The sequence below is a fragment of the Parabacteroides sp. AF48-14 genome, assembly GCF_003477465.1.
Taxonomy (GTDB): Bacteria; Bacteroidota; Bacteroidia; order Bacteroidales; family Tannerellaceae; genus Parabacteroides; species Parabacteroides acidifaciens.
In genome coordinates, this window is sequence record NZ_QUDI01000009.1 from 1 (window position 1) to 57,671 (window position 57,671).

Sequence of the window (57,671 nt, forward strand, 5' to 3'; positions counted from 1 at the left end):
TCTGCACCGTAGCGAACAACGTTGCGGAACTGGATTCTTGTCTTATTGTCATAAGAATATTGTTCAGGATTAACCTTAGCAGCACTTGCAGAGTCAGAAGCAACACACATATACAATCTGTAAGCATCAATCTTAGCTGTTGTATCAGCGGCAAAGCCTTTGGTTACATAGTAAGTCGGAGTTACCAGATCCTTACCTTCATTGTCTGTGTAGCGAGCTGTATCCAGATAGAATGTGAAGTCTACCTTTTCGTAAGCAGCTTTCAAGTCACCTTCACGAGCAACAGCACCGAAGTTGTCTTTACCTACAGCAACCATGTCGCCGTTGATAGCCTTCAACTGTACGTGTTTCGGAGCTGTGAACAGGCTGGCAGGAGTCGGTTCTGTAGCTACGTAGAACAGGTCGTTCTTAACAGTAACTTCAGATGATTCTAAAATACCGGTCTGGGCATTTACGGTTGCTTTCTGATCGTTAACATCATAAACAAGAGATTTAACCTTAGCACCAGCTTCGTTTTCCGGAGCCAGTTCTTGCATTACATAAGTATCATCATTGTCTGTTGCGATGAAATAGAAGGCTGTTTTGATAGCAGTGTATTTCTTCGTATTGTTCTCTGCATCTGTATAAGTAATTTCTTCATACAGTTTGCTTGCATCCTTCGTCAGGATATAACCGTTTGCAGCTTCGTTAGCTACCAGGTATTCACCCTTAACAGTCTTAATATAGTAAGCCTGGTTTTCCAGTGTATCGATACCGGCAACCTTTGCTCCATATTCAGCAGCGCCTGTTACAGGTTCCAATTTATAGAGAACTTCGTCAGCAGCAACCATTACAGAAGAGTCGCCCTTCATGTGCAGGAACAAATCCTTCATATAAGGAGATGCAGAGTGAATCATAAACGATTTGTTTACAAGATCATATTCAGAAGCGAACTTGTAACCGATCTGTTTTGCTGAATCCTGTCCTGTGTAAGCGATCTTGGCGTCTACCAACAACAGAGAGTCAGTACCGATTACGATGCTGTCACCTGACAATACGTCTGTAAGACCGGCGAAATCACCAGTGTTTGCAATATCAGGAGTTTCACCTGTTGCACGGTTCACAATTGAATAGCTACCCTTTGAAGTTCCTGCAGTCTTTACAAATACATACTGTGCATACGGATTGAATGCCTGACCTTCTGCCAGATACTGGCTCTGTGCAACCGGGCTTTCATTAAAGAAGAAGCCTTCACCTTTGTTTTCAGCATTGTTACGATATTTGTTCAGGTCTTTCAGATAATAAACCTTTGTAACATCAATATCAGCAGTTCCACCAAAGTCAGGAGCTGTCTTATACGGCTGTACTAACGGCTTGATATACTCATCAATGCTAGCAGCAGGAGCAACTGTCAGAACCTTTGTGTCGCTCAATTCACGCAAAGCGACAGTGGCAGCAGTTGTTGTATTAGCAGCACGTTGAGGCAAGCCTTTGATGAAGAATGCTGTACCAGCAGCATCTGCAGCTACGCGTTGCAGTTTTTCTGCGGAAGCTACGAATGCGGAGATCTTAGCGAGATTCTTATTGTTTTTATTATCAGCAGCTTTAACCCAATCTTGGGCTGCTTTTAGGACACCGCCTTCAGCATTAGCAGCGGTACCAGCATCAGCTAATGCTTTGGATGTAAATAAAGATTCTGCGAACTTGGCATTGTAACCGTCTGCAGATCGAGTGTCTTTTACTGCCTCTGCAAACCAAGCAGCAACTGCTGTTGCAAGATCTGCAATATCTCCAGTTTCAGCACTTGCCTCTACATACCCCGGCATACCTTTAAACAGATCAGTACCTGTAACAGCTGCATCATCTGCAACCTGAGGGCCATACTGCTTGCTACCATCAATAATAGCAGACTTATAGTTCTTATCCGGTTCACCTGCTACCGCCAGCACGATAGAGTCGTTCATCGGGTAATACTTACCTGTAAATGTTGCAGCACCGATAGGTCTTGCATACTTAGTCAGGTCAGTAGGATTGTATTTGCTTTCATCATAAGTACCACCTGTTAAAGCTTCCATATCATCCAAAGACAAAGTCAATGTATCAGCAACCAATGCATGATACTTACCTGCTGCTGTGTCATAATAAGTAGTATCGACCATCAACAAGTACGGGTTACCGCTCTTGGTTTCTTTGTCCTTAACAGCCAGGAAGAAGCTATTAGCTGCATTAGCAGCATAAGCCACCCAAGCATTATCCGTCAGAATGTTTTTCGCATTCTTTACATCCTTACCATTGTTAAAGTAAACTTTACCGTCTTTCAGGATGGATTCAAAGTCTTCAGCAGCCAAATCGACTTTATTAGACTCTGTCAGCGGAACATAAGATACCAAAGCATCATTCTTTTCCACCTTATCAACACCGCCTTCAACAGCGCACAAACTCATGTCTGCAGCAAAGTAGAAAGTAGAGTCCTTAGTCTGTGCGTACAAACCTACTCCGTCTTTCCAACCCCATTGAGAGTTTCCTGTACCATCAATTTTAGCGGGAGCAGTAGATTTACCCTTATTATCTGTTACCAGTTTCACTGCCAGAACCTGACCGGCAAATTTGTTGGTAAACGTGTAAATAGGATTACCAGCAACAACTCCAGTTTCCGGCATCTTTACAGATACGGCCCAAGTTAAATTCTTGTAGTCGCTAATAGATGTAAGAGCAGTTCCTGTGGTTAAACCACCGTCGTTAATCTTCAAATAATTTGTAACAGATGAAGCGTTACTTGCTACAATACCCAGCAACACCTGTTCTTTGTCTGCCGGAGTAGACTTTGTCCCATCGGCTGCCGTATACGTCGGCCCATTATAAGCAGGGTTCGCTGCATACACCGACAAACTTCCGGTTACCAAAGCAACCGCCAAAAGAGTAGAAAATCTTTTGTTCATAATTCTAAAATGTTTAATTAATAATAATGTATAGTATATTGAATTTCTATATCGTTCTTACACTTCGTATTCAAACATTGAATTTCTTAATCGTTGTAAAATGACGAGAGAAAACGTACGTTTTTTTTAGTCATTTATTTTTGCGATCTTTGCACTTCGTGTTGAGAACAAGCTTTTTCGTACTCGTTAAGCTATTCTGTTGATAAGAAAGGACATAGAAATAAGAAAATTCTTTGAAGATATAGTTGCAGGTTTAAAACTTATGCCTATTTTTGTACCTGAAATATGACGAATCTAACGTACGTTTTCGTTAGTCATTCTACTCACCCCACATAATCCACTATACATCAATTATTTACAACTGCTTTTCACCGGGTTTTTACATGAAAATTTAACGATTCTTTCGTCGTCCTGTTTTTACTTATCCCTCTGTTTGTCAATGTTTTATATTTTTTAGTTTTCTTTGATGTAAAGGTCATTTCCAGGCGTTTTTCGAGAAACGCAAACGCAAGTGTCCTTTTTTGTTAATTATCAGCACATCTATTTAGCTTTTTTAGATTCCAAATCTCCAATAGCAGATTCCATGCCCATGAAAATCTGATTACATGGGCATGGAATTTCGGATGGATGGGCATGGAAACTATTTTTGATTTCCAGAGAGGGAAGGCTTATTGTATAAAACGCTTTTTTCATCTTCGGAAGAGGTCCGAAATCAAATAAATGTTAATCCACTTTTCAGCCGCCAAAAAGGGGCTTTTTCCTCTTTTCCGGGAGTTTTTTGCCGGGAAGTCAACCTTTATTTCATTTTCGCGGTACTTTATCGCCATGAAGACGGTCGTCATACCCTATGAAGACGGTCATCATTCAAATGAAGACGGTCGCGAGGGCGATAAAGACGGTCGTCGTGGCGACAAGCCCCCAAAACTTCTTTTGGATATTTGGAGCGCGGTCCGTTTTATTTTGAAATAATCGATTCTCCAGGAATTAAGGTTTATCACATTGTCAGCGTTTCCGATTTCCGGTAATCAAATTGCACGTTTTCCGGAATGGGCTGCGCACCTCATTCTATCTGTTGTCATCCGTAAAGGCCAAAAGCGCGAAAAGAGTCAATTCAAAATCGATCAAGATTTCGGACGAAATAGAAAAATGGCCAAAAAGGGGGTTATTGTATTTTGCGTTTAATATATAAAGAAAAATAAACACGTGAAAAGAGCGGAAGCCTTATAACAAAAAAGAAGCCTTTCTTCACAGAGAGGCCTCTTTTTTATACTGGAAATAACCAATAAAAACTTTCCAATACGTTTAATCATCTTATATGCTTACATAATTAGCAAAAGGTTTTGATACAGCGATTATACTAATAGTGTTACTTTCTTAATGACATTGCAAAGATACGGCCACTTTACAGCCTCCACAATACCTATATATGAGTAAAAAAACGCCATCGTCTACCTACTCGAGGTGATATTCAAACAAAATGAAGACTAAAAACCGGATAATACCTACAAATAGGTAACAAGAAACCCTTTTTACCTACTAATTGCGATTGCGCACCGTCCGTAACCCATCTAATTTTGCCCAAAATTTTAAAACGCAATGAAAAGATTAGCAAATTTTCTAACTTTAGCAATCTGCGCCTGCGGCCCGTTGATGGCACAGGAAAGCGATATGAGCTCTACCGTTAAAGCAAAAGAACTTTACAACGATTACCAGAAATTCCGTTTCGGCGGCTACGGGGAAATGGCGGCAAGTTATATGGATTATGACTTCAACCGTTTCAAGAACCCGGACGGTTCGCAGCGTTATAACAGGGGAAGCATCTCGATCCCCCGCTTTATCCTCGCTTTCGATTACAAGTTTTCGCCCAAATGGGTGTTGAGTTCCGAAATAGAATTTGAATACGGAGGGACAGGAACAGCCCGCGAGATCGAATGGTATGAAGAAAACGGGGAATATGAAACTGAAATAGAAAAAGGCGGGGAAGTGGCGTTGGAACAGTTCCACATTTCTTACCTGATGGACAAGCATTTCAATATGCGGTTCGGCCACATGATCGTGCCGGTCGGGCTGACCAATACGCACCACGAACCGCTTAACTTCTTCGGCGTTTACCGCCCGGAAGGAGAAACAACGATCCTGCCGTCCACCTGGCACGAAACGGGTATCGCTTTCTTCGGCGACTTGTGGAATTTCGACTACGAACTGCAAATGGTTTCGGGCCTCGACCCGCAGGGATTCCGCAGCGAGGACTGGATCAGCAACGGCAAACAGGGCGCATTCGAAGTCAGCAACTTCACCAGCCCGGCATTCGTGGCACGCCTCAACTACAACGGGACAAAGAAGATACGCGGCCTGCGCGTAGGCGCATCCGTCTACTACAACCAGACGGCCAAGAACGGTTCGAAACCGACACGAAATATCAACTCGGCAACAGGCAAACACTACAAATTCCCGGTAACGATCGTGACGGCGGATGCCGAATACAAAAGCCCGAACCAGAACCTGATTGCACGGGCAAACTTCGTGTGGGGGCATCTGGGTGAAAGTGCGATCCTGTCGGAAATCAACCGCAAATCGTCATCCGCATCCGGCTACCCGACAAAACCGGTTGCCGAAAAGGCGGTAAGCTATGCAGGCGAAGTCGGCTACAATGTCGGTTCTTTCTTCGGAGGCAAGGCGCCACGAATCTATCCGTTCGTGCGGTATGAATATTACAATCCGATGGAAGATGTCGAACCGAACAAAGGACAATTGGCAGACAAACGTTTCCAGTCGTCCGTGATCACAGCCGGCCTCAATTATTATCCGCTGCCGAACCTGGTCGTCAAAGCGGACTATTCCAACCGCAACATCGGATGGGGCGACTACAATGCTGAAAATACAGTCTCCATAGGAATCGCCTATATCGGTTGGTTCATTAAGAAATAAAGCGTGTTAAATCATTTAATTACAGACAAAATGAAAAAAAGTAACTTTTTTACCTTAATGCTGATGGGATGCAGTTTGTGTTTCCTGCCCGCATGCAGCGACAACGATGATCCTGATAACGGAAAAACAGAACCTCCCGTAGGAGGTTGGACAATCAAAACGATAGACCAGTGTCCGGATTCCGGCGAAAAGCTGACGGATGCACAGATGGATGCGGTTGTGGAGACCTTCGTAGACGAAGTGGCACTTCCCACCTATAAGACAATGGTCGACAATATGAACAAGTTGCAACAGGCCGTAGACGCTTTCGCCGCCAGCCCGAACGACAATGCGCTGGAAGAGGCTTGCACCGAATGGCGTAACGCCCGTATCTATTGGGAGCAAAGCGAAGCATTCCTTTTCGGTCCGGCAGACCTGGAATCGTTCGACCCCAGTATGGACAGCTGGCCGTTGGACAAGAACGGTATCGACCAGATCATCAAAAACGGGAACTGGGATGCGATCGAAGGAAGTGTCGATGAATCCGAAACGGCAGAAAACCCAGCCCAGAACCTGCGCGGTTTCCACACCGTCGAATATCTGCTGTTCAAAGACGGAAATGCCAAAAAGGCTGCCGACCTGTCTGCAAACGAAATTATCTATCTGCAAAAAGCGGTAAAGCACCTGGTGAATGACGGTACAAACCTCTACAAAGCATGGAAAGACGGTCTGGGAGACGAAGATGTTCCGACCTCTTATGCCGAAGCGATGAAGAAGCATGACGGAACTTACACGTTGTCGAGTGCAAATGCCGCACTGGAATTGATGCTGAACGGAGGCAACGGCATGGCAGCCATTGCCAACGAAGTCGGTGAATCGAAAATCGGCGTTCCGGCAGACGATTATGCCAAAGATGCGGCAGCCGGAAAGTTCGGCGAAGACAACAGCGGCGTGCTGGGCGTCGAATCGTGGTACAGCTGGAACTCATTGGATGACTATGAAGACAATATCCAGAGCATCCGCAACTGCTATTACGGCGGACACATGACGACTTCATTCGGAGAAGACGACCACTACACTTACGACGAAGAGAACCCGGGCGGCATCTCGAAACTGGTCAAGGTGATCAACCCGGCACTGGATTCACTCGTTATGGTCCAAATCGACAAGACAATCGAGGCGATCCGTGCGATCCCGGCTCCGTTCCGTAATAACCTGGATGCTCCGGAAGTAACGCCGGCCCGCGAAGAATGTGCAAACCTGAAGATATTATTGGATAAAGTGAAAGCTAAGTTCCAAGATTAAGAGCCCGTAATCAATATGACAAGATATCAATTTCTTTCGGGTAAATTGACTATCATCCTTGTATTCGCTTTCTGTTGTTTCGGGTTGTGCCAGAGCTGTACGACCGAAGACGACGTCAGCGAATACAGCGGGATAATCAAACCGAACGGGAAAGCCGCCTTGGAAAAAGAGCTCTCGGCAGGCCGTTCCACTATTTTCTCCAATGCGGCGGATGCCTACGACACCGATTCCTACTGGGTCGGCGAAAACCAGGAACTGTCGAGGCGTTTCAACAAAGGAGATGACTTGTATGACAGCGCTTACGGCATAGACGACGGTTTAGGCCCTCTCTACGGAGGATATTCATGCGGCAGTTGCCACAAAGGAACGGGACGCACACGGCCGGCTATTGCCGACGGCGGTTCCGGCTCGGGCTTCTCTTCCATGCTGATTTATATCAGCCGCAAAACAGGCGGGTATATACAGGAATACGGACGTGTCCTGCATGACCAGAGCATCTACGGGACGAAAGCCGAAGGGAAGCTCAAGATTACGACAACAGCGCAGAAGTACAGCTTCCCCGACGGGGAAGAGTACGAGCTGGTAACCCCTCACTACCGGATAACCGAATGGTCGGCAGACAGCATCGCGCCGGAAGACCTGCGCATCTCTGTCCGTATGCCTCTGCGGCATGTCGGGATGGGACAGATGATGGCACTGGACCTCGACCAGTTGCAGGAACTCGCCAAGCAAAGCAACTATCCGGAGTATGGCATCAGCGGACGGCTTAATTACGTCACGGAAAAAGGGCGGTACGGCATCGGACTGTCCGGAAACAAAGCCAACCACCAGGATTTGACAGTCGAGTTGGGCTTCTCATCCGACATGGGTGTCACCAACGACCGCTTTCCGCACGAAGTGGGCGAAGGACAGCCGCAGATGATGGGGAACGCCTACTCCGGCGTAGAAGTATCGACGGAAGATATGGCAAACGTAGACCTCTATATGCACTGCGTCGGAGTACCGGCACGGCGTAACGTGACCGACCCGGTCGTCATCAAAGGCGAACAGCTGTTTTACCAGGCCAAATGCCATTTATGCCATGCCGTGACTTTGCATACACGGCCCAGAGGCGTATCTCTGCTGGACGGCTGGACAGAACTGACGCAACTCGGCAACCAGGTCATCCACCCCTATTCGGACTACCTGCTGCACGACATGGGTGTCGAACTCGGTGACGACTATCCGGCCGGACTGGCAAGCGGCAACGAGTGGCGCACGACTCCGCTCTGGGGGCTGGGATTGCAAGAGGTTGTCAACGGGCATACCTATTACCTGCACGACGGACGCGCCCGCAACCTGACGGAAGCAATCATGTGGCACGGAGGTGAAGGAGCCGCTTCGCGCACACTGTTCTCACGTATGTCGAAAGACGAACGCGCAGCCCTGCTCCAATTTCTAAAAAGTTTATAAATACAGACGCACACATACAAAGACGATGAAACAAAAAAAGATACTTACATTGGCGACAGCCGCACTATGCAGCCTCCTTGCCCTTCCGGCTATCGCCCAGGAAACAGAAAAGAAGATAGACGACAAATATGTAGAAAACGACGTCGTATCGTTAGCCGGGAAAAAAGGGTTCTCCTTCACGACCAAGGCGGGCGACTTCTTGCTGAAACCATACGTTTTGGTACAGACTTGCGCCACACTGAACGAATATGACGACCAGGGGCTGGAAAGCTATTATGCCAAAAACATCGCAAACACGGGCTTTGCCGTTCCCAATGCCATTTTAGGATTTACAGGAAAGGCGTTTGACAAGGTGACGTTCAACCTATCCATCAATGCGGCTAAAAGCGGCGGCGCACTGCTGCAACAAGCCTGGTTCGACATCGCTCTGAAAGACGAATTCCGCATCCGGGCCGGGAAATTCAAAACGCCGTTCATGCACGCTTACCTGAGCACGCTGGGCGAAACGCTTTTCCCCGTACTGCCCTTCTCCGCATCGGCCTCCATCCTGTTGCCGTATGACATCAACTATGCCGTGCCGGGCTTTGCCACCGGTTTCGATCTCGGCGTACAGCTGCACGGGACGCTCGACAACAGATGGAACTACCAGGTCGGCGTCTTCAACGGAACAGGCATCAACGTCAACACGGCCACCAAGACGAACACCGACGACCATAGCTGGCTGCTCTCCCTGCTCTACGCCGGACGCCTCGCCTATATGCCGATGGGACAGATGCCGGCTTCGCAGGGAGATCCGGAAAACCTGAACGACAACAAGATGCAGATCGCCGTCTCGGCCTCCTACAACGCAGAAGCCGAATATCTCAGCAGCAGCGACACACGTGTCGGACTGGAATTTGCCTGGATGATCAACCGCTTCTATTTCGCTGCCGAAGGATATTTCATGAATATGCATTTTACCAAGATCATGAACAAGGCCGACGAGAACTTCTGGGCGGCATACGTACAGGGCGGATACTTCATCACCCCCAAACTGCAAGGCGCATTGCGTTATGACTTCATGGACCGTAACGGGACGAAGAAGGGCGGTTTGCTGAACATGCCGGCCGTCGGCGTAAACTACTACTTCTTCAACAATAACCTGAAGTTGCAACTTATGTACCAGTATCTCGGACGTTCCGGACACGACACGCAAGCCGACCGCGACGCCTCTGCTATCGGACTTGCCCGCAACAGTGCTACCGCCATGTTACAATTTACATTCTGACAAGATGAGACGAATGATATCCCTAAAAAACGGAGTCCTGCTTTTCCTTGCCGCCCTCTTGCTGGCAGCTTGCGACGAAGGGAAAATATATCCGGAGGAAACGCCGGTCGACCTGGGCCGGACGGCAACCGTAAACGTCCGGTTCAAAGGACTGGGGGCATGGCCAAAAAAGAATTACCTGTCGCTCGTCGCCCTCGGAGACAATTCGGATACGCCGACGCAGAACAAGCGTTTCTCCAAACCGGTCAACGCAGACAAGACAATCTCCGTCACACTGAACAACCTGAGGACGACACGCGGAAAATCTGCATTGCCGTCGTCAGTAACGGGTTGGACATCGTCTATACATATTATACGTACGAAGTAGACAAGTCCGGCGATAATATCGTCATCGACGTGGACGCGTTGGAGTTGGCCAGCTACGGCAGAATCCAGGAGCAGGTGTTCGATGCGAACTGCATAGCCTGCCACGGAGGAAGCACACAGGTCGCCGGAAAACTGAACCTGACACGCGATAAGTCCTATGCGGCACTGGTGGATGTGGAAGCACCCCTTTCGCCGGACAAGAAGAAATATGTAGACCCGGGCAATCCGAACAACAGCTATCTGCCGGAAATACTGGAAGACAACGACTATCATAAGGACATGTTCAACAGTACCGGCAAACAGGAAGTATTAGCGCTTATCAAAACCTGGATACAGGAGGATGCCCCTGATAATTAAACGTACCGACACATGACATTGACAACAAAAACATACGAACACGACACCATACACGTTCAAATTTGTTCTTTCACAGGAAAAGGAGGAGTGGCGGAATATCAGTTACTGATGTCCGTCACCGATCCTTGCCTGCCTTTCCGCAACCAGTTGGAAAACCTGCAAAAAGCATACGCCAAAGCAGTGACGGAAGAATTGCCGGCCCACGCAATGGCCGTATTCCGCCGCTACTTCCTGAGCGATGCGGCCAACCAGGCCGACCTGGTCACGGAATGGGAATGCGAGAACTCGTGCTGCCCGCTCTCGATCGTGCAGCAGGCTCCCCTGAACGGCAGCAAGATCGCGCTCTGGGCTTATCTGCAGACGGAGATGAACGTGCAGAACTGCAATAACGGACTGGCGGAAGTCTCGCACAACGGCTACCGTCATTTCTGGGAAGGCGGAGCGGCCAACAAGGCTTCCAACTCCGAATATCAGACGCGTCTGCTACTCAACAATTACATCCTGCAACTGACGGAAGAACATTGCACGCTCGCCGCCAACTGCATCCGCACCTGGTTTTTCGTCCAGAACGTGGACGTCAACTATTCCGGCGTAGTAAAAGCGCGCAAAGAGGTATTCATCACCCAGGGATTGACGGAGAAAACACACTATATTTCCAGTACAGGAATAGAAGGACGCCATGCCGACCCGAACGTATTGGTTCAAATGGACAGCTACGCCGTCGACGGCCTGCAACCTGAGCAAATCCGTTTCCTCTACGCCCCTACCCATCTCAACCCGACCTACGAATATGGGGTGACTTTCGAGCGGGGGACAGCCGTAACCTACGGTGACCGGAAGCAGATATTCATCTCAGGAACGGCCAGCATCGACAACAAAGGCGAGATCGTCTATCCCGGCGACATCGTAAAGCAGACGCAACGGATGCTGGAGAACATCGAAGCCCTGTTGCAGGAGGCCGGAGCCGGAATGGATGATATCACGCAGGCAATCGTTTACCTGCGCGACCCGGCGGACTATCAGGTGGCCAGCCAATACATAGAAAACCACTATCCGTCACTCCCCCACCTGATCGTACACGCACCTGTCTGTCGCCCGGGCTGGCTGATCGAGACGGAATGTATGGCGGTCATACCGGCAGATGCTCCGCAATTTGCATGCTTATAAAAACCTAAAATGATAAAAGATATGGGAAACATGAAGAACGGAAAATACAGGGAAGCGGACAAGATGAGCGACCTGATATGCGAGAATTATCCGATGGTTCTTGTGATGAGCCGCTTCGGGATCGACCTGGGGTTCGGAGAGAAAAACATCGGGGAAGTATGCCGGCAGAACGAAATCGACACGCCTACTTTCCTGACTGTCGTCAACTTCCTGACGGATGCGGAAGCGGTTCCGGTTGCCGGCAGCAACAAAGATATATCCATCTCCTCGCTGATCACGTACCTGCACAATGCGCACGACTACTTCCTGAACTTCCGACTGCCCCATATCCGCCATAAGCTGACAGAAGCGATCGTGAGCTGCCCGAAAGACGTGGCCTACGTGATCCGCCGCTTCTTCGACGAATATGCAGAAGAAGTGCACAAGCATATGTCGTACGAGGAAAAGACCGTTTTCCCCTACGTCCGCAACCTGCTGAAAGGGGAAAAGGACCCGAAATATAACATCTCCATCTTCCGTAAACGGCACGACCAGATCGAGGGAAAGATTACGGAACTGAAAAACCTGCTTCTCAAATACTATCCGGGGCCGGACAGTAACCTGCTCAACAGTGTCCTGTTCGATATTTTCGCTACCGAACAGGATCTGGCTTCTCACAACCGTGTAGAAGACTATATCTTCGTACCCGCTATCTTGTCTTTGGAAAAACAATAAAAACAACCGATCATGTCCACAAATATAAAAATAGCGATAGCCGAATCCTCCGCCATCATCCGGTGCGGACTGGAAACGCTGCTGAAACGATTGCCCGGATTCCGCATCCAGATATCGGAAATAACAGCGGCAGACTGTCTGACGGAAGGCTTACGCATCTATAAGCCGGACATTCTGATTATCAATCCTTGCTTGCCGGGAAGCACAAACTTCCAACATCTGAAAGAGGAATGCGGATGCCCGGATATGAAATGTATTGCCCTTATATATAACGTATGCGATCCGGTTCAACTCCATGCCTACGACGACCAGGTATCAGTCTACGACAGCGCCGACGAATTGAGACATAAGCTGGAACGGCTCAACGCCGAAGAGATTCCGGAGACAGAAGGGGAAAGCGACGACCAGCAGACGCTCAGCGGACGCGAAAAGGAAATCGTGGTCTGCGTAGTGAAAGGCATGACAAACCGGGAAATAGCCGACAGGCTTTATCTCTCCACGCATACCGTCATCACCCACCGCCGGAACATCGCCCGCAAACTGCAGGTACACAGTGCAAGCGGCCTGACCGTTTACGCCATCGTCAACAAATTGATCGAGCTAAAGGATTTGAACAACTGATATTTTCCTTATCTTTACGATCAACTGCAAAAACACAATATTTATGGACCTGATAAGGAAAACATACGACACTACGGAGGTGCAGATCACCTCTTTTCAATCAACCAAAGGTATCACGGAATACCATATTCTTTTCCGGCAGACGGATTGCATGGAGGATTTCCACGCTCAATTACAACAGATACAAGAAGCCTACACGCGTTGTGTAACCGAACTGCCGGGTAATCCGATAGCCGTTTTCCGGCGTTATTTCCTGAGCGACGTGACCAACCAGACGGACGAGCTGATGGAACGGGAACGCCTTTCTCCCTATTGCGCACTTTCTATTGTGCAGCAGGCGCCGATGAACGGGACAAAGATAGCTTTGTGGGCCTGGCTGCAAACGGGTGTGCAGACACAGGTCTTGCCAAGCGGGTTGTTCGAAGCACGCCACAGCGCATACAGCCAGCTTTTAGGCGCCAACCAATGCAACAGGGCTGCCAATTCGGAATATCAGACGCGCCTGATTTTCCGCGATTACATCATGCAACTGACGGATGCCGGATGCACACTGGCAGCCAACTGCCTGCGGACCTGGATATTCGTTCAGAATGTAGACGTAAACTATCCGGGCGTAGTCAAAGCCCGCAAAGAGGTGTTTGCCACACAAAACCTGACGGAAGAGACACATTTCATTGCCAGCACGGGAATCGAAGGGCGCTACGTCGACCCGATGGTATTCGTCACGATGGACACATATGCTGTTTCGGGTATCTGTCCGGAGCAAATCCAATATCTGTACGCTCCCGATCACCTGAACCGCACGTATGAATACGGCGTCACCTTCGAGCGGGGAACCGCCGTCACGTATGGCGACCGCCGCCATATCTTCATCTCCGGCACAGCCAGCATCGACCGCTACGGCGAAATCGTCCACCCCGGCGACGTTATGCAACAGGCTTCCCGCATGATCGAGAATATCAGCGCCCTTCTGCAAGAAGCCGGCGCCACCCTCGACGACATCATGCAAGCCGTCATCTACATCCGCGACACGGCGGACTATGCGCGGGTTAAGCAATATCTGGATAAACATCATCCAAATCTTCCTCATATCATCGTCCGCGCACCGGTCTGCCGCACCGGCTGGCTGGTAGAGATGGAATGTACGGCGGTAACGGACAAAGGGGATGAAAGGTTTGCGGCGTTATAAGTAGTATTAATGTCAAAGGATCGTCTGCTGGTTTAGCAAGGTATTTACTTGCTTTTCCAGCTTTGGCAGATCCTTACTGATAACACCCCAAATAATGACATTATCAACCTTGTCATAACCATGTATCACAAAGTTTCTCAGATCTACAATCTTCCGGGCATTATCTATAGCAATATCAGGATCCAAATCAAGAAGATGGTTGGCTGCTTCTCCGATGATCTCTAACTCACGCTCCACAGCACGTCGTAAAAGTTTATTCTGTTCATAGGCAAGAAAGTCCCTTTTCTCTCCCAGATACTCATAAATCGACAGAATAGACTGCTGCATATCGTACAGATACTTTTGAATATTACGCCCCATATATCAATTTCTTACTTTGTTCTATATCTGCAATAAAAAAGGGATTGGAAAGAGAGCGCTGGGTGACCAAATCTATTTTTCTCTTAAACAGTTCAACAAGTTTCTCCCTCAAAGAGAAATAATTATCTGTATATTCTTCAATTGAAATATCAGGCTCAAACTCTATCAGTAAATCAATATCACTATGTTCCGTAAATTTATGAGTATTGACAGACCCAAAGGAATACAAACTCTTCACTTTGTATCGCCGGCATAAATCTTTTATGGCTTCTATTCGATTTTGTAAGATAGCATTCATATTTCCTTCTGTCTTTAAACGCATTAGCAAAGATATAAATAGTTTTTCAATATTCCTATTACGAAATAAAAAACGAAGCCCTGGCGGAATATTCCGTCAGGGCTTGTTCTTTATCTGCTCTCTTTCTTCACAGAAGTACGGGCAGCATACTTATTTTTTTACTTTAGTATTAATGTACCACTTGTTCGCCCTCACGGGTTAATTGAACGGTCGAAAGGACCGGACGCATGGTCATTATTGATTATATTTTCTTATTTAACGATAGCTTTAACAGCTTCTTCACCTTCAACAGCTACAACAACTACACCGGCAGGAGCAGCGATTACAGCGTCGCTTGAAGTGATTACCGTGTTAGCTACTGTCTGGCCTAAGATATTAGTGATAACCACTTTCTTACCTTCGGCGTTAGCAATTCTTACAGCGCCATTCTGAGCTATTACTGTTACTTCAGATGTAGCGATTGTTTCATTGTCTGTAGCCAGCTCATCGTTTTCTTTGTTTTCAACATTGAATACCAATGCACCGTCACCGCCAGTCTTAGCGTTAGAGAACAAAGAAGGATCTTTTGTCAGAACAACGCAACCATTCTGGATCTTCAACCATGCTGCATTTTCAGGAGCGATATTTTCGCCGTCATAGTTGTTAGATTCGAACAGGAATGAGTTTTCTTTACCTTCTGCTGTAACGTTAGCTGCGTTTTCAGGATGTACATAACGGAACGACCAAGTATAGTTCTTGTGATTGTCCTGAGACAACAGGTTCTTAATATGTACGCCTTCATCTGCGAACAGTGTAGAATCAGCTTTTTCCAAAGCCTTGAAGTCGATCTTGTCATTAGCTACGCTTCTATATTCAGCCGGTAAAATCCACAATGTATCAGCAACACGGATACCTTCTACGAAACCTACGCGAGTGTAACCACCTGCGATATCGGCATAAGGTTTATCCTGACCGTAAACATCAACAGAATCCTGGAAGCTTACCAGATATTTAGCTCTTTCGAAGCCCGGGATTGCCGGATGAGCATGTTTACACAACATAGGATCGTCAGTGATCTGTCCGTCAGGAGTGATGTGCGGACCATCTTCTGTACAAGGAGTACCTTCTACACCTTCGAAATCATTATGATTTACAGAGATCAGGTACTGCGGTTTGATATAACCACGGCCACGACCAACCCAAGCAGTATCAATCTGGAATGCCAAGCCTGTTGCTTTATCGGCAGTCCACATACCTGCATAACTTACATTAGCATCCATCAAACCACCTTCGCGGTTGTTTTCGTCCATCAGATATTCTTTACGAACATTTTCGAAGAATCTCAGGCTATCACGACCATCAGTTGCGCTTTCGCCAAGATTTACGTTGTTGAAGCGACGATACAGAGGAGTGTTATCCGGGTTGATAGCGAATGCAGAAGTTCTTGTTTCGCCCAGCGGCTGAACCTTAACGGTTGCATCCAGGATATCATCTGTTACACCGGCCTTGTAATCACCAATATCAGTCTTATTTGCTTTTACGATTGCATAGAAGCATTCGCCTTCATAATGGTTGTTTTCTTTGAAGAAGAAGCTATCTGCAGGAGCACCGAAGTATTTAGACATTGCATATTTAGCTTCAGCAGCTTCACCCATAAAGGCATCTTTCAGCTGAACAGAATATGAATTTCTATAAAGTTGCTTGATACCAACTCTCTTAAGAACTGTCTTATCTACAGTATAACCATATTTATGCCAATCTTTTTCAACCAGACGGAATGCATCCTTACCATTCAATACATTCAACAGAGAATCTTTACCAGCGCCCTTAGCCAAATATTTGCTATTTTCGCCAGTTGCATACGGGTGCAGATATTTGAATGTGTATTCATCCAAGAAGAACTTAGCATCTTTGATGTTCTTGTAACCCAGCAATGTATCCTGATATGCTTCAGCGATCAGCGCTGCATTATCCTTAACACCTTCAGCGTCTTTTACCTGTACGAAGATCAGAGAGTCTTCTCCCAAATAGAAACCATCAGATGTAGTCAAATATTTAGCACCTTCATTTATCATCAATTGAGTTTGAGTGTTTCGTGCCGGATACTCACGGTTAGTCACCTCTACAGGAGAGTAATCTGCCACTTTATCAGCAGTATTCTTCTTCAATACAACCCATTGGTAAGCTGGCATATGAGCCGGAAGCTGTTCGTCGGCTTTTACAGTAACCCATTCTAAAGATGTACCGTTAATATGGATCGGAGAAGCCAAATATTGACCTCTTTGGTTCATGATGAAATACAAACCGTCAGCAACAGATGTGCGACCATTGTAGCCAGCCTCACAACCCTTAAATCCTAAGTTAACGTCAGTTTCTTTTGTATCGTAAATAGTTACAATACGTACTTTCCCTTTAATTAGGTCTTGAACTGTAATAAAGTTGTTTTCACCAGTAACATTTGCAGTGGGTAATACGGTTACATCAGCATCTGTAGTCCAATGAGAACCAGCAACTGGTGTTTCAATATAATCCAATGCTTCTTTAACTTGAATAATCAAACTATCTTTTGAAGGATAATAAGAGAATGCAAATGCATATTGATCATTAATTGTAGATCTGCTAATTGAATCAGCGGGATCACTCGGGGCACCAGCTGCAGCTTTACTTGCCTGAAGCTTAGCATACTTCAAGTTATCCCACAAGAAAGCACGGAATTTTTCACCGCTTTCATTTACAATGCTTGTATCTACACGCAGATAAGAGCTATCAGCATTATAAATATAAACATAATCAGCATCACCGAAATCTTCAGCGAAGAACTTGCCTGCATTCTTTCCATTGAACGGATTAGCAACTGGAAGCTTTTCACCCATTTCATCTGGAGTAAAATTCAGAGCAACACCTTTGTCGGCTGTCTGCATTCCCAGATAAGTGTTAATTTCGTTTGCACCCAAACGGATTACATCCGCTTCAACCAATGTAAACTTAGTCAAAGCTGTACCGGCAGCATCTTCAGCATCGGCATAAGCTTCAGATGCACCCATTTTCTTAACCAAAATCTTATCATCTGCAGCATCTTTCACTAAACCGATAACAGAGTCTGCTTTAAAATAAGAATAAAGTGTTCTTTTTGCTTGCAGATTTGCAGTGTACTGAGTAGAAAAAGCCCAGCCAGAAACTTCACCTCCTACACGGGTTGAGTCTGCATCTGGAGCAGTGGACGGAGTATTTATGGCCAAACCTTCCAAAAGTGTACCAGCGAACTGGATATCCAAACGTTGTCCTGTTGCCTTATTTGTAAAGTCAAAGATAGGAGCTTTACCGAAACCTTCTTCAATTACTTCAACACACCACAAGGATTTAGCCAAATTGTTTGAAACAACATCACCTTCCAAATACAGAGCTCCGGTTTCTGACATAGACAAATAACTTTTTGTACCACCAGCAGCTTCAAACTCTAACTGATACAAGCCGTCATTTGTTTTCTGCAAAGAGGTGACCGGAGTGGTCGCATTAGCAGACATCGCACCAAACAGCGCAACACCTGCCAAAAGAGTAGAAAACTTTTTGTTCATAATTCTAAATTTAATATTAATACTAATGTTTATAAAAAGTTCAGTTCATGCCGTACGTTTGTTAACTTTTGTATTTTGTATGTGAATACGTACGTTTAAATTCGTCATTTTTCAGCTACAAAAATACATATACTTTTTAAACCTGCAATCCTTTCCGCAAAGTTTTTTCTTTTTCTATATTGTTTCTTATCAATTAGATAGCTTAACCTGTACGAAATCACACCTTTTAGACACGAACCTTCTGCACCCTCTCAAAAAATGACGAAAAAAAACGTACGTTTTCATTAGTCATTTCCAAACGGCTTCCTATCTTTTTATAATTCAACGTCTTACATTCAATTTTACACCCCATTTTACCCCCTAAAACAGCCCTTCTACGCGTACATTATATAATGTATTACATTGCTATTAATCAACCAATTACGAAAACCGCCAAAATGTAAAAAAACGCTTTTTCGCGGATATCCGCCTAAAAGGCCCTTTTTAGCCCCTATTCAAGACGGATATTTTTCCAAAAACAGGCTGATCATTTGCTTCCCGACGCGAAACTAAAGTGTCTGCGGTCGAAACTAAAGTTTCACGGCAGGAAACTAAATTTTCATCCGAGGAAACTTTAGTTCCATCGGCATGAAACTTTAGTTTCAAAGTAAGAATCTTTCTGAAACTTTAGTTTCAAATATTTTTCCGGCTGAAACTACTTGGCATTCCGAATTTACTAATTTCGTAAGCGCTGCCTGCGGAATCTATTTTTTATGTATCTTTGGGCTATTCAAACACCAAGACAAGAGAGAAAAAAGCCTATGTATAAGAATGGTAAATATCGGGAAACCGACAAAATGAGCGATCTGATCTGCGAGAACTATCCGATGGTGCTTGTCATGAGCCGCTTCGGCATCGCACTCGGATTCGGAGAAAAGAACATCGGAGAGGTATGCCGGCAGAACGGCGTCGATCCCTGCACGTTCCTCGCCGTTGTGAATTTTCTGACGGAAGATGTTTCGGCACCGATGACTAATATTGACAAATGCCTGTCTATCGAGGCTTTGATCACTTATCTGCATAACGCGCATGCCTATTTTCTGGATTTCCGGTTGCCGCATATACGCCGCAAACTGACGGATGCCATTATGGATTGTCCGTCAGACGTGGCTTTCGTCATTACCAAATTCTTTGACGACTATGCCGCAGAGGTCAACAAACATATGTCCTACGAAGAGAAAACGGTGTTCCCGTATGTAAAAGGGCTGTTGAAGGGCGTAAAGGACCCGAAATACAATATCACGATCTTCCGTAAACATCACGACCAGATCGAGATGAAGATTATCGAACTCAAAAATATCCTGATCAAATATTATCCGGGGCCAGGCAGCAACCTGTTGAACAGCGTCTTGTTCGATATCTTTGCGACCGAACAGGATCTGGCTTCCCATAATCACGTCGAGGACTATCTTTTCGTGCCGGCGATCCTGGCATTGGAAAAAACAATCAAGTGATCCGATGAGTACCTTATTAACGATAGCTATTGCCGATCCGTCCGCTATCATCCGAAGCGGATTGGAAACGGTGTTGAAACGGCTTCCCGGCTTCCGCATCCAGGTTGTTGAAATTGCCACCATGGAGCTTCTGCAGGAAACGCTTCGCTCGCACAGGCCCGACATGCTGGTCATCAACCCCGCGATTCCGGGCTGTTTCTCCCTGCAACAGATCAAGGAAGAGGCGAGCTGTACGGAGATGAAATGCATCGCCCTGCTGTATGCCGTCGCCGATCACACGCTGCTCCGCCCTTACGACGAGCAGATCAGCATATACGACAGTCCGGACGAGCTGCGCCATAAACTGGAACTTCTCCACACGCCACCGGCTGAAGAGACCGAAAATGAAGAACAACAAACACTCAGCACACGCGAAAAGGAAATCGTTGTCTGTGTTGTCAAGGGAATGACGAACCGCGAGATCGCCGACCGCCTGTTCCTTTCCACGCATACTGTCGTCACACACCGCCGAAACATTGCCCGGAAGCTGCAAATCCATAGTGCCAGCGGTCTGACCGTGTACGCCATTGTTAACAAATTAGTAGAACTGAACGACATCAAATTATAATCCATGAAGAAAAACAGACTTGCCGCCATTGCGTCGTGCATTGTCCTGTCGGGGGCATTCTGCACACTGGCACAAAACAAAACACAACAGGAAATCCGGATACCGGACACCTACAAATTAACGAACAAATCCATTTACCGGAACGGTTGGATCGACTTCAACAAAAACGGGAAAAAGGATGTATATGAAGACCCCACGGCACCGATCGATGCACGTATCGAGGACCTTCTGTCACAAATGAACGTCGAAGAAAAGACCTGCCAGATGGTGACGCTCTACGGCTACAAGCGGGTGCTGAAAGACGACCTGCCGACGCCGGAATGGAAGAACCAGCTCTGGAAAGACGGCATGGGCGCAATCGACGAACACCTGAACGGTTTCCAGCAATGGGGACTTCCGCCTTCCGACAATCCATACGTCTGGCCGGCATCGCGCCATGCGTGGGCACTCAACGAGGTACAACGCTTCTTCATCGAAGAGACGCGGCTCGGCATCCCGACGGATTTCACCAACGAAGGAATCCGGGGTGTGGAAAGCTATATCGCGACCAACTTCCCCACACAATTGGGATTAGGACACACCTGGAACCGCGACCTGATCCACAAAGTCGGCTATATCACCGGACGCGAAGGCCGTCTGTTAGGATACACGAATGTCTACGCTCCGATCCTCGACGTCGGCCGCGACCAGCGTTGGGGACGCTATGAAGAGGTCTACGGCGAAAGCCCTTATCTCGTTGCCGAATTAGGCATACAGATGGCAAAGGGAATGCAGACCGACTACCAGGTGGCGGCGACATCCAAACATTACATCGCTTACAGCAATAATAAAGGCGGACGCGAAGGAATGGCGCGTGTAGACCCGCAGATGTCACCGCGCGAGGTGGAAATGATCCATGTTTACCCCTGGAAACGGGTAATCAAAGAAGCCGGCATCCTGGGAGCGATGAGCGCCTACAATGATTACGACGGTTTCCCGGTCCAGAGCAGCTATTACTGGCTGACGACACGCCTGCGCGGCGAGTTCGGCTTCCGGGGATATGTCGTTTCGGACAGCGATGCGGTCGAATATCTTTTCTCGAAGCACGGGACGGCGGCCGATATGAAAGAATCCGTCCTGCAAAGCGTATTGGCGGGATTGAACATACGTTGCACGTTCCGCTCGCCGGATTCCTACGTGCTGCCGTTGCGTGAGCTGATCGCAGAGGGAGCCATCCCGATGTCGACAATCGACGACCGTGTACGCGACATCCTGCGTGTGAAATTCCTCGTCGGACTGTTCGACCAGCCTTACCAGATCGACTTGAAAGAGGCGGACAAGGAGGTGAACAGCGCCGAGAACCAGCAGATTGCCTTGCAGGCTTCTAAAGAATCGCTTGTTTTGCTGAAGAACGAAAATGCTGTCCTCCCGTTGGATATAAACAGCGTTTCCAAGATATCCGTATGCGGCCCGAACGCCGACGAAGGAGCCTATGCCTTGACACACTATGGCCCGTTGGCCGTAGAGGTGACAACTGTTTTAGAAGGCATCCAAAAGAAAGTGAAACCGGGAACGGAAGTGCTTTTCACCAAAGGCTGCGACCTGGTAGACGCCAACTGGCCGGAATCGGAATTATACCGCTATCCGTTGACAAGCGAAGAGCAGAGTGAAATAGACAAAGCGGTCGAAAACGCCCGGAAGAGTGACGTCGCAGTCGTTGTGCTCGGCGGTAGTAGCCGCACCTGCGGAGAAAACAAATCGCGTTCCAGCCTGGAACTGCCAGGCCGACAGCTCGACTTGCTTCAGGCGGTTGCCGCAACTGGCAAACCGGTCGTGCTGATATTGATTAACGGACGCCCGCTCTCGATCAACTGGGCGGACAAATATGTTCCGGCTATCCTCGAAGCCTGGTATCCGGGCTCGCAAGGCGGCACGGCTATTGCAGACGCCCTGTTCGGGGACTACAATCCGGGCGGTAAATTGACCGTGACCTTCCCGAAAACAGTCGGACAGATTCCTTTCAATTTCCCGACCAAGCCGAACGCACAGATCGACGGAGGAGGAAACAAAGGGCTGAACGGCAATATGTCCCGCGTAAACGGCCCGCTATATCCGTTCGGCTACGGGTTGAGCTACACGACATTCGAATATTCGGACATATCCATCCAGCCGTCTGTCGTCACGCAGATCCAGCCGGTCACCGTACGCTGCAAAGTGACCAATACGGGTAAACGCGCCGGCGATGAGGTCGTACAGTTATATGTCCGTGACGTCATCAGTTCCGTCACGACTTACGAAAAGAACCTTTGTGGCTTCGACCGCGTCCATCTGAATCCGGGTGAGACAAAAGAGGTGACCTTCACCATCGAGCCGCGCGACCTGCAACTGCTGAACAGCGATAACCATTGGGTTGTCGAACCGGGAGATTTCAAAGTAATGGTCGGAGCCTCTTCCGAAGACATCCGCCTGAACGATCGTTTCACGGTGGTAGAATACGGGAAAGAGCAGGCTGCCTCACCCATCGCATCCCATCAGCAGAAATCAGTAATTGCCAGTTCATCACAGGAGACAGCGGCACAAGTCCTCGACGGTAACCTGTCCACAGCCTGGAAAGCCAACGAAGGGGAATACATCACCTTCGCTCTCGAAAACAACGCTTCGCCCAACAGCATAGCGATTGCCTGGAAAGAAAAAAGCAAAGATGCCAAATTCGAAATCCAGCTATCCGGCGGCGGAGGCCAGTTCCTGACTGTTTATGAAGGAACAGTCGATGCGACTAACGAATTGAAGACATACCGGTTCAAAGGCACCACCGCCAGCGATATCCGCATCGTGATGACTGCGGGCAATGCCAGTATCTCAGAAGTAAAGCTCTAAACCGTACCGGTGCAAAATAATAATGCAGATCAACATTATCGCATTTCAGTATCGAAATCCCATAATGTTGACCTGCATTATCTGTTTTAAGCATCGAAAATGATAATGTATCAAAAGTAAGTTCTAACGCTTTAGCGTGTCATTGCGGGCTTGACCCGCAACCTCATACTAAACTGACAATGATTAAGATGAGATGGCGGGTCAAGCCCGCCAGGACACAGACACTATAAATAGATTTCCCCGAAAAACCCCGGACAATGGAAATTGGGTGACGGCAGATCGATCGGACTCCAGCTGACGAAATGCGGAAATTCGGTATCATCCGCACATTTATAGAAGTTGCCCATAATCTTTTCCGGCAGGTTTTCCGGATCGAGTCCCATCACACGGAAAGGGATTGAGACGACCAGCTCCCAAGCATGCACACCTAATTTCTCCGGAAACGCAGCATGTTCCAATGTGGAATAACGACGGATGGAAGCGTATTCTTCCGGCGACAGAGACTGTTTGACATCACGGGATTCGCGATGTGATGCGTCGCACGTACCGATACAGTTAAACTCGAAGTTGTAGTAGTTGTGATCATCCACCTGTTTCATAAAGAACTCGACACAGCTGTCCGTATATACAGGCGAGCCGTCTACCTCATGGAGCGCTTTCAGGGAGTTCCCTTTTACAAAATAGCGGATATACAAATTGACATCCGACCTTGCTATATCGAATGCCACGATAGGCTTATAGGGATATTCTTCCCAGTTAATCACGTCAATATACTCTCGCTGGGCCTTGCTCTCCATTAAAAAGCCGACGGACGACAGGTCCAGAACATCCAGCGTTGCCAAATAAGGGACTTTCAGTTTCTTCATTTCAATTATAGATTTGGAGTAATGGCAAATGGAAATAAGAAGTCAGCAACACAGACACAGCCCCGATAACGGCCAGCACAATAATCACCGATCCCACAATCCGATTCAACAGCCATATACCTCGCACGTTAAACCATTTCTTCAATTTCGCTATTACATACGTGATCCCGAACCACCAGAGTACAGCTCCCACTCCTATAAAACCAATGCCTCCTAACAGCATCCAGACCGAATGTTCCGGCAAGACAAAACCGAAGCGGGCAAACAGACCGATATATAACAGTACAATTAAGACGTTGCTAAAGGTAAGAAGAAAAGCTGTAATAAAATCCTGTGTAAACGATAACTTTTTTTCCCGTCGCTTTTTCAGGTTCCGTACGGGATTAGACTGGAAAATGTAATAGCCGAAAACGCCCAATACGATGCTACCAATTAACTGGAGCGGGGCCTGATTCGCTTCGACAAAGTTCACGACCACTCCCATTCCTAAGCAGGTCAGCGCGGCATAGATCACATCCGACAGGGCAGCGCCCAACCCGGTAACAAACCCGTGCCAACGTCCTTTGTTCAGCGTTCGTTGTATACACAGCATACCGATCGGACCCATCGGGGCGGAAACCAATATACCTATCACAATTCCTTTACTTATCAATCCCAGCATTATCCTTCTATTTTCTGCCTAATGATTTGCAAAGATAACCTCTATTCCTGATAAAAAAAGAAAAAACGCCTGTAGGAATGTTTTTTAGATTACCTACAGGCGTTTTCACACTTTGTCAAAAAAGATTATTTTGCCTTCTCTTTCTCTAAAATAGCTTTCAGTTTTGCTACTATTTCCGGGTGTTCGGCTGCCAGATTCTTCTTTTCGCCGATATCCTGTTTCAGATTGTAAAGCTGTTCTTCTTTGCTGTTTCCCAATTCGATATTGGTCAGTTTTTGATAGGCAGCGCCATTGCTCGGAGCGATATATTTCCATTCGCCGTCGGAAATGGAAAGCGCACCTGCAACTTCAACCACATAATCGCGTCCTTTCAGGTCTTTACCCAGGAATGCATCTAAATAGTCCTGGCTGTCGGGACCGGCTCCCGGCTCCAATGTCTTACCCATCAGGCTCGCCATAGAAGCATACAAGTCCACTTGGGAAACCAAAGCATTCGAAACACCCGGTTTCACCTGTGCCGGCCAGCTTACGACCATCGGGATACGTGTCCCGGCTTCGAAAATACTGTATTTGCCACCCCGGAAAGGTCCCCAGGCTTATGATCGCCGAGAAGTTCGACAGCGCGGTCTGCATAACCATCGTCCACGACAGGACCATTGTCACTACTCAAGACGATCAACGTGTTTTCCGTCAAACCTGCCTTATCCAAAGCATCCATAATCTGTCCGACTGTCCAGTCGAATTGCAACAAAGCGTCGCCACGGGGTCCCATGCCGCTCTTGCCCACGAAACGCGGATGCGGCCAGCGGGGAACGTGTGCATCGTTGGTTCCGACATACAGGAAGAACGGCTCGTCCTTATGGTTTTCGATGAACTGGACAGCCTTAACCGTAATACTGTCTGCAATGTTTTCATCTTCCCACAAAGCCTGTTTGCCACCCTTCATATAACCGATACGGGAAATACCGTTCACGATCGCCATATCATGTCCATGGTTCGGACTTGGTTTGAGCTTCGTCAACATTTCCGGATGATCCTTTCCCAACGGCTCGCCGGGGAACGGTTCTTTATAGCTGACAGCAATCGGATCGTTCGGATCGAGATTGACAATCCGCTGGTTCTCCACAAAGACGCAGGGAACACGGTCGGCAGTTGCAGCCATCAGATAAGAATAGTCGAAACCGATATCCGTCGGTCCGGGCGTGATAAAGCCGTTCCAATCCTGTGTGCCGGTTTTGTCACCCAATCCTAAGTGCCACTTCCCGATCGCACCGGTCGTGTAACCGCATTCGCGGAACATATCGGCAACTGTCGGTTGTTCGGGGCGGATCACCATACCGGCATCTCCGGCAGCAATACCCGTATCATTCCGTCGCCAGGCATAATGCCCGGTGAATAACGAGTAACGCGAGGGCGTGCTGGTTGCAGCCACAGCATGTGCATCCGTAAAGCGAACGCCTTGCGCCGCCAGTTTCTCCACGTTCGGCGTGTGAATCGTCTTCGATCCGTTACAACTCAGGTCGCCATAACCGATATCATCGGCTATCAGGAAAATAACGTTCGGCTTCTGCGGCGTTGTTTTCTCTTCTGCTTTTGGTTTGTTACCGGAACAGGAGGCCAGCAAAGTGGCCCCTATTCCTAACATGATTGTTGATTTCATGATAATAATTTATTTGTCTCGTATCAAGTATCATTTGTATGTTTTACCGCAAGTTCGGATTGATATCCTGTTCAGACTGCGGGATCGGCCATTTGTAGTCCTGATCCTGACGGAAAGCGCGGCTGTTCACCCACCATCTGCCGTATTTATCCACTTCTCCGTCCGGTTTGGCGCTTACGCGTTTCGAGCCGGGGAAAGGAGCGCCGTAAATATCGCCATTTAATGCTTCATGTGCAATACCCCAACGGAGCAAGTCCCAATAGCGGATACCTTCCATGGCCAGTTCGACACGGCGTTCGTTCCGGAGGATAGGACGCAGCTTTGCGGCATTCACTTCCGTGATTGCCGGCATCTGTACAGATGCACGACCTCTTACCTTATTGATGGTTTCATCCAATAAAGCCTGCGTAATGCCTTCGCCTGCCTCCAATTTGGCTTCCAGATAGCTCAGCAGGACTTCTGCGTAACGGATAACAGGAACATTTCCACCGTAGCTGTTCAGGTTGCCGGAGAATGTTTCGTCGAAATACTTACGCATCATCAGACCGGTCTGTGTGGTCTGTCCGCCCATCACCTTATCCGGGCTTTGAGAATCCGGATGGCAGTCGTAGACAGCACCTTTAAAGGTCGATCCGTTATAATAGATCGTATAATCCAGACGCGGGTCCCGGTTTTTGCCCAAGTTTACCGGATCGTACTGCGGACTGTCGTAGCTAAACGGCGTACCGTCTCTGAACTGATAGGCTTCGAACAAACCGGCTGCCACGTTAATCAGACACCAACCGCCGTCTTTTACGGGGAAAGCATGCTGCGGCAGAGCGTTACCGGCCTGGTCCTGCAAATACTGCGTTGAAAAGATATTCTCGCTACTGTTCTCGTTTGACGGTAAGAAAAGGGAGGCGTAATCCGGATCGATCGCATTGTCGCCCAGGTCTATAATCTGCTTAAAGGCGGCGGCAGCTTCGCTATATTTCTTGGCAGCCAGCAGGGTACGTCCCAGGAAAGCCAGGGATGCCTGCTTGTTGGCACGTCCGGTTTCAGATCCTTTCAGATCCTTGAAACGGGGCAGGTCGGCGGCAGCCTCTGTGAACTCTTTAATAATAAACTCGGTAATATCCGCTTTCGATGTTTTTGTCACCGTATTTGCCTCATCCTTCGTCAGCACCTTCGTTACCAAAGGCACATCCTGGAAGAACTGGGACAGATAGAAGTACTGGGCGGCGCGGATAAAACGGGCTTCAGCTGTGAAACGGGCTACGACAGCCGGATCGCTCAAATTGACGATACCTTCCAGAAAACGGTTGCAACGGGCAATTTTGGAATATGAGTTCTTCCAATATGCTTCCGTATAAGCATTATTCGACAATAAAGCTCCGTTTGAAATCTTATGGAAATTGGAGTTCGTCCCGCGACGATCATAAGCATTATCCGTCGGAAACTCCATAAAGATCAGACCACCGTACGACCACCAGTCGGTCGGCGTATATTCAGGAGAGTTAAACAGGATTTCCCCTTTATAGACCCCGGTCAGAGCCAGTTCGGCATTATCTTCGCTGGTCCAGAACACATCTTCTGCGAACTTATCCAGCGGACTCCGGTCCAGGTCACACGATACGAAAGTTGTCGTTGCTGCCAGCAAGGTAAAAATAAAATATTTGATTCGTTTCATGACTTTTAGAATTTAAAGTTTACACCAATTGTATAAGTTGCCAAAATCGGATAATAGTTTCCGGATGTATTGATTTCCGGGTCCCATCCTGGTTTATACTTATTCCAGCAAAGAGGATTCTCAGCCTGTACATACACGCGCAAGTTCGTGATCTTGGCCGCTTGTAACATCTTTTTCGGGAAAGAATAACCCAACTGGATATTCTTCAAACGGATATAGGAAGCATCCTGTACCCAGAAATCAGAAGAAACAATGTTCGGAGTCACAGAGTTACTCAAGTCCTCCAATCTCGGATAAGCCGGGTAACGGGTCGGATTAGCCGGGTCGAAACGTCCTTCCGCCTGCCATTTCTGGATATTACCGTCACCTCTGAACGCCCAGCCTGCAAAGCCGTCAAGCATACCGGTCACACCGGCTACACCTTGCAACAGGACAGACAGGTCGACACCTTTATATTCCACACCCAGGTTCAGACCGAACGTGAACTTCGGAATGCGTGAACCCAAGTAAACACGGTCGTAGTTCGGATCGATCTTACCGTCGGGCACACCGTCCGGGCCGCTGATATCCTTATAACGGATGTCTCCGGGCTGCGGGTTAGGCGTCACTTTACTCTGGTCGTGCCAACCTTTAATATCGTTCTCATCCAGGAACACGCCGTCCGACAGGTAGCCGTAGTACATATTAATCGGATAGCCGACAAACAGGTCACTGCCGTTACCGACCAGGCCGTTCAGCTGTTCTACATTACCGACACCTAAAGTGGTCAGCTTATTCTTGATGATAGACAAGTTGGCGTTTACATTATATGAAACATCACCGATCTTATTGCGATGTCCGACTTCAAATTCCCAACCGAAGTTCTTCAACTCTCCGGTGTTCATTTCCGAAATCTTCTGCCCCAGGACAGAGGAAACGCTTCCGCTCGGTTTATACAAAATGTCGTATGTACGGCGGGTGAAGTAAGAAGCGTTCACGCTCAACAGGCCGTTCCACAAAACAGCTTCCAGACCACCGTCGATCGTTTCCGTTTCCTCCCATTTGATAGTCGGGTCGACAGCTGTCGTAACAGCCGCACCTTGTGTGTATGTATCGCCAAACGGATAGTTCTGGCCTAATTCATATACCGACTGATACGGATAATTACCGATATTCTGGTTACCTAAGCGCCCCCATGATGCTTTCAGCTTCAGGTTGGAGATAAAGCCCAACGATTCGTTTTCCTTGAAGAAGTTTTCTTCCGAAAGTCTCCAACCGGCAGCCAAAGAGGGGAAGAAACCGAACTTCTTGCTTTTCGGGAAACGGGAAGAACCGTCGTAACGGACTGTCGATTCGAACAAATAGCGTTCGTTGAAGTTATAGCGGAGACGGCCGAAACCGGACTGGATCGCCCAGGCATTACCCGTACCGACAGACTTCTGGTTGTCCGGAGAACCGGCATTCAGATATGGCAGATCGTTGCCGGGGAACTTATCGCGTGAGCCCTGCACATAGCGGTAGTCTTCCTGCTCCCAGGAATAACCGGCCAGGATTCCGAAAGAATGTCCGCCGAACTTCTTATTATATTCAGCCGTAGCCTGGAAAGTCTTATAGATCGTCTTTCCCATTTTGTGTTTCAACTCGGAAGGACCTAACACACGGTCACCGGACAGTTTCATGGTCGAACGGTATGTGCGTTCTTCTGAGTTCGTATAGGTATAAGCACCGATTGCTGACAATTGTAAATCTTTTATCGGGTTATAATCCAAACGGACATTAGCATTCATCGAAAATTCCGGGTTTTCATAGAAAGAATCGCTCTTGATCCATCCGGCAGGCGTCCCGTGCAATTCACGTCCGGCGCCAAAGGTTCCGTCTGACAGAATAGTCGGAGTCAGGCCGGGGAAACGTAATGCCTTCTGAATAAGCACCAACATATTGTCGGCATCGTCACCGCCCGGAGCCATCGGTTCCTTCCGGTTGCCGTACATACCCGAGAGGCGGGTGGTCAGCTTCAATCCCGGCAGGAGTTCGTTAATCAGGTTGACGCGGGCGTTATAGCGCTGGTAATCGTTCTTTTCCACGATACCGTTCTGTTTCAGGTAGCCGAACGACACCATATAGCGGTTCTGCGCATTACCGCCGTTTACCGTCACGTCATGCCCGGTCTGTAAACCTTTGCGTGAGAAGACTTCATCCAGATAGCGTGCGTTTGCATAATGGTCCGGATCGCTTCCGTCTCTGAACTTCTGGATTTCTTCCGGCGTATAGGCTTCGCGTCCTACGGCTTCATTATAGAGAGTGGCATATTGCCAGGTATCCGCAAATTCGGGCAGTGCGGTCGGCGTATTGAAACCGACATATCCGTTATAACCAACAGAAACTTTACCTTCCCTTCCGGTCTTCGTCGTCACCAGAATAACCCCGTTTGCAGCACGCGATCCGTAGATAGCAGCCGTAGAAGCATCCTTCAACACGGAGATCGATTCGACATCTTCCGAGCTGACATCGTTCAGCTTACCCGGAATACCATCGATCAGGACCAATGCATCCGACTTGGTTGCCGCCTTATCGTCGTCCGCATTGGTAAACGTGCCGACACCACGCACGCGGATTTCGCCGCCGCTATTACCCGGACGTCCCGAACGCTGGATAACGGTCACACCCGCCATCTGTCCTGTCAAGGCATTCGACAGCTGCGGAGTCGAACGGTTTTCCAGTTTCTCGCTACCGATCTGGGCGATCGAACCGATCACGTTCACTTTCTTTTCCGTACCGTAGCCGACAACGACCACTTCTTCCAAAGCCTGTGAATCTTCGGCGAGCTGGATCGTGTAGTTCGTCTGATCGGTCACCGTCAGTTCTTTTGTGATATAGCCGATATAAGACACCTGCAGTTTGGCGCCTTTCGGGGCGTCGAGCGAGAAATTACCGTTCATATCGGTAATCGTCCCGTTCGTCGTCCCTTTCACGACAACATTGGCTCCGGCAATCGGACCGAAAGCATCCGAAACGACGCCGGTAATCTTACCGTCCTGCTGTACAGCGCCCAAAAGGACAATCTTATTATCTTCTATACGATATTTATAAGAAGATAGAATCTGGTTCAGTACTTCCTTAATATTCCCGTTTTTGACATCGAGGTTAACATGTTTCGTCATATCGACAGCCGAGTTATTGAAAAAGAATACAAACTGCGTATTCGCTTCAATGGTCCTGATCGCTTCTTCAAGCGTCACATCAGACAAGCTCAGATTGATCTTTGCATTCTGGGCATAGCTTTCCACTGCAGACAGTTGGAGGAAGGAAATGGCGACAAATAAAAGTATTAGCTTCATTTTCCTGAATAAATTAATGTTAAGAATAGGTATGGCAATCCCATACGTGGACTTTTTTTTCATACATTTGAATGTTTAAAGTTTTACATTTTGCTCTCACGCTTTCACCTTTGAGAGCAGTTTGTTTAGTTTACATCAGGCGGATGCTGGTAACATCTGCCTGATTTTTTTTTAATGTTTCTCCGAATCTTAGATCATAGGCAATTTTCTTTATCGTTATTATTTAGGACTTATAATTATTTTATCTCCATCGATCGTATAACGGATCGGGCTGATCAGGGTTAACAATTTCAGTATTTCTTCCGGCGATTCCTTCCGGATCGTCAGCGACAAGCGCTGATCGAGCGGAACACCTTTCCGGCATTCTATATCCAGGTTATACCAATGCTTCATCCGGTGCAGGACAACCGACAGCTTTTCATTCGTGCAAACCAGCTTATCGCCTATCCAGATAATATAATCGGAGGCGTCCACTTCAGCCAGATTATAAGTGCCGTTCTGTTTGTTACAAGATATCTTCTGGTTTGGCTTCAAGATGATTCCCTTATCCAATCCCGGCAAAAAGACTTCCACTTTCCCCGAAAGCAAAGCGGTCTCGACTGTTTCCCGGTTTTTATAGTTACACACATTGAAATGGGTTCCCAACACATTTACCGTCATCCCGTCCGTTTCGACGAAGAAAGGTGCCTGTTCATTCCGTACGACTTCGAAGTAGCCTTCACCTTCCAGCTTCACCTGGCGTTTACCGGCTTGGAAATGCTCCGGATAGACCAGTACGCTGTTAGCATTCAGCCAGGCAGTTGTTCCGTCCGGCAAGGTCACGGAGCCTTTGCTGTCTTTTCCCATAATGACACGGTTCATCACCAATTGCTCTTCCGGAGACAAGTCGAAGAACCGCTTTTGCCCGGCAAAATAACTGCCTAACGAACAAACCAGCAACAGGGCGACGGAAGCGGCAACCTTCACGAAGAAAGACAGTCGGAGTTGCTTCCGTTTCTGTTCTTTCTTCTCCACTTCGGCCGCGAAACGGACAAACGCCTGCTTTACATAATCCCGGCCGGACACCGGAGTCTCCTCCGTTTCCAACCAACGGTCCCTGATTTCGGAAAAAGACTGCTTATTCGCCTCACTCTCCCGGAGCCAGTCGAGAAGCTGTTCCTTTTCTTCTTCCGAAGCATCACCGCGCAAATATTTCAGTACTATATCGTTCATCTTTTATTACATCCTTTATACCTATCACAAAACAAAAGGGAATATCCCTACCCCGAATTGAAAAAAAATTCTATTTTTGCTAAATAATATTCAGAGAGAAGCAGAAAGTTATGAAGGGACGGGAAGAAAACAGCCTGAAAACGCCGCGCAGCAGAGTCGTCGATATGTCTCTGTTCGGACAGCTGTTTAATACCTATTTCCAGGCACTAACCACTTACGCCTACCGCTTTGTCAACGACTGGCAGGCTGCGGAAGACATCACGCAGGATGTCTTTATGGCACTCTGGGTAAAAAAGGAAGAAATAGATTTCGACGAACTGATCAAGCCTTATCTCTACCGCGCTGTCTACAACCGTTCGATCAATTATCTCAACTCCGCCCTGATGCAAAAACGTATCGAAGGAGCAGACACAATCGACGAACTGATCAACCACGAAATCCTCAGTTACAACCAGCACGACACGCTTCTCTTGAAAGAGATCACAAACGAAATCGACTCCTTCGTCGAAACCCTCCCGCCCCAATGCCGGAAAGTCTACAAAATGAGCCGCGAAGAAAACCTGCGAAACAAAGAAATAGCCGCCCGCCTGGAAATAAGCGAAAAAGCGGTAGAAAAACACATCTCCAAAGCTCTCAGCGAGATACGCAACCACTTGGTACGCCTCGATATTCTGTCGATGCTTGTCTGCTTGATTGGGAAATCGATGTAATACTTAATTTTCATACGGCTTTTCCAGAAAATCCAAACCGAATTTGGCCCGTTTTCATAGAAAATCCAAACCGAACTCACTTCTATAACAAAACGAAGCCCCGGCAGCATCTAACTGTCGGGGCTTGTTTTTTGTCTGCATTCGGTCTTCACAGAGGGAAAGGCAGATGAACTTTTAATTTCATTACTTTAGTATTATTAATATTAAATCTGACCGCTTGTTCACCTGTCGCAGGGTAATTGGTGTTGATTGGGATAACCCGCACAACCCCGCGCGGTCGAATTATTTGATTATAAATTCATTCTTATTTTACGATTGCCTTTACAGCTTCTTCGCCTTCGATAGCAACTACGACTACACCGGCAGGAGCAGCGATGGTTGCGTTGTCAGAAGAAAGAACTGTGTTAGCTACTGTCTGGCCTAAGATGTTAGTGATAACAACTTTCTTGCCGGCAGCACCGATGATCTGAACACTACCTTCGGCAGCGATCACTGTTACATCTGAAGTTGAGATAACTTCATTGCCTGTCGGTTTCATATCAGTATCGTTGATAGCGAACAGCTGTGCTTGTCCTTTGTTACCCAATACCAATACACCGTTCAGATAACTTACATAAGTCTTAGCTGTTGGATTGGCTGCAGGAATAGATTCGATTCTGTAATAACCTTCGTTATCTTCGTCGATTGCAAATGCCCATGTTGCATTAGTAATACCCTTCTTATCTGCAATATTGATCGTATCTTTAGCAACAGCCTTCGGTTTAGCAATTGCCAGAGAATCATTGTTACCGAATTCTACGCGGTTAGCGTGAACGAAACCGATACGAGTCAGACCATCCTGAGTATATTTAACAGTCTCATTAGAAGTAGAGTCTGCATAGCTTACCATATAAGCCTTTGTATCGAATGAACCAACCTTTGCAGTATCAACCGGTTTAGTGATATAATATGCATAACGGTAGTTGTTCGGACGGTTTACATAAGCAGTATCCAAACCAAGAACGAAGTCGTTATCCGTTGCAGCGGCTTTCAGTTCCAGACCTGTACGTTTGATTACGGCGAACGGCTTAACAGCTGTTACCTTAGAAGCCTCGTCACCCATCAGGGAGATCGTTACATTCTTCGGAGCGTCTGTTACGTTCAGATAAGATTCTGTTACAGATGATTCCAGGTTGAATGCCCAGTTAGTGATTTCGTTTTTAGCTACAACAACAACATTGCCATTCTGATCTACTGCAATCTTTTCAGATTCCAAATTGCCATTTTCCTCAACATTCCACAATAATTCATACTGGCTTGCATTATCGTTTACGCGACGCAGCTTCATAACATCTTCTGTTTCAAGTTTTGTCAACATTAAATCGTTGCCATCTGCGTCTCCATTTCTGAAATACAAAGTATCTTCACCCAGGTACATTTCGAAGCCATAAGAAGCAGCGCTCAAGTTAGCATCGTTCAGTTCTACCAAAGTTCCGCCATTCTTAGCTTTCAGTTCCAGTGCCTTATCTGCATCTGCAGTAGCCACTACAGAAGAGTCTTTGCCCATTGTCAGATAATATTTAGCTTCCGGATTTACGAAATTAGTAGCTGTCAGTTTGAATGTCAGGTGATCTTTGTCTGCATCGTTGATGTGCTTGTAACCTAAATATTCATCTTTCATATCAGGAACAGCAGTGATTTCCAAAGTGTCTTTGCCTGCAGTTACATAAATGTTGTTTTCTGCATCCTTAACGATGATCTTAGTTGCAGAGCCAAAGAAGTCTTTATTAGCATCACGGTTTGCCAATTGATAAGTTCCTTCCAACTTGTTAGCAGCAGTTACGATCCACTGAGTTGCAGGAACATTGTTATATACAGCGGCAGCACCAACTATCGTGTTATCACCCGTTGTAGAAGTCATTACCTGATACGGTTTTCTTGCATCGGCTTTCTTCAGGCTCTTGATGAAATAAACATCCCCTACTTCAAAGGCGGGTTTAGGACCTTCAATCTGTTTAAAGGTGATAGTCGTGTTCTTCGTAGCAGGATCATCGGATGTTGCTACAGACACTTCACGGTGAGAGTTACTTGCCAAAGTGCGGATAACAACCTGGGCAGCTTTCGGTGTAATACCTTCAGAATACCATTTACCAGCAGCTGTTGCTGTCGGCATGAAAGTCTTAATTGTTACTTCGTCACCCGCAATCAGCTCAGGATCTACAGTTAACTGGAAAGCAAACATATTTGCGTGTTGTCCTAAAGCAGGAACTACTTTCTTTCCTGCTGCATCAATAGCGTGCAATGTATCAGCTCTAAATGTGAAGTACTGTTCTTTTTCAGCAACATAGTTAGTGTCGACACAGAGATAAGCTTGCTTATCATCAATAAAAGAGTCAACAATAGCAATTGCATAGTGATTTTCAGCTTTTAAGAACTCACTCGCTGATGGATCATCTGACAAAATATTTTTAGATGTTACAAAATTAGTTTCAGATGCAGAAGTATGGATAGCAGTCAAAAGAGCTTGAATGTTTACCGAGTTCGTAGCATCAATAGTAGTCGCTGCACCTGTCTGGAACTGGTCAAACAACAAATTACCATCAGTAGCAGTAGCAAATAAAGCCTTCACTACCGTCCCCTTTTCTGTGTCAAACTTCGGCTTTTCATCTGCTGCCAAATAAGGTTTCACCATATAGTCATTCATAATAGAATCGACATCAAAGTAAGCCTGATTTGTTGCCTTCTTTACTTTTGCAACCATACTCTTTACCTGAGCTGCTGAAGCATTGTATTCAGCCAACAATTTGGAAGTCTTCGGTAATTTACCAGCAGCTGTAAATGTTGTATCTGCCAATGCTTTAAGTTTTGCATTTGCTGCATTCAAAGAATCCTGAACAGTACCATTTGTTGTTGAAGTCGGATTAAAATATAATTGCTTTGCTCTATCAAGATCAGCAATAGCACCTGCCAAATCAATTGTATTAGGGATAGCTGCCCCTAATTTTGTACTTGCCGGCACACCATTATTCTGAGCATAATCGATAGCTGTTTTAATTTCACCTTCACAAGCCTTAATAGCAGCTTCCAGTTCTGTAAACGCTTTATCTGTCATTTTCTTTGCGGCAGCCAGATCAGCTTTGAATGAGCTTGTTGAAGTCGCAGATGTATAAATCTCATCAAACTTAACAGCACGTAATTTGTTTGCCGTAAACGGATTTTCAAAAGCGTTATTCTTTACGTCATTAGAGAAAGTCAGCTCGAAAGAATCATTTACATCTGCACTCAAATCGGCAACTGTCAGAGAATAAGGTTTTGATGCATTAGCTGTAGCATCAACTAAATATAAACTCATAACCTTACAATCTGCAGCGTTAGGAGAAACCTCCGGAACATCCGTAGGAGTTCCTTCTGCCATCATCACTTTAACAGCGCCATCTTTTACGACTAATGCATACTGATACATTTTGCCTGCAGTCGCATCATAGAAGTTAGTACGAGCATCCGGACCTTTTGCAAAAGTAATAACGCCGTCTTCATCAATAGAAACTACATCGCTGTTTACAGTCATAGCACCAATGCCATCTGATGCGATATAGGCATACTGAGCCTTGTAGAACGAAGTTTGAGAAGCTTTAACATCCTTCTTTGAAACAGATAATTCCTGTCCTTCTTTGTTCACCAACTTGATTTCGTAATAGACTCCACCAGCGGCATTGACCTTCTGTTCTACAGTCGGTTTCCACAATGTTGCATTAAAATCTTCATAGAGTTTAATATCATCAGCCTTAACAATAGCAACAGAATCTCTCTTGCCATCTTCGCTATGACCGATAATTACACGGCTGTTTGCATCTCCCGACAATGCCACATGATAATACTTGGTAGTATCCAAGATCTTACCAGCTGCCATTGCAGTCGAAGACAATCCACCTGCCACCATTACAGCAGCCAAAAGAGTAGAAAATCTTTTGTTCATAATTCTAAAATGTTTAATTAATAATAATGTATAGTATATTGAATTTCTATATCGTCCTTATACTTCGTGTTCAATCACGACTTTTCTTAATCGTTGTAAAATGACGAGAGAAAACGTACGTTTTTTTTAGTCATTTATTTTTCCGATCTTTGCACTTCGTGTTAAGAACACGGTTTTTTGTACTCGTTAAGCTATTCTGTTGATAAGAAAGGACATAGAAATAAGAAATTTCTTTGAGGATATAGTTGCAGGTTTAAAACTTATGCCTATTTTTGTACCTGAAATATGACGAATCTAAACGTACGTTTTCGTTAGTCATTCTCCCCGCCATCAATAATTCACTATACATCAATTATTTACAACTGATTTTCGCTCGTTTTTCACGCGAAAATCCGATGATTCTTCCGCTCCTCGACTTTCTTTTATCAGCTTGTTTGTCAATACTTTATATTTTTAAAGATTCTTCAAGATTAAGGCCGTTTCCGGGCGCTTTTTGAGAAATGCGGGCAGCTTTGTCTATTTTTGTTAACCGCAATCATCTCGGTTTAATTATTTTAATATTCACCTCCCGGATAAAAAGCGCCACAAGGGAGCTAATTTCCTTCAGCCCCATCCTTATTCCATTCGACTCCCACGCGATCCTTGTTCGACCCTCGTCAGACAGCTGTTCGACCCGGGTGGGACAGCTGTCCGACGAAGGTCAAACAACTGTCCGACCTTGGTCGAACAAGGATTGCGTGGGAGTCCATGCCAATTAGGATAAGGGTCTATGCTTATTTACTCCTTCACGGCCAAAAAGAAGACCGCGGACAGGGAGAAAGAGACAAAACTTTTTGACAAAAGTCTTTTCCTTCAGGATTGTTATAAGGGGCAATACGATTAGTACAGAATACCAATAAACACGTAAAACGTTATAAAACAATAGGAAAGCTATTGACAGGAAATGAAAACGGCCTCCGTTAAATGTGAATTGAATTGAATTTGCGTTTAAACGGGGGCTTCTTTTTTCTGGATAAATTATAGCTTCGTTTAAATTTGGTTGTTCTATGAGGCTAAAAACGGGCAAAATAAGGATTAAGATTTGAATACCCCAATAAAAGGCATTTAAGCGCTGCTTAAACCATGCATAAGTATGGCGTATTTCTGTACCATTGGTTTGCCATAGAAAATGCCATACTTTATGCCATACTTTTTTTATATGGCATATTCTTGTACCGTTGGTTTTTGAATGGATTTTATTTGGTGGTAATTGTTTATGAAGATACTTTTGGAGTAAACAATAATAAAGAACGTTATGAATCTTACAGAAATAATACAACGCTGGAAAGAGAAAAAGTTACGGAAAAAAATAGTATTAAAACTTCTTTCAAATCCTAATCACAAACCAGATGCATGGAATACATCCGATTTGGCGACTAATATTGTACAGTATATTATTAGAGGCGTCTTGAACTCCGAGGAGTAATTGTCCGAATTGATCTTGAAACAGGTTTATTTTCATTGTCTATACTTGGAAAAACAACAGGTACAGAAAATGAAATACTTGTATTTGAGGTACTACCATCCGAGGATGTTCTATTACCTCCGATGCCAAAAGAGCCTAACATTACTCCGATTCCTGCTTTATCCGCAGATTCGGACGTAGAGGTTAATGCTATATTGAAATCAACACATTGAACAGTGTGTCTTTTATTTTTGATTATGACATTAGCGAAACCATCTTCTTTTATATCTCTGGGATTAATAATACAATCTGTTTCAGCCAACTCTACTTGTGCTTCTTCTATGCCCTGCGCAATTTGTACTAATGTTTCTTTGATAAAATCTTTTAGTTCCATACCTTTTAATTTAGTTGTGCATATTGATTGCTTGTGTTAACTGCCGTACCTGTTGAGCCAAATCTTCAAATTTATCTTCCAGTTCTGCCTGTTTGCGATAGTATGTTTCCTGGATATTCGGTATTTTGGCTGTAAAATACCATTCAGCGAACCAGACTGTGTTTAGTTCTTCCTCATATAGATTGAAATTCCCGTAATTTTGTTTGTCTACGTTATCGGACATGCACACAATGAAGCCGTGTTGATGTAGTCGATTCTTTAAGCGTTTAACAAACGCTCTACCTTCATTATCACTAACAACATACACATAGTTATCTCGAATACCATCCCATTCTGTTTTGTCTAATAAACGTATGACGAGATGACCTCCGTCTAATAACGAGGGAGTCATACTCTGCCCCTTTATCCGTACACATAAATAGGTGTGTCCGTCTTTTATCATGGTCCGGGGTAAAGATATACATTCTACCTCTTCTAAATAATCAGGGTTATAACATCCAGTACCGGCTGCAACAGATATATCAACAATAGGTATACGAACAAAATCATCATTCCTTGCCAAGATATCTATTTTAGGAGCTTCACGTTTAACAACACATTCCTTTAGCATAGAGCCACGCCCAGCAAGTAACCATTCTTCTGAATAGCGGGGATAATTTTCAACAATAGCTTGTAGCCATTTACTTTGTATATCCGTCCCATTTGCTATAGCTCGTGACAAAACCCCTTTACTGGCTCCTATAGACTTCTCAAATGCGGTGATTTTTATCCCCTCATTTATAGCTATTTTCTCTATTCGTTGTAGAATTGTATTCATAAAGTTGAAAATTATCCCTGTTTTATTTGTTTAGTTGAAAATTATCAACTAATATTGCAGCGTCATAACAGTTGTTAGAACTGCTGTAAAGATAGGAAATATTCACAAAACGAGTAATATATGGCAAAGATTTTAGTAGACACAGAAATTAGAAAGAAACTGGAAACGATATTCCAGTGTCGCAGAGAGACTGTAAGTCAGGCATTGAATTGCAGAACAAACAGTGAGCTATCCAAACGCATCCGTAAGGTTGCATTAGATTTAGGAGGGTCGGTGAAGAAAGAAGAGAACGTAACTGTAATCAGTAAGTAGTCATGAAAACATGGAGTCCTAAAGACATTGCAGAACGTAACATCGAAACTTATCCGTTTTCCGGAGATTGGCAGCGGATATTTGGCCAGCCGGATATCCGTTTCTCCACTTTAATCCAGGGAGCGGCCAAAAGTGGGAAAAGTACATTCTGCGCGAAATTCGCCCAATACGTTAGCCAATATGGCCGGGTACTATATGTATCGGCAGAGGAACGTATTAACAGTATGACATTGCAACAACGCATTAAGCTATGTGGTGTAACCTCTCAAAACGTACGGTTTGTCCATTTGCGTGATTTGGAAGATATCGAAAAACTACTGCAAAAAGGCGGTTATCGTTTTGTCTTTATAGATTCCGTACAACACGTTAAAATGAATGTGGACCAATGGATCGGACTTCGAAAGAAGTTTAGCCGGCGAAAGCTGTCCTGGCATCTGGTCATGCAGATGGGCGAGAACATTACCAAGTATAAACACGAGGTGGATGTTTTGGTCGCTGTAAAGGATGGCATAGCTTCCGTTCATGGCCGTTACAATCGTTCTACATCCGTACAAGTATTTAACAGTAATCAACCGGATTTATTTGAAAGGAGTACTTTATGAAAGGTATAATTCTAACACTTCTTAGCCCATTTATGGCAGTCTTCGCATTGGCTGGTTGCCAAACTATTGAATGGTGTACCAATAAGAATATTCCAGTCCCCTGGCAAGCGTGGGCCTTGCTGGCTGTAGTCACAATCTATATCATTTTATGTGCATTAATGCCACAAAAAGAATACGACAAAATAGACCACTTTTTCAAGAAATTGGAGGACGAAGAATAAAACAGTCGTGGGTAAAGGTATCCCGGATAGCTCAATTGGTTAGAGCAGCGGTGCGCATGGTTAAGATAGCAGGATACGGGTTCGATCCCCGTTTCGGGAACAATTTAAACAGTATTTAAACAATGAATATCCAGCAAAATGACATAGTAGTACGACACTTTCAGGAAGCCACAACTTTGTGGGTTTCGGAAAGGTATCTCTGTGAGGTGCTGGGGGAACGTATGAGTGATTATTTGTGGAAAATAGGAAGAATAAATTATAAAAAGTCTGTTTCTCCCTGCCATCAATCAAAGGATATTCTACCCGATACCGGAAAAGCCTGGCGTTATGCCCGCATAAACGGACGGTTTTATTACGACTTCGACCGTATTCCAGATCGGAAGGATACACAATATCGTTCACGTCTGGGGGATCGAGATACGTTATTGCATATTGCCGATAATACCGCAGAATTGGAACGTAAGGCAGAAGAAAAGGATATGTATTCACTGATCCAACAGTATGTGTACGACCGGATCAGTAATACCGATGTAAATTACTTCCGTTATTATGAGATTGGCGGCGTTTGTAAATATAACCTGGATAAAGCCCGTCAGCTGGCTGAGGCAATCGCCTGGGCACGCTCTATTAAAGATTTGGTATCAAGCGGCCGTTTTAAAGAGTTTGGCATCAAAACAAAAGAAAGTTTCTATGAAGTATGTGCAACCATTTTACATAAAAAGCAATTGGAGGGCTTCACGATCACTACCGGAGGAAGTTTACGTAAAAAACTACATTATTTTCCGGCAGACGAGACAGAACAATATGCCTTTTTCATCACAGGCCGCTTTGGTAACGACAATGCCCGTAAGTTGGGTAAATGTAAGCTGGTAGACGAAGAGACAGGCGAAATCAAGCGTTTTGACCTCCATGAGGCGCTGATACTAAAACTATGGATGAACTTCGGAGGCTCGGCCAAAGATACTAAAATAGCCCTTTGGAGCCAATATGAACGGGACATACAATACTTAGGAGAAAAGGAATTGAGTTATTCAACCTTCTGCCACTATACAAACATGTATGATACACGGTTAAAGACATACCGTGAGCGTCATGGCTGGAAGGCTTTCGCTACGACATTCCTTTCTTATATTCCTTCTGAATCGCTTCGCTATGGCAACTCACTATGGTGTGCCGACGGTTCCGGGACATTAGCCTATTCCTATACAGACCGTAAAGGGAAGTTGCGTTCCATGCGCTTATATATTATCATGGTGACGGACGTTGCCACTGGAAAGGTTGTCGGTTGGGCTCCAGCTGAAAAAGGACAACATAAAGAGACTCCTGAAATGGTCCGCGAAGCTGTCTTGATGGGTTTAAATCGATGTGACCGTCGGGAAATAATGGAGTTTGTCAGTGATAATCACGGGGCTTTTACCGGAGGGGAAAGCGTGGAATTTCTTACTCAGGTATGCCGGAAAGTACGAACGATCGAACCGGGTAATTCGCAAGCGAACTACGCAGAAACCCAATTCCGCCTGTTCAAAAAGACAATCCGGAATGAATTTAACTGGCTTGGTTCCAGTTGGGACAGTTCCAATATAGAAAACACAGCCAATGAAGATTACCTGGATAAAGGTACATTTCCCTCATACGAACAAGTCATTGAACAAATAGGACAAAAGATCAACGACTGGAATGATCAGATTACCCGCTCCGGTGAAAGCCGTTCGGAACTCTATGCGGAAAGTATCCATCCGGAAGCAAAAGAAATTGATCCGCGTGTATGGCGGCATGTGGCAGGTAACTATACAGAACAGGAAATTACCCGCCAACGGGGTAACATTGTGATAGAAAAGGCCGGACAGAAATATATGTTTGAAATACCGGATGTCGAATCTGTCAGCGAAGTGATCCGCAATTATCTCGGCTACGCTGCCACTGTCAGCGTTAGGATGTACTGGGATGCGGAGGAATGCGACCTCTACACTCTGGATGGCCGTTTTATGTTTACCTGTTTTGCCGCCCGTAAAGCAACAAAAAGCCATGCAGAGGAAACGGATCAGACAGCCCACAATCTGGGGCACCATGTTTGGCGTCAAGCTGCACAAAAAGAGAAGGTCAATCAATACGAATCCGAGGCCCGCGAGGTGGCAGAATGGCTGGATGAACAGCTGCCTTACAACGTAGCCGCCAAGTTAAACGGAGGGAAAAAGGCCAAAGAGATAACGAACGAACAGAAGGAACGTGCCCTGGAAGCAATTACTGACCAGAAAAAAGCTGAACAATCCAATGATATGGATGAATACATGAAAATGAGAGAGAAACTATATAAAAACAGTTGATATGATCACGATTGAACAAAAACAAGAAATAGCCGATGCTTGCATTAATTATGCAACCTCCAACGGCTGGGTAACGGACAAAGCGACAGGTGTCAACCAATTGGCAGCCTTTACGAAAGTGAATGTCATGTATGTTTCACATATCATGCGCTCCGATTTCACCTACAAGGATTCCAAAACTGGCGAAAACAAGGATATTGCCGACCGCTGGTTTCGACAGTTGGCAGACTGCATTGGAATAAGGTTGACTAAAGAATATTGGCCTCATGTGGATACTCCCCAGTTCAAAGAGATAGACTTGGAGTTGCGCGAAGCACTGGCCACCAGTGCCACCCGCGTGTTGATCTGTGAAAGTGGTGCAGGAAAGACCTATACGGTCGACCGCTTCAAGAAGGAGTTCCCGAACCGAGTTTTCGTGGTGACTTGTCATAAGTTTGACAAGGTGAATGACCTGATTGATAAAATGTCTGAAGCCACAGGAAGGAGCTTGGTCGGAAAAACGATCAGCCGCCGACTAACAGAGCTGAATGTCTGGCTATACACGCAAGGCCGATTCGAAGGAAGCAAACCCATGATCATCTTTGACGAAGCTGAAAATTTGACTTTGACGACTCTTCAGGCTCTGAAGGCCATGTATGACACAATCAAATGGAGTTGCGCAACAGTACTGATCGGGACAGATCAGCTTATCATAGCATTGGACAAACTGAAAGAAAAGAATAAACCGGGTATTCGGCAGTTCTATCGCAGATTTAAAGCCGGAATCCGATACATCACTCCACTGGATCATAATTTCAATGTGTTCCTTGCAGACAAGCCATATCCTGCCAGTTTCAAAAATACGATTCGTACCGTCTGTGATAATTATGGCGAACTCTATGATTTTCTCGTGCCTGCCATGCGTGAAGCAGATGAGATGGATATACCTCTGACAGAGCGTTTCTTCCGGATGAAATATAAACTTCCGATTAAAGATTGATTATTCACTATCAAAATACTAATAAAATGGGATTGAAATTAGAAGAAAAGGCAGTCTGTGCCCAGTGTAGGAAAGACAAGGTTCATGTAGACATCTGCAAGGCCAAAGACAAGACAATGCGCGAACAGGTAGAGGTCGAATTTGCTGTATGTGGCGTATGTGGAAAAGGATACTGTAGCCTTCGGGCCGATCCGGCTGATCATCTTTGTGAGTTCTGCGGTGATGAGATTTACAATAATGTAAAAGAGGACGGCTCGCTGGATCGTCAGCTCATCTGGAAAGAAAAGAAGTAACATCCCGAACGGTTACTGCGAGGCGGTTCGATTCCGCCTCCGGGAACAATTATCAATCATAAAAACATACGATTATGAAGGCTAACGAAGAAATTTTAAAGCAAAAACGGAAGATATTACACGCTCTTCTGGCAAAAAGTATGATGCTCCAGTCAAAGCCTTATATGCTGGAGAGCTACGGGGTATGTTCTACGCTTGACCTGACGGAAAACGCTTTGGACGAATTGATCTCACGTGTCCGTCAAATTATGGCAGGAAAAGAAGATGAACCGGACAAGGATATCCGTACCCTTCGGCATAAATGCCTCCGGCTTATGGCTGAAATCGGTATCGACACGAAAGACTGGGAAAATGTAAACCATTTTATGCTGAATCCTCATGTCTGTGGCCGTATGCTTTACGAACTGGATGAAGAGGAGCTGCGTGCCTTTCGCATGAAGCTGTATGCAATCCGTGACGAGGTAGAACGCCGTCGCATTGCGCGCAGGGAGGCTGAATTAAAAGAACAGCGGCTTGCCGCATTAAACTGATAATATGGTAAAAGTAAAGCAAGACAAGAAAATACCAACTCCGGCAGAACTGTCGGAGATGGCAAAATTGGAAGAGGAAAGCGATCGGATACTGGAACTTTTGTTTGACGATCCTACAAATCAGGCATTACTGGACAAACTCAATCAGATAGATGTTGACTACGTCCGGCTATCAGGTGAGAAATCAATGGAGTATTAACAATATAATATCAAAGTTATGACAGACATTAGTCAATTATCCAGCAAAGAGCTGAAAGCCTTATTGGCTCAAAAAAGAGAGGAAGAACATAAAGCGGCACTCGAAAAACGTGCCGCTTATGAGGGTATCCGGGCGGAATTGGTCCAGAAGGTAGAAAACAAGGTTCGCTCCGTGTGTGAAGAAGTAAAAGGGTTACATAATTTTTGCGTGGACGAATTGGGAGCATTCCGCAAAGTGCTGGCCGAATATGGACAGCTTCGTAGCTCCGATCAGATGAACTTTAAGATTCAGGAAGGCAATTTCTGTATTGAGGTAAAATCCTGTAAAGTGAAAAAGTTTGATGAACGTGCTGACGCTGCCGCCTCCCGGCTGATCGAGTTCCTTCAGGCATGGATCGAAGGCAAGGAAGACGGACAAAATAATCCTATGTATCAGTTAGCAATGACTCTCCTGGAGCGTAATAAGTACGGTGATCTGGATTATAAATCAATCAGTAAGCTGTATGAACTGGAAGAGCGCTTCAATGATCCGGAATATTCAGCTATCATGACGTTATTCAAGGAGTCGCATTTGGTTGAAGGGACTTCCACGAACTTCTACTTTTCCGAGAAAAATAGTCTGGGCGTATGGACGAAGCTGGAACCGTCGTTCAACCGTCTGTAAAGAAGCCAGTAAAATCTACAACCCTCACTCCCGGCCGCTGGATATATGTCTGCCCTTGCGATTTTCAATATACAGTGTGCCGGGTGGATAAAAAAGAAGGTAAGTGGATGCTTTACTGCTTCAAATGTAAACAATCTAATGGCAAATATTATCGCGTTATGGACGAAAGATTAGACTTCTCACAGAATTGGAACGGCAAATTGAACTGTAACAGTTTTACAACGATGCGCCTGCACAATCCGATAAAATACTGCGTTGGAGCCGTTAAGCAAATCTACCTGAAGGGTGTTTGGAAAGGGAATGCCAAAGTCTTGGACGTACGGCGTATCTACCTGAAGGACATCAATCAGTTTGTTGCAAAATTGGATACAGGTTTGCCTGTTGAAGATTGCCGTCAACTGTTCCGCACCATGTACAAGAACCGCCCCGGCATCAACTGGGATACTCAACTGATAGACCTTTGTCTATTTGAATACCTGAAAGAAACAAAAGAACCCCAATTATTTAAGTAATGAGCACACAACAACACATAATCAATGTCAATCCGCCAAAATACCAGAAAGTGCATGAAAATATGGTCTTCCGTAATTATGATTGCCCGGTATGTAACGGACGCGGTTCTTTCACAGAACAAACAGGCCCTAAAGAATGGTCTTCCACCTATTGTGATTATTGCGACGGTACAGGCAAAGTAAAAGCGGTTGTAAACATCAAATGGCAACCGGATTATGAATGATTAAAATTAATGGTATGAAATATGTAGTGTTTGAACAAGAAAGAACCGGTTTAAAAATGCCGGTTCTTTTCCCCGACCATGTTACACACAGCGAAATAAAAATAGAAGGGACAAAGGTTGTTTCTGCTGGTTTTTGTCTTGTCGGGACCGAAGAGATTGTAACTATTCTACAAGAGAGAAGCGATAGCTTGAATATTGGTCCAGCAAAGGGTGACCGTGAATTAATTATAGCGGTATTATGCAATGCGGGAGTGTATGCTTTCATGAATTATGATTCAATAGTTTAACAATAATGGAAACAAATAAGGCTAAAATTTACATTGAAAGTAATAGTGCAAAGCTTTCCGATCATTCGGGCGATTATGAAGCTGTATCTAAGTATCACGCGTTAAAGGCCATTGAAATACAAAAAAAAGATTATGCTTGGCATGATTTGGCAGCAAACCCCGATGACTTACCGGATCATAGAGAGATTGTTGTCGTTAAAATAAAATTCGATATATTCCATTATGCTATAGGCGTATATAGCCAGATTAATGGTAAATGGTATTTGAGAGAAGATGATGAATTTTATGAAACAAATAAGATCATCATAAAATGGCAAAAGATCAATGAATGACTAAAAAACTGAGTTATGAAAAATAAAATAAATCGGCCAAAGGCAATAATAGAAATAACTTCTTTCAGAGGGATAAGTAGTGATGCTATACATTTTTACGGGAAACTAAGAGAACTGATTGAATTTGAATCTTTCGAATTAAAAAGACCTATCACTAAAGAAGAGTTAGAAAAATTTCCTGATAGGTTCTATTGTTACGAAGAAGGAGATATGATCAACGCTTTTAATTCTTGGATAGATGTAATCGATACAGGCGCAAATGTCGCAAAAGAAAAAGGCATAGACTTGAATGATATAGCTGTAGATGGAATACCTAATACAGAACGTCTTTCGTATTACGATGCTATCAAACCTTTAGACATAAGACTTAAGTGCAAAAAGTGCAGAAAGGTTATTAATCCAGGAGAAGGTGTGTACAATACTCCCAGGGGAGTATTTTGTGAAAAATGTTATTAATTCAACTCTAAAAAACAAAATATGACACTGAACGACAATTCCCCGATGCCCTGGGGTAAATACAAAGGCGAGAAAATGGTAAACGTCCCGGCCGCATACTTGATGTGGCTATATGATAATAACAAATGTAATGCGGAAGTCCAGGCCTACATTGAAGATAACATGGGCGCTCTAAAAGAAGAAATCAGACAATCAGGACGAAGATATGTTCAAAGAACCTGAAGTACAATTATCAGCCTTAAGGAAAGGCGACTGCTTTATGTTTAACGGAGAGCCTTATATAGTCAAGAAAACATATTGGAAGGATTTAGGTATGATTAAACAGAAAATATGGGTATCAATAATGAAATTCGATAACAGGTCTTGGCATTCTATAGGGGATATAATGGTGTACCGTATATCAAAAGGATTATATGATTTATTGATTCAAACTAAAAAATAAAAAATAATGATTCACCCTCATTCTGGCGTGAATCATTATTTTAAAAGATCTTAGGCAGTCGAATAATACTCATCTAAATGCTTTGTCGAATAATATTTATTAACTTTTATCCGTATTACGTGTCGATAAAATAGTCTAATTTTGTCAAAAGATAAAGGAGCTACTGCGAATAGCTCCTTTTAGTTGGATTTTGGCTTTTATTTCTTGTTTTTACTTGAACAGTAACTAACTCCCCAAAAACAAATTGAAATAATTGCCATTAAATAAAGTTCCATATAAACACCTCCTTTCTTTTGAAACAAAGGTAAGGAGGTGTTTTTGTTTCACCAAATTATTTAATAAATAAAGTCTACGATATTGAAAAGTTTTCCACTTTTTTGTATATTCATGCTGATTATAAGACTATTGCATTCTTAAATAAGAATAAATATTTCCCCAAAAGGAAACATGTAGTTTGTCTTTTTTAAGTTTGCGATTAACATAATCATGAAACAATGTGTAAATCTCTGCTTCAGATTAGCTACTTCTATATGGAAGAGTTCAGAGTCTGGGAAAAATGGAATCAGATTAGACTCATATCACGAAAAATGTGAATAACTTAAAAACGGGCACTACTCGCAAGGTAGCGCCCGTTTATGATTAGATAGTATTTCCATCTTGTTTTTCTACTAATGTGAGGCTTCTTAAACGGTATAGTAGAATCTTTGAAACTTGTATTTGTGCCTGTTCGTGAGTGTATTCTCCTACTGGAGGTTGTGCCCAATAATCATCAATCCAATCTATGTCAGGATAAAATAAGGCATTTCCTCTTCGTTTTTTATCAAGAAGGTCAAACCTGATAGAACGAACTCCTCCATATTCTTCTGCTAACTTTTCTAATGCTTCCCAATATGTACGATTGTAAACTGTAAGTTTACGAGTTTCTATGAGTTTCCTTAATTGAGGAGTCAAGTTTCTAAGTTCACCTTTTATGAAACTTTCTACTGTTCTTGCTGCCATAAGAGTCTGTATTAGTTATTTTACAAAGATAGAAAATCCCGATTAGAAAAACTGACCGGATTTTTTAATTTATAACTGACGTGATCTGCTATAACTTCCATCTGTTGGCACGCGCAAAAGTGAGGATGTATAAAGAAAAGTAACAAAATGTTTGTATCATATTGGTTATGACCTTTATTTTGTGATTAGTTCGTCGTTAAGGTTAGTTCGTTTTGGTTATGCCGTATACAAACAGAAATACATTGATCAAGATGGTAAGGGTACAGGACATCGTGCTGGAACATAAAAAGCATGGTGTCACACAGCTGTATGTATATGAGCACATCATTAAGGACATGTTCGTAATCTCTTATTCTACCTTTAACCGCTGGCTTTCCTATCCAGCCAAGCATGAGCTGAAGTTCGGCCGGAAACGGAAAGAAGAGGATAAACGCCAGTTGTCCCTGTTTTAATCCAGTATCGCCATCCCTTTGAAATCGACAAAAGTCACCATCCATCCTTTATATTTATGATAGTGCTGCCAGCCAGAAGGCACAAGGCTGGTCGACGTGCTTCCCGCCATCCGGATTTGTTTGCCCTGAAGGATATCCTGGACCTGACTGGCGATCGCTTCGTGGTCTTGTATGACGTTGTCACTGATGGAGCCGTCCTGTGCGGCTGTGCAGGCGCTAACGATGTGTATGCGCAGGGCAAAGTCGGCGCGACTGACAGAGCCGGCAACCTGATCCAGCGGGATGCGCTCCGGGAACTCGACGAAGGCTACCGGCGACACATAGATGATACCATCGTACTGCGCGTTATACCATTGTACTGTTTTTAATTGTGGGATCGCTTTCAGCAGCTCCCGGACGGAATCAAATGTTTCGTAAAGCATAATCAGAATTTTTTAATTAGTTTATCTATTTCCTTTTCAAACTTAGCCTGTATTTTTTGCTCCAGTTGTTCGGATGGCCCAACAAACTGGCGTTGTGGCATCGTAAAGCCCGGAGGGCGTCCTGCCTGCAATCCTTCATTGTGTACCTGTGCGTAGGGCTTGTCTACAATGATCGTAACCTTTCCGGGTTCCCGTTCGCCGACGATACTGTTAGCCATGTGTGTCCCTTTCGTGTCGCCGGTGTGGGAGATCAGGAGGGCGCGGCCTTTGTCCTTGGCTTTCCACTTTTCGAGCGTCTTACCGGTGATCGGCTTACCTTTACGCTGGGGAATCTTCCTTTCCGGCCATTTAACAAGGCTTTTATCCGTGAAACCCTGGTTGACGAAGCTGTTCTGGAAGTGGTTCAGGGCTTCCGTCTCTACGATCCTGAGGGCATCATCCTGGATGAACTTCTGGAAAGCGCTGATCAATGCCTCGGTAGGGCCAGTAATATTTTCGTTCATATCTTTGATTATTAATGAATAATTCCTATATTTGTAGCACGTTTCCATGCAAGGAAACGGGGTCTGTGTTACGCTTCGGGCGGCTCGGACCACTGTTCGCCCCGACAGAAATGCCGGGGTGTCCTATTTTTAGAGAGTGTATATCTCTCTTTCCCTGCCTGTAAAGAAATAACGCGCATGTATTCCTGCCTTTTTTAGTTTATCCAGCTCTATATGTACCTGTTTTGTCTCTTCGTCCAATTGCAATAATACGACTTTTGCCCCTTGTTTCCGGACCGCCTTTACTGCATGGCGCACAATATTGTTATGGCTTGACAAGCGTTTCAGGTCGGCAGGCAATCCGTCTATAACCACGTCTGGTGAAGAGACACCCGGCTGTTCCGCCTGATGTTCCACACGATAACCATTCCTGGCAAACACCCGGCACATCTCCGCCTCTTTTTTATACTTCAGGCGTTCGTTCTTATTGATTGATCCGGCTTCTATACGCTGCTGGTGCGTAGCCAGGTAGCCGCCATTATTCCCGTTGAAATAATCCTTTTGCCATTCCATGCCTAATGCTTCGTATTCATTCCAAGACTTCAGCACATCGGAGGCCGAACGGATATTCTGCCGGACAAAGTAGTACAGGCGATCTTTTTCTTTCTCGGTCAAACCCTTATAATACGGGTGTGAGGTGTCAAATATTTGTGCCGTCTTACCAACGTTCGTCTGGAACATCTCCGGGACGATCGGCACGCCTGGCGGCATCCGGACCGGATCATCTGTTGACTGCACACTGCATCGGCAATTCCAACCGTTGGGCGGATAATACTTGTCCCAGAACGGATGATCGATCGGAATAACACAATCGTGCAGTGCCGCGTGCGATTCGCGGGTACGTTTGTCCTGAACGGCGATGTAGCGGAGATTCGGGTACAGGTCTGCTTTTCGTTCGCAGTCCTGCCACCGACGCGCCGCTTTGGCGGCGGCATGCGCCTGGTTAAACTCTGTTTGTAGCCAGCGTTGGTTATACATCTCGCAGACACGAAGGGCATCGCGCCGGAACTCCTCCCAAGTTTTCATACTCCCGTCGTCATTGGTCAGCAAACGTGCTGCCTCTTTGACCTCCTGATTACACTTGAAGGCATCGAACACGGCAGTGTTGTAGCGAAGGTTCTGAAGAAAAGCCCAGTCGGTACCGCCCCATTCAACACCGGTCTTACCGTAACCATCAGTGAGGCTTCCGCCATCTGGGTGTATTCATGTTCCCAGACCTCCGGCGATATCGCATCCGGCTGTTTCTTTTTGAACAGACGTTTCAGCATAAAGTCGACAACGCTTTCGCTAAAGTCTATATCCCGGTATCCGGCAAGCGAGAGCAACGGGATCAGGCTGCCTACATAGTCATAAGCCAGCCGGGCAGCCGGTTGTCGTTTTTTTTTTCGTCGGTTTCTTCTTGCCCTTCCGGTTTATTCGGTTGCTGGGGTATGTCGGAATTACCTTCCGCCTTACGTTTGAGTACCGGGAAACTGAAGGATGTTTTGTCTGTAATCGGGTAACCGTGGTATTGCAGGAACGGGAACAGTTTGTAATTGACAATGTCCTGGATACGTTTGAGGCGGCCTCGGTAAATTTGTCCAGGACGCGTTCGTGTACTTCGGCAGCCCCTACAAACGACTTTTCGTCACTGGTACCGGTCTGGCCGTTCATGAGCTTGGCGATCTGATCATCGCAGAACAACGCCATATCCTTGAAGTTCTCCGCACCGGCACGGCTGGCCGTTTGTACGATGTTTACCTCTTCTTCCACATCGCGGATAATCCAGCCATTTGAACCGAAATTGCTCGCCATTTCTTCCTTCTCTTTAACCTCTTCTTCGTTGGAGGTATCGATAGCAAAGTCCAAAAGCGGCTTGCCGAACCGTTCGTTGTATTCCGACCAATCCGACCGGGCAAAGGTTTTCCAGATCACTTCGCGCGTGATGCTCTCTAACTTGCCGGGATTGTTAGGATCACCCAGCGGCAACAGGAAGAAATCAAATTCCTTACCGTCGTATGAGATGCCTTCCCGGTCGGAAGGATTCAGGACAATCTGCTTTTCGAAAGGACGCACGTGTTTACGCGGGAAAACTTTCACATCGGTGAACTCCCCCTTTTCGTCCTGTTCCTGAAACTCGGCAATGGTGTACTCCCAAAAGTCTGTGTACATGGCAATGGTGATAAAGTGCGTGAACCAGGGACGTTCGAAAAGGCGGGTTTTCTCTTTGTTCATCGTCTCGCCTTCCAACACTTCAAACGGTTCGGTGATCAGGTAGGATTCCGCCTTTTCGCGCTCGGCTATCACCTGGCTGTCTTTCCATGAGTTTTCATACATGGTCAGCAGGTCGATCCGGTCAGAGTTCACAGGATCGAGAGCGTTTTCTACCGCCTTGGTCAGATTGCTGATTTCCATCTTTACCCGGTCTATGGGTTGTTTCGCTAAAAGCCTCGATTTGCGCCCGGTTTGTTTTGCGCCCTTCACGGCGTTAAAAAAGTTTCTTATATACGTTGATGCCTTCATACTACTTAAAGTTTAAATTTCGGACGTTTAAACAGTGTTTAAACAGTCTTATTCAAATGGGTTATGACTGCGCTTCGGGCTGGAACCCCACCGGAACCGCGTTTTTACTTTCCCGTCCTTCTGGAGCGGAAGTAGATCGGTTGCCGCTTTACCGCTGGCAACCGCCTCGATCTCACGGCGCACATCGTCGTAGTTCTTGGCAACACGCTCCGGGATATCCGTATCGGCTACCGTATTGTGCAGGAAATAGACCGACAGTGACAGCATCCAGCGAACAAGCGTCTGGTTGCGGGCTGCCCCGGACCGGGAAAATTCGGTTTGCATGTTGTAGCGTGCTGCGAGGTTGGACATGATAAAGCCGTATGCATAGCCTTCGGCCTCTTCGAGTTTATCCACATCCCCGCCCAGGAGCATGTTGAGTAGTTCCGGATTGATAAATGTCCGGTAGTCGCTTTGTTGTAAGAAATTCATCATTGTTATCCCCTCCTTGCTGAATTATGTTTGTACTTGCCGCTGCGGGCGGTTGTTTTCTTGCCAATAGACGGTTTATTGAGTTTATAAACGCCACCCTCTACGGCATCCGGGCCGTCGTCGTGCTCGGCATCCGGGAAGCCTAAGAATTGGTTGCGCAATTCCTGCATGTCCGGGCTATGCTTCTCTACCCGGTTGAAGCGGATCAGGCCGCGTTCGGCATAGGCGGAAAGGTCCTCGATGCGCTCTGTCTTTTCCGGTTTCTTGCGCTTGTCGCCCCGGATGGCGATGCTGTAACCGCGCAGTTCCGCTTCTTCGTCGTATTTCTTCAGGTGGATATCCTGGATAAAGTTGGCCTCCATCCAGTGCGGGCAGGTTTTGTTCTCCGGAACTTCTTCCGCCAGGTCGTAGTGCCCGCGTACCATTTCGGGAGTAGTACACTGGCGGCAGAAGACTTTGTAGATGTCGAAGTATTTGCCGTTCTTGCCGATCAGGGCAATTGCTTTAAAGTCGTTTTTCTTCGTCTCCTTATACGATGGATCACAATAGGTAATCAGCTTTTCGCAGTTCTGGATCGGCGGCAAGTCCGCCCAGGGCAAATGTTCCTCCCGGAATATGCGGCCGATAACGATATGCTGGTGGAAGAGTTCACGAAGAGCCAGGCGGCGCCCCATATTTTCCATCTTAGTCAGGATTTGCTGGCGGGTATAACGTTCTTTCCAGGCCGGTACGCCTTTCTCGGACAGGTCCATTTCGTGTGTACGTGGGTTCTCCAGGGCATACACTTTCAGGTGTGTAATCGTTTCCTTTTTCGGATCGCCTTCTTCCACGTCGCCCACAATGTGCGCCAGGATGCTACGTTTGTGGATACGGTTGCCGATGACTACAAAACGGCTTCCCTTTGTCGGGGCACAACCGTATAAATCGCCCAGGACCCAGTCTGTCGCCTCCTGTACGCGTTTTTCATTCTTGCATATTTCCGCATCGTCGATATCATCCGTTATAATCAGGTTGGGGCGGAGTGCGGCTTCGCGTACGCCACGCGGCGATTGTCCGCGCCCGAATGCCCAGAAGCCGATCCCGTCATTTGTGACGAAATGGCCAGTATCCCATTTCCCGGATTTGTATTGCGGACCGTAATCGGCTTTATAGCGTTCATTGAACATCAGTTGTTCCTGAAGGTCAGCCAGCAATCCGTCCGCTTTATTCTCATTCGCAGACGAGAGGACAACCCCTGTCAATTTCCCCAATGCTTTCAGGTACATGGGTAGAAAGATGTCCATGACCACAGACTTTGCATGTTCGCGCGGCCATTCGCCAACAAACATAATATCCTCGTTGTCGACAATCAGCTTGACTCCCTTTTTATGGAACCAGCCGAAATCGGCATCCATAAAGTCCTCGAAATAGTAACGGCAAAACTTTGTAAAATCCGTTTTCAGTCTGGCGATCCGTTTCGTCTTTTGCGTTTCCGTCTCCTGTGCGATCGGTTGCAGGCGGACAGTCTCCTGCATCTCGGCAAGCCACTCGTTGTACTCGCGTTGTTCTTTGGGTGTCAGGTTACGTTCCAGGCTCATGACATACCTCCCCTCTGTTCATTTAGGAAATCGTTCAATGCCGGTGCGACGTCGCGTGCCAGTGTCGGATAGTTGTCTTTCAGGAACTTATTGATCAGGCGGACAATCCGTACAAGGGTTGTCCAATCGGCCTCTTTGACTTTGATCATGTTGAACAGGTCGCGCGCTCCGTCGATGTCCCTCTTGCTGATCAGATGCGGTTCTCCACCCTCTTTTTCTTCTTTAATGTATCGTTCCTTCAGTTTGCGCAGGGTTGCCAACTGGTAGCGTACCAGGTCGCGGGTATCTTCGTGGATGGTTTGCATGGCCATCAGGTCCTCGGTAGCCTTCTGGTCCCATTCGCCGTCCTTCTTCCAGCGTGTGATCGTCTGTTCGGAGCGTTGCAGGATGCGGGCGATCTCCTGCTGGGAGACGCCTTCTTTAAACAGGATGTAAGCAGCTTCTTTGTCGTTCATATTCGCGTACTTTTTTTCAGCAAAGTTCCTGTTGGACAGCACTTGCGAAAAATAAAGTTCCAAGGATGAGAATAAAAATTGTCATCCTTGGAATTTCGTTTTGAACCGCTTCCTTATCCCTTTTCCTTTGCCCCTGTAATCAATTACGAACGAACACGAATTTTTTAATCTATGAACAAGTATGTAGACATCGTTAACAAAGACACGAAAGAAGCCACAATGCGGCTCTACGGCGAAATAGGCAGGCAGATCGACGCCGACCTGTTCGCCCAGGAGTTGGCCGCACTGGACGACCGGGTAGATAAAATACACCTGCATATCAACAGCCCCGGCGGCGACGTGATATCCGGTCTTAGTATCGTATCTGCCATGCGCACGATGGCGGCGTTTATCCATGTGCATATTGACGGTATAGCCGCCAGCATGGCCGCAGTGATTGCCATTGCCGCCGATAAAGTCAGCATGCAGGATTATGCCAAACTGATGATCCATAACCCGTACCCGTCCGACAGTGACGCCGAGATGAACGACAAGATGCGTAAAGCCCTCGCCAGCCTGACCGATACACTGCAAACGATCCTGAGCCGCCGGGGCTGCAAAAAGGAAAAGATCGGATCGCTGATGAGCGCCGAAACCTGGTTTACGGCCGACGAAGCAAAAGCGGAAGGATTGGTTGACGAAATCGTTTCCAGCCAGCGGGCGGATGAACTGAAAAACCTCACGACTACGGAACTCTTAACCCGTATCGCGAATGAATATAAACCTGTAAATAACAACGAAATGGATTTGACAAAAATTGCAGCAAAGTTAGGTCTGCCGGCAACGGCGACCGAACAGCAGGTGCTGGACGCTATCGAAGCAAACCGGGTAAAACTGGAAGAGCAGCACAACCGCCTGGTGGATCATTACCTCGCCTTAGGGGTGAAGAATGGGACTGTTACGGACAAAAACAAAGATCGTATGAAGAAGCTGGCATCTGCCGACTTCGACCTGTTTGCCGAAATGGTAACCGATGTGAAAGATGATCCGGAAGGTGAAGAAGGCAAGGCAGGGGACGGTAAGGCCGTAACCCCGACAATTCAGGCAACCGGCCGTCTTAGCGCCGCCCTGGAAGAACTCAAAGCGAAGGGAGTCCCGGCACGCGGGGCCGACGCACGCGATTGGCTCTGGTACTCAAAGAACAATCCGAAGTACCTGGATGAACTGGAGAAAACAAACCCGGCACAGTTTCAGAAGTTGCTGGATGATTACGAAAACAGCTTATAACACGTAAAAGCATGGAAGAATTGCAGAATCCTATTGTAAAATGGCCGTTTGGCGCAGCAACTATTTTGCTTATGACAGCCGTCGGCGCTCAGGCATTTGATATCGTCAATAACCTGACGATTGTAGACGGATCATCCGTCGTGGCTACGGACAACCGTACCCTGGACCTCACCGCTGATCCCGACCTGGCACCGGGGGCGCGGGTAATTGTAAAAACAACCTCTACAGCTACAGAAAAGCTGAATCCGGGAACGGGTGTAAAGGGGGAATCTATCACTGGTATAGCCGGAAAGACGTTCGTCACAGAGTATGTCTATGATGGCAGCGGCTTTGTCCAGACAGGCAAATCAATCCAAATTGACTAACAGATATGGCAGAAATCAGAACAACGCTCTATTCCAAAGAGCTGCAAAAACAAATTTTCCCGGACAACAGCTTTTATAAAAAGTCTGTTTCCGAAACCGGTGTGGCTG

General features: G+C 45.9%; 54 protein-coding genes, 1 tRNA gene and 1 pseudogene (1 of these 56 running past the window's edge). 35 read left to right on the top strand and 21 right to left on the bottom strand.

From position 1 onward, the window contains the following. Positions 1-2,918 (bottom strand): hypothetical protein (locus DW083_RS05820; protein WP_147382092.1); only part of this gene is annotated, 2,918 nt, incomplete at its 3' end. 720 nt (positions 2,919-3,638) lie between these two features. On the opposite strand from DW083_RS05820, the gene DW083_RS05825 reads away from it, so the two are divergent. The 11 genes from DW083_RS05825 (at position 3,639) to DW083_RS05875 (ending at position 14,263) form a co-directional block, all read left to right on the top strand. After that, positions 3,639-3,887, top strand: coding sequence for a hypothetical protein (locus tag DW083_RS05825; RefSeq protein ID WP_122331743.1), 249 nt, complete (start codon positions 3,639-3,641; stop codon positions 3,885-3,887). A gap of 627 nt (positions 3,888-4,514) precedes the next feature. Beyond that, positions 4,515-5,846 (top strand): hypothetical protein, encoded by a 1,332-nt coding sequence (locus tag DW083_RS05835; protein WP_122331745.1) that lies wholly within the window; start codon positions 4,515-4,517, stop codon positions 5,844-5,846. 30 nt (positions 5,847-5,876) lie between these two features. Next, complete coding sequence (locus DW083_RS05840) at positions 5,877-7,130, top strand: imelysin family protein (protein ID WP_122331746.1); 1,254 nt, start codon at positions 5,877-5,879, stop codon at positions 7,128-7,130. A gap of 15 nt (positions 7,131-7,145) precedes the next feature. After that, a complete protein-coding gene (locus DW083_RS05845) occupies positions 7,146-8,582 on the top strand; it encodes a di-heme oxidoredictase family protein (protein ID WP_122331747.1) in 1,437 nt (478 codons plus the stop codon). 25 nt (positions 8,583-8,607) lie between these two features. Continuing rightward, positions 8,608-9,849 (top strand): porin, encoded by a 1,242-nt coding sequence (locus tag DW083_RS05850; RefSeq protein ID WP_115499635.1) that lies wholly within the window; start codon positions 8,608-8,610, stop codon positions 9,847-9,849. A gap of 4 nt (positions 9,850-9,853) precedes the next feature. Beyond that, positions 9,854-10,216 (top strand): hypothetical protein, encoded by a 363-nt coding sequence (locus tag DW083_RS22600; RefSeq protein WP_233551788.1) that lies wholly within the window; start codon positions 9,854-9,856, stop codon positions 10,214-10,216. Beyond that, complete coding sequence (locus tag DW083_RS22605) at positions 10,180-10,572, top strand: hypothetical protein (protein WP_233551790.1); 393 nt, start codon at positions 10,180-10,182, stop codon at positions 10,570-10,572. The genes DW083_RS22600 and DW083_RS22605 overlap by 37 nt, the downstream gene beginning before the upstream one ends. 12 nt (positions 10,573-10,584) lie before the next feature. Continuing rightward, entirely contained in the window at positions 10,585-11,739 is a 1,155-nt protein-coding gene (locus DW083_RS05860; RefSeq protein ID WP_122331748.1) for a Rid family hydrolase, read from the top strand. A 9-nt stretch (positions 11,740-11,748) separates the two neighbouring features. Continuing rightward, positions 11,749-12,453, top strand: a complete 705-nt coding sequence (locus DW083_RS05865) for a hemerythrin domain-containing protein (RefSeq protein WP_122331749.1) — start codon at positions 11,749-11,751, stop codon at positions 12,451-12,453. A gap of 12 nt (positions 12,454-12,465) precedes the next feature. After that, positions 12,466-13,074 carry a response regulator transcription factor gene (locus DW083_RS05870; RefSeq protein WP_122331750.1) on the top strand — a complete coding sequence of 203 codons (609 nt, stop codon included), beginning with the start codon at positions 12,466-12,468 and terminating at the stop codon, positions 13,072-13,074. A gap of 43 nt (positions 13,075-13,117) precedes the next feature. Continuing rightward, positions 13,118-14,263, top strand: a complete 1,146-nt coding sequence (locus DW083_RS05875) for a Rid family hydrolase (protein WP_122331751.1) — start codon at positions 13,118-13,120, stop codon at positions 14,261-14,263. A gap of 12 nt (positions 14,264-14,275) precedes the next feature. Here DW083_RS05875 and DW083_RS05880 read toward each other — a convergent pair whose 3' ends face one another. The 3 genes from DW083_RS05880 to DW083_RS05890 all read right to left on the bottom strand — a co-directional run bounded on the left by DW083_RS05880 (position 14,276) and on the right by DW083_RS05890 (position 18,475). Beyond that, positions 14,276-14,623 (bottom strand): DUF86 domain-containing protein, encoded by a 348-nt coding sequence (locus tag DW083_RS05880; protein ID WP_122331752.1) that lies wholly within the window; start codon positions 14,621-14,623, stop codon positions 14,276-14,278. Further along, complete coding sequence (locus DW083_RS05885; protein ID WP_122331828.1) at positions 14,613-14,921, bottom strand: nucleotidyltransferase family protein; 309 nt, start codon at positions 14,919-14,921, stop codon at positions 14,613-14,615. Before DW083_RS05885 ends, DW083_RS05880 begins: the two co-directional genes overlap by 11 nt. A gap of 251 nt (positions 14,922-15,172) precedes the next feature. Continuing rightward, positions 15,173-18,475 carry a DUF6383 domain-containing protein gene (locus tag DW083_RS05890; protein WP_122331753.1) on the bottom strand — a complete coding sequence of 1,101 codons (3,303 nt, stop codon included), beginning with the start codon at positions 18,473-18,475 and terminating at the stop codon, positions 15,173-15,175. A gap of 800 nt (positions 18,476-19,275) precedes the next feature. Here DW083_RS05890 and DW083_RS05895 point away from each other — a divergent pair. The 3 genes from DW083_RS05895 to DW083_RS05905 are packed head-to-tail and all read left to right on the top strand — an operon-like array spanning position 19,276 to position 23,431. After that, a complete protein-coding gene (locus DW083_RS05895) occupies positions 19,276-19,968 on the top strand; it encodes a hemerythrin domain-containing protein (protein WP_187574952.1) in 693 nt (230 codons plus the stop codon). Between the two features lie 4 nt (positions 19,969-19,972). After that, the gene (locus DW083_RS05900; RefSeq protein WP_122331754.1) at positions 19,973-20,575 is read left to right on the top strand and encodes a response regulator transcription factor; all 603 of its coding nucleotides are present in this window, start codon (positions 19,973-19,975) and stop codon (positions 20,573-20,575) included. 3 nt (positions 20,576-20,578) lie between these two features. Continuing rightward, on the top strand, positions 20,579-23,431 hold the full coding sequence (locus DW083_RS05905; protein WP_122331755.1) for a beta-glucosidase: 2,853 nt from the start codon (positions 20,579-20,581) through the stop codon (positions 23,429-23,431). A 224-nt stretch (positions 23,432-23,655) separates the two neighbouring features. On the opposite strand, the gene DW083_RS05910 is transcribed toward DW083_RS05905, so the two are convergent. The 6 genes and pseudogenes from DW083_RS05910 to DW083_RS05935 all read right to left on the bottom strand — a co-directional run bounded on the left by DW083_RS05910 (position 23,656) and on the right by DW083_RS05935 (position 32,816). Further along, complete coding sequence (locus DW083_RS05910; RefSeq protein WP_122331756.1) at positions 23,656-24,297, bottom strand: carbohydrate-binding family 9-like protein; 642 nt, start codon at positions 24,295-24,297, stop codon at positions 23,656-23,658. Position 24,298: 1 nt separating this feature from the next. After that, positions 24,299-24,958, bottom strand: coding sequence for a LysE family translocator (locus DW083_RS05915; protein ID WP_115501210.1), 660 nt, complete (start codon positions 24,956-24,958; stop codon positions 24,299-24,301). Between the two features lie 125 nt (positions 24,959-25,083). Continuing rightward, a pseudogene (locus tag DW083_RS05920) lies at positions 25,084-26,618 on the bottom strand (arylsulfatase). A gap of 43 nt (positions 26,619-26,661) precedes the next feature. Further along, on the bottom strand, positions 26,662-28,287 hold the full coding sequence (locus DW083_RS05925; RefSeq protein WP_115501208.1) for a RagB/SusD family nutrient uptake outer membrane protein: 1,626 nt from the start codon (positions 28,285-28,287) through the stop codon (positions 26,662-26,664). A 5-nt stretch (positions 28,288-28,292) separates the two neighbouring features. Next, positions 28,293-31,604, bottom strand: coding sequence for a TonB-dependent receptor (locus DW083_RS05930; protein WP_233551792.1), 3,312 nt, complete (start codon positions 31,602-31,604; stop codon positions 28,293-28,295). A 219-nt stretch (positions 31,605-31,823) separates the two neighbouring features. After that, positions 31,824-32,816: a FecR family protein gene (locus tag DW083_RS05935; protein ID WP_122331758.1), complete on the bottom strand. Its 993-nt coding sequence runs from the start codon at positions 32,814-32,816 to the stop codon at positions 31,824-31,826. 110 nt (positions 32,817-32,926) lie between these two features. Between DW083_RS05935 and DW083_RS05940 the strand changes: the two genes are divergently transcribed. Next, positions 32,927-33,526 (top strand): RNA polymerase sigma-70 factor, encoded by a 600-nt coding sequence (locus DW083_RS05940; protein ID WP_122331759.1) that lies wholly within the window; start codon positions 32,927-32,929, stop codon positions 33,524-33,526. A 304-nt stretch (positions 33,527-33,830) separates the two neighbouring features. Here the strand turns inward: DW083_RS05940 and DW083_RS05945 are convergent, their stop codons facing one another. Further along, complete coding sequence (locus DW083_RS05945) at positions 33,831-37,481, bottom strand: DUF6383 domain-containing protein (protein WP_147382093.1); 3,651 nt, start codon at positions 37,479-37,481, stop codon at positions 33,831-33,833. Between the two features lie 1,122 nt (positions 37,482-38,603). Here DW083_RS05945 and DW083_RS05950 point away from each other — a divergent pair. Next, a complete protein-coding gene (locus DW083_RS05950) occupies positions 38,604-38,858 on the top strand; it encodes a hypothetical protein (RefSeq protein WP_122331761.1) in 255 nt (84 codons plus the stop codon). A 59-nt stretch (positions 38,859-38,917) separates the two neighbouring features. Here DW083_RS05950 and DW083_RS05955 read toward each other — a convergent pair whose 3' ends face one another. Beyond that, positions 38,918-39,319, bottom strand: coding sequence for a hypothetical protein (locus DW083_RS05955; RefSeq protein WP_122331762.1), 402 nt, complete (start codon positions 39,317-39,319; stop codon positions 38,918-38,920). 10 nt (positions 39,320-39,329) lie between these two features. Beyond that, positions 39,330-40,136 carry a S24 family peptidase gene (locus DW083_RS05960; protein ID WP_122331763.1) on the bottom strand — a complete coding sequence of 269 codons (807 nt, stop codon included), beginning with the start codon at positions 40,134-40,136 and terminating at the stop codon, positions 39,330-39,332. Between the two features lie 314 nt (positions 40,137-40,450). On the opposite strand from DW083_RS05960, the gene DW083_RS05970 reads away from it, so the two are divergent. From DW083_RS05970 to DW083_RS06040, 15 genes are all read left to right on the top strand, one after another. Further along, positions 40,451-41,050, top strand: coding sequence for a bifunctional adenosylcobinamide kinase/adenosylcobinamide-phosphate guanylyltransferase (locus tag DW083_RS05970; protein ID WP_122331765.1), 600 nt, complete (start codon positions 40,451-40,453; stop codon positions 41,048-41,050). Continuing rightward, positions 41,047-41,271 (top strand): hypothetical protein, encoded by a 225-nt coding sequence (locus DW083_RS05975; protein WP_122331766.1) that lies wholly within the window; start codon positions 41,047-41,049, stop codon positions 41,269-41,271. Before DW083_RS05970 ends, DW083_RS05975 begins: the two co-directional genes overlap by 4 nt. 20 nt (positions 41,272-41,291) lie before the next feature. Continuing rightward, a tRNA-OTHER gene (locus tag DW083_RS05980) sits at positions 41,292-41,371 on the top strand. A gap of 22 nt (positions 41,372-41,393) precedes the next feature. Next, positions 41,394-43,595: a hypothetical protein gene (locus DW083_RS05985; protein WP_122331767.1), complete on the top strand. Its 2,202-nt coding sequence runs from the start codon at positions 41,394-41,396 to the stop codon at positions 43,593-43,595. A 1-nt stretch (position 43,596) separates the two neighbouring features. Next, positions 43,597-44,574 (top strand): ATP-binding protein, encoded by a 978-nt coding sequence (locus DW083_RS05990; RefSeq protein ID WP_122331768.1) that lies wholly within the window; start codon positions 43,597-43,599, stop codon positions 44,572-44,574. Between the two features lie 26 nt (positions 44,575-44,600). Beyond that, positions 44,601-44,867, top strand: coding sequence for a hypothetical protein (locus tag DW083_RS05995; RefSeq protein ID WP_122331769.1), 267 nt, complete (start codon positions 44,601-44,603; stop codon positions 44,865-44,867). A 74-nt stretch (positions 44,868-44,941) separates the two neighbouring features. Continuing rightward, positions 44,942-45,397: a hypothetical protein gene (locus DW083_RS06000; RefSeq protein ID WP_122331770.1), complete on the top strand. Its 456-nt coding sequence runs from the start codon at positions 44,942-44,944 to the stop codon at positions 45,395-45,397. 4 nt (positions 45,398-45,401) lie between these two features. After that, complete coding sequence (locus DW083_RS06005) at positions 45,402-45,596, top strand: hypothetical protein (RefSeq protein ID WP_122331771.1); 195 nt, start codon at positions 45,402-45,404, stop codon at positions 45,594-45,596. An 18-nt stretch (positions 45,597-45,614) separates the two neighbouring features. Then, positions 45,615-46,259, top strand: coding sequence for a DUF3164 family protein (locus tag DW083_RS06010; RefSeq protein WP_122331772.1), 645 nt, complete (start codon positions 45,615-45,617; stop codon positions 46,257-46,259). 158 nt (positions 46,260-46,417) lie between these two features. Further along, on the top strand, positions 46,418-46,771 hold the full coding sequence (locus DW083_RS21955; protein ID WP_147382094.1) for a hypothetical protein: 354 nt from the start codon (positions 46,418-46,420) through the stop codon (positions 46,769-46,771). Continuing rightward, positions 46,771-46,995 carry a hypothetical protein gene (locus DW083_RS06020; RefSeq protein ID WP_122331774.1) on the top strand — a complete coding sequence of 75 codons (225 nt, stop codon included), beginning with the start codon at positions 46,771-46,773 and terminating at the stop codon, positions 46,993-46,995. Before DW083_RS21955 ends, DW083_RS06020 begins: the two co-directional genes overlap by 1 nt. Positions 46,996-47,009: 14 nt before the next feature. Further along, the gene (locus DW083_RS06025; protein WP_147382095.1) at positions 47,010-47,282 is read left to right on the top strand and encodes a hypothetical protein; all 273 of its coding nucleotides are present in this window, start codon (positions 47,010-47,012) and stop codon (positions 47,280-47,282) included. A 5-nt stretch (positions 47,283-47,287) separates the two neighbouring features. Further along, a complete protein-coding gene (locus DW083_RS06030) occupies positions 47,288-47,614 on the top strand; it encodes a hypothetical protein (protein ID WP_122331776.1) in 327 nt (108 codons plus the stop codon). A 15-nt stretch (positions 47,615-47,629) separates the two neighbouring features. Next, positions 47,630-48,070, top strand: a complete 441-nt coding sequence (locus DW083_RS06035; RefSeq protein ID WP_122331777.1) for a hypothetical protein — start codon at positions 47,630-47,632, stop codon at positions 48,068-48,070. A 21-nt stretch (positions 48,071-48,091) separates the two neighbouring features. Further along, positions 48,092-48,292 carry a putative quorum-sensing-regulated virulence factor gene (locus DW083_RS06040; protein WP_122331778.1) on the top strand — a complete coding sequence of 67 codons (201 nt, stop codon included), beginning with the start codon at positions 48,092-48,094 and terminating at the stop codon, positions 48,290-48,292. An 859-nt stretch (positions 48,293-49,151) separates the two neighbouring features. On the opposite strand, the gene DW083_RS06050 is transcribed toward DW083_RS06040, so the two are convergent. Then, on the bottom strand, positions 49,152-49,511 hold the full coding sequence (locus DW083_RS06050) for a hypothetical protein (RefSeq protein ID WP_122331780.1): 360 nt from the start codon (positions 49,509-49,511) through the stop codon (positions 49,152-49,154). A 251-nt stretch (positions 49,512-49,762) separates the two neighbouring features. Between DW083_RS06050 and DW083_RS06055 the strand changes: the two genes are divergently transcribed. Beyond that, positions 49,763-49,963, top strand: a complete 201-nt coding sequence (locus DW083_RS06055) for a hypothetical protein (RefSeq protein WP_147382096.1) — start codon at positions 49,763-49,765, stop codon at positions 49,961-49,963. On the opposite strand, the gene DW083_RS06060 is transcribed toward DW083_RS06055, so the two are convergent. From DW083_RS06060 to DW083_RS06090, 7 genes are all read right to left on the bottom strand, one after another. Then, the gene (locus DW083_RS06060; protein WP_122331782.1) at positions 49,960-50,385 is read right to left on the bottom strand and encodes a hypothetical protein; all 426 of its coding nucleotides are present in this window, start codon (positions 50,383-50,385) and stop codon (positions 49,960-49,962) included. The genes DW083_RS06055 and DW083_RS06060 overlap by 4 nt on opposite strands. A 2-nt stretch (positions 50,386-50,387) precedes the next feature. Then, on the bottom strand, positions 50,388-50,888 hold the full coding sequence (locus tag DW083_RS06065; protein ID WP_122331783.1) for a phage virion morphogenesis protein: 501 nt from the start codon (positions 50,886-50,888) through the stop codon (positions 50,388-50,390). 129 nt (positions 50,889-51,017) lie between these two features. Beyond that, positions 51,018-51,953 (bottom strand): phage minor head protein, encoded by a 936-nt coding sequence (locus tag DW083_RS06070; RefSeq protein ID WP_147382097.1) that lies wholly within the window; start codon positions 51,951-51,953, stop codon positions 51,018-51,020. 321 nt (positions 51,954-52,274) lie between these two features. Beyond that, positions 52,275-53,429, bottom strand: a complete 1,155-nt coding sequence (locus DW083_RS06075; RefSeq protein WP_122331785.1) for a DUF935 family protein — start codon at positions 53,427-53,429, stop codon at positions 52,275-52,277. A gap of 48 nt (positions 53,430-53,477) precedes the next feature. Next, the gene (locus tag DW083_RS06080) at positions 53,478-53,903 is read right to left on the bottom strand and encodes a phage protein Gp36 family protein (RefSeq protein ID WP_122331786.1); all 426 of its coding nucleotides are present in this window, start codon (positions 53,901-53,903) and stop codon (positions 53,478-53,480) included. A 2-nt stretch (positions 53,904-53,905) separates the two neighbouring features. Next, positions 53,906-55,477 carry a hypothetical protein gene (locus DW083_RS06085; RefSeq protein ID WP_122331787.1) on the bottom strand — a complete coding sequence of 524 codons (1,572 nt, stop codon included), beginning with the start codon at positions 55,475-55,477 and terminating at the stop codon, positions 53,906-53,908. Beyond that, positions 55,474-55,932 carry a helix-turn-helix domain-containing protein gene (locus DW083_RS06090; RefSeq protein ID WP_122331788.1) on the bottom strand — a complete coding sequence of 153 codons (459 nt, stop codon included), beginning with the start codon at positions 55,930-55,932 and terminating at the stop codon, positions 55,474-55,476. Before DW083_RS06090 ends, DW083_RS06085 begins: the two co-directional genes overlap by 4 nt. A gap of 171 nt (positions 55,933-56,103) precedes the next feature. Here DW083_RS06090 and DW083_RS06095 point away from each other — a divergent pair, with 171 nt between their 5' ends. The 3 genes in view from DW083_RS06095 to DW083_RS06105 are tightly spaced (at most 11 nt apart) and all read left to right on the top strand, a layout consistent with a single transcriptional unit that may run on beyond the window. Next, positions 56,104-57,198, top strand: a complete 1,095-nt coding sequence (locus DW083_RS06095; protein ID WP_122331789.1) for a head maturation protease, ClpP-related — start codon at positions 56,104-56,106, stop codon at positions 57,196-57,198. Positions 57,199-57,209: 11 nt separating this feature from the next. Further along, positions 57,210-57,563: a hypothetical protein gene (locus DW083_RS06100; RefSeq protein ID WP_122331790.1), complete on the top strand. Its 354-nt coding sequence runs from the start codon at positions 57,210-57,212 to the stop codon at positions 57,561-57,563. Between the two features lie 5 nt (positions 57,564-57,568). Further along, positions 57,569-57,671 carry the 5' portion of a hypothetical protein gene (locus DW083_RS06105; RefSeq protein WP_122331791.1) on the top strand. The gene runs 833 nt beyond the window's last position, so only the first 103 of its 936 coding nucleotides appear in the window; the start codon lies at positions 57,569-57,571; its stop codon lies off the right edge, out of view.

What these genes read in the sequence shown, in the direction of transcription:
- DW083_RS05825 (WP_122331743.1), top strand. Translation starts at nt 3,639, where the DNA reads ATGTTAATCCACTTTTCAGCCGCCAAAAAGGGGCTTTTTCCTCTTTTC.
- DW083_RS05835 (WP_122331745.1), top strand. Translation starts at nt 4,515, where the DNA reads ATGAAAAGATTAGCAAATTTTCTAACTTTAGCAATCTGCGCCTGCGGC.
- DW083_RS05840 (WP_122331746.1), top strand. Translation starts at nt 5,877, where the DNA reads ATGAAAAAAAGTAACTTTTTTACCTTAATGCTGATGGGATGCAGTTTG.
- DW083_RS05845 (WP_122331747.1), top strand. Translation starts at nt 7,146, where the DNA reads ATGACAAGATATCAATTTCTTTCGGGTAAATTGACTATCATCCTTGTA.
- DW083_RS05850 (WP_115499635.1), top strand. Translation starts at nt 8,608, where the DNA reads ATGAAACAAAAAAAGATACTTACATTGGCGACAGCCGCACTATGCAGC.
- DW083_RS22600 (WP_233551788.1), top strand. Translation starts at nt 9,854, where the DNA reads ATGAGACGAATGATATCCCTAAAAAACGGAGTCCTGCTTTTCCTTGCC.
- DW083_RS05860 (WP_122331748.1), top strand. Translation starts at nt 10,585, where the DNA reads ATGACATTGACAACAAAAACATACGAACACGACACCATACACGTTCAA.
- DW083_RS05865 (WP_122331749.1), top strand. Translation starts at nt 11,749, where the DNA reads ATGATAAAAGATATGGGAAACATGAAGAACGGAAAATACAGGGAAGCG.
- DW083_RS05870 (WP_122331750.1), top strand. Translation starts at nt 12,466, where the DNA reads ATGTCCACAAATATAAAAATAGCGATAGCCGAATCCTCCGCCATCATC.
- DW083_RS05875 (WP_122331751.1), top strand. Translation starts at nt 13,118, where the DNA reads ATGGACCTGATAAGGAAAACATACGACACTACGGAGGTGCAGATCACC.
- DW083_RS05880 (WP_122331752.1), bottom strand. Translation starts at nt 14,623, where the DNA reads ATGGGGCGTAATATTCAAAAGTATCTGTACGATATGCAGCAGTCTATT.
- DW083_RS05885 (WP_122331828.1), bottom strand. Translation starts at nt 14,921, where the DNA reads ATGAATGCTATCTTACAAAATCGAATAGAAGCCATAAAAGATTTATGC.
- DW083_RS05890 (WP_122331753.1), bottom strand. Translation starts at nt 18,475, where the DNA reads ATGAACAAAAAGTTTTCTACTCTTTTGGCAGGTGTTGCGCTGTTTGGT.
- DW083_RS05895 (WP_187574952.1), top strand. Translation starts at nt 19,276, where the DNA reads ATGTATAAGAATGGTAAATATCGGGAAACCGACAAAATGAGCGATCTG.
- DW083_RS05900 (WP_122331754.1), top strand. Translation starts at nt 19,973, where the DNA reads ATGAGTACCTTATTAACGATAGCTATTGCCGATCCGTCCGCTATCATC.
- DW083_RS05905 (WP_122331755.1), top strand. Translation starts at nt 20,579, where the DNA reads ATGAAGAAAAACAGACTTGCCGCCATTGCGTCGTGCATTGTCCTGTCG.
- DW083_RS05910 (WP_122331756.1), bottom strand. Translation starts at nt 24,297, where the DNA reads ATGAAGAAACTGAAAGTCCCTTATTTGGCAACGCTGGATGTTCTGGAC.
- DW083_RS05915 (WP_115501210.1), bottom strand. Translation starts at nt 24,958, where the DNA reads ATGCTGGGATTGATAAGTAAAGGAATTGTGATAGGTATATTGGTTTCC.
- DW083_RS05925 (WP_115501208.1), bottom strand. Translation starts at nt 28,287, where the DNA reads ATGAAACGAATCAAATATTTTATTTTTACCTTGCTGGCAGCAACGACA.
- DW083_RS05930 (WP_233551792.1), bottom strand. Translation starts at nt 31,604, where the DNA reads ATGAAGCTAATACTTTTATTTGTCGCCATTTCCTTCCTCCAACTGTCT.
- DW083_RS05935 (WP_122331758.1), bottom strand. Translation starts at nt 32,816, where the DNA reads ATGAACGATATAGTACTGAAATATTTGCGCGGTGATGCTTCGGAAGAA.
- DW083_RS05940 (WP_122331759.1), top strand. Translation starts at nt 32,927, where the DNA reads ATGAAGGGACGGGAAGAAAACAGCCTGAAAACGCCGCGCAGCAGAGTC.
- DW083_RS05945 (WP_147382093.1), bottom strand. Translation starts at nt 37,481, where the DNA reads ATGAACAAAAGATTTTCTACTCTTTTGGCTGCTGTAATGGTGGCAGGT.
- DW083_RS05950 (WP_122331761.1), top strand. Translation starts at nt 38,604, where the DNA reads ATGCATAAGTATGGCGTATTTCTGTACCATTGGTTTGCCATAGAAAAT.
- DW083_RS05955 (WP_122331762.1), bottom strand. Translation starts at nt 39,319, where the DNA reads ATGGAACTAAAAGATTTTATCAAAGAAACATTAGTACAAATTGCGCAG.
- DW083_RS05960 (WP_122331763.1), bottom strand. Translation starts at nt 40,136, where the DNA reads ATGAATACAATTCTACAACGAATAGAGAAAATAGCTATAAATGAGGGG.
- DW083_RS05970 (WP_122331765.1), top strand. Translation starts at nt 40,451, where the DNA reads ATGAAAACATGGAGTCCTAAAGACATTGCAGAACGTAACATCGAAACT.
- DW083_RS05975 (WP_122331766.1), top strand. Translation starts at nt 41,047, where the DNA reads ATGAAAGGTATAATTCTAACACTTCTTAGCCCATTTATGGCAGTCTTC.
- DW083_RS05985 (WP_122331767.1), top strand. Translation starts at nt 41,394, where the DNA reads ATGAATATCCAGCAAAATGACATAGTAGTACGACACTTTCAGGAAGCC.
- DW083_RS05990 (WP_122331768.1), top strand. Translation starts at nt 43,597, where the DNA reads ATGATCACGATTGAACAAAAACAAGAAATAGCCGATGCTTGCATTAAT.
- DW083_RS05995 (WP_122331769.1), top strand. Translation starts at nt 44,601, where the DNA reads ATGGGATTGAAATTAGAAGAAAAGGCAGTCTGTGCCCAGTGTAGGAAA.
- DW083_RS06000 (WP_122331770.1), top strand. Translation starts at nt 44,942, where the DNA reads ATGAAGGCTAACGAAGAAATTTTAAAGCAAAAACGGAAGATATTACAC.
- DW083_RS06005 (WP_122331771.1), top strand. Translation starts at nt 45,402, where the DNA reads ATGGTAAAAGTAAAGCAAGACAAGAAAATACCAACTCCGGCAGAACTG.
- DW083_RS06010 (WP_122331772.1), top strand. Translation starts at nt 45,615, where the DNA reads ATGACAGACATTAGTCAATTATCCAGCAAAGAGCTGAAAGCCTTATTG.
- DW083_RS21955 (WP_147382094.1), top strand. Translation starts at nt 46,418, where the DNA reads ATGGACGAAAGATTAGACTTCTCACAGAATTGGAACGGCAAATTGAAC.
- DW083_RS06020 (WP_122331774.1), top strand. Translation starts at nt 46,771, where the DNA reads ATGAGCACACAACAACACATAATCAATGTCAATCCGCCAAAATACCAG.
- DW083_RS06025 (WP_147382095.1), top strand. Translation starts at nt 47,010, where the DNA reads ATGAAATATGTAGTGTTTGAACAAGAAAGAACCGGTTTAAAAATGCCG.
- DW083_RS06030 (WP_122331776.1), top strand. Translation starts at nt 47,288, where the DNA reads ATGGAAACAAATAAGGCTAAAATTTACATTGAAAGTAATAGTGCAAAG.
- DW083_RS06035 (WP_122331777.1), top strand. Translation starts at nt 47,630, where the DNA reads ATGAAAAATAAAATAAATCGGCCAAAGGCAATAATAGAAATAACTTCT.
- DW083_RS06040 (WP_122331778.1), top strand. Translation starts at nt 48,092, where the DNA reads ATGACACTGAACGACAATTCCCCGATGCCCTGGGGTAAATACAAAGGC.
- DW083_RS06050 (WP_122331780.1), bottom strand. Translation starts at nt 49,511, where the DNA reads ATGGCAGCAAGAACAGTAGAAAGTTTCATAAAAGGTGAACTTAGAAAC.
- DW083_RS06055 (WP_147382096.1), top strand. Translation starts at nt 49,763, where the DNA reads ATGGTAAGGGTACAGGACATCGTGCTGGAACATAAAAAGCATGGTGTC.
- DW083_RS06060 (WP_122331782.1), bottom strand. Translation starts at nt 50,385, where the DNA reads ATGCTTTACGAAACATTTGATTCCGTCCGGGAGCTGCTGAAAGCGATC.
- DW083_RS06065 (WP_122331783.1), bottom strand. Translation starts at nt 50,888, where the DNA reads ATGAACGAAAATATTACTGGCCCTACCGAGGCATTGATCAGCGCTTTC.
- DW083_RS06070 (WP_147382097.1), bottom strand. Translation starts at nt 51,953, where the DNA reads ATGAAAACTTGGGAGGAGTTCCGGCGCGATGCCCTTCGTGTCTGCGAG.
- DW083_RS06075 (WP_122331785.1), bottom strand. Translation starts at nt 53,429, where the DNA reads ATGAAGGCATCAACGTATATAAGAAACTTTTTTAACGCCGTGAAGGGC.
- DW083_RS06080 (WP_122331786.1), bottom strand. Translation starts at nt 53,903, where the DNA reads ATGATGAATTTCTTACAACAAAGCGACTACCGGACATTTATCAATCCG.
- DW083_RS06085 (WP_122331787.1), bottom strand. Translation starts at nt 55,477, where the DNA reads ATGAGCCTGGAACGTAACCTGACACCCAAAGAACAACGCGAGTACAAC.
- DW083_RS06090 (WP_122331788.1), bottom strand. Translation starts at nt 55,932, where the DNA reads ATGAACGACAAAGAAGCTGCTTACATCCTGTTTAAAGAAGGCGTCTCC.
- DW083_RS06095 (WP_122331789.1), top strand. Translation starts at nt 56,104, where the DNA reads ATGAACAAGTATGTAGACATCGTTAACAAAGACACGAAAGAAGCCACA.
- DW083_RS06100 (WP_122331790.1), top strand. Translation starts at nt 57,210, where the DNA reads ATGGAAGAATTGCAGAATCCTATTGTAAAATGGCCGTTTGGCGCAGCA.